The sequence below is a fragment of the Pseudoalteromonas sp. SWYJZ19 genome (assembly GCF_015864375.1).
GTDB lineage: Bacteria > Pseudomonadota > Gammaproteobacteria > Enterobacterales > Alteromonadaceae > Pseudoalteromonas > Pseudoalteromonas arctica.
Genome location: NZ_JADYXI010000024.1, coordinates 1 through 57460 on the forward strand (window position 1 = coordinate 1; position 57460 = coordinate 57460).

Sequence of the window (57460 nt, forward strand, 5' to 3'; positions counted from 1 at the left end):
AGCGCACAGGGCGTGCATCTGTGAAAGTGTTATGGCAAGGATGGCTTAAGTTACAAGCCATCCTGGAAGGCTACGATTTAGCAAAATCTCTTGAGCCAGACTTGTGATCAAGAGACAGCTAATTAGCGCCATTTTGATTACTGTATAATTATTATAATTGCCATTCTCTGGCTATCAGCTCACTTGGCTGACTAGTTAACCACTCTTGCGGGCGTAAGTAATACTGATATAGATTAGCTTCTGGGCTACTTGGCTCTGGTTTATAATTATATTCCCAGCGTGCAAGTGGTGGCATAGACATTAATATAGACTCTGTACGCCCGCCACTTTGTAGCCCAAACAACGTTCCTCTATCCCATACTAGATTAAACTCAACGTAGCGTCCGCGACGATAAAGCTGAAAATCACGTTGTTGCTCTGTGTATTCATCATTTTTGCGACGTTCAATAATAGGTAAGTAAGCATCTAAAAAGCCATTACCCACCGATTGCATAAACGCAAAGCTCTTTTCAAAGCCAAGTTCGTTTAAGTCGTCAAAAAATAAACCGCCTACTCCGCGCGTCTCGTCTCTGTGCTTTAAATAAAAGTACTCGTCGCACCAGGTTTTATATTTTGGATAAACTTCGCTGCCAAATGGTGCGCAAATATCATGAGCAACTTGATGCCAATGTTGTACGTCTTCTAATACTGGGTAAAAAGGAGTGAGATCAAACCCACCACCAAACCACCATATTGGGTCTTCGCCTTCTTTTTCAGCTATAAAAAAGCGCACATTGGCATGACTTGTTGGTACATGAGGGTTTTTGGGATGAATAACTAACGACACACCACACGCATGAAAGCTTCGCCCTGCAAGCTCTGGCCTATGCGCTGTTGCAGAGCCTGGCATTGAAGCGCCAAATACGTGTGAGTAATTAACTCCGCCTTGCTCTATTACAGCGCCGTTTGTAGTTACACGTGTACGACCACCACCGCCTTCTGCACGTTGCCAGTTATCTTCAATAAATTTAGCGCTGCCATCTGCGGCCTCTAAACCTTGGCAAATAGTGTCTTGCAAAGCCATAAAGTATGCTTTTACTTGATCTAATAATTCGCTTTGCATATTAACCTCTAAATATTTTGCCAGTCATGGCGTCTTTTATTGTGCTTGGCTGAGTATTACCACCTAACGGTTCGTCAACGTAAAAACCAACTTGCTCTGCAAATTGCGCTTTAGCTTGCTCAATACTAATAACAGTTTCTTGCCCTGTTAAGTTTGCACTCGTTGATACTAGCGGCTTACCAAACTCTTGGCATAAACGCTTTACTGTTGGATGGTTTGTTACTCTTACTGCGATAGTATCAAACTGCCCAGTTAACCATTTAGGCGTATTTTTAGAAGCAGGCATAACCCATGTAATTGCAGCAGGCCAACTCGAAAAAATATCAGCGCGTTTATCCATTGGTATTTTTGCATCGTCTACGTATTTTAATAACTGCCCGTAATTATCAGCAATTAAAATAAGCCCTTTTTCAACTGGGCGCTGTTTAATAGCTAATAGTGCCTCAACGGCTTGTTGATTATCTGGATCGCAACCTAAACCATATACAGCTTCTGTTGGGTATAAAATAACTTCGCCTTGCGTTAAGCATGTTATTGCAGTGGGCGTATTTGAAAGGTCTGACAAAGTAGTCTCCAGATATAATTAAACGTTATTCAGTTGGGGCGAGCTTATGCATGCAACTTTTTTGTGGGCATTGCAATAATGTGCCATTTGCCATATTTCTTTCTATGACGATTGGCCAATTACATTGTGGGCAAGGGTGTTCGACCGGTTTGTTATTAAGTGTGTATTTACAACTTGGGTAGCAATCACAAGAGTAAAATACTTTACCAAACTTATTACTACGCGCGACTAAATGCCCTTTTTTACATTTTGGGCAACTAGGCAAAGTGTCTTCGCTTTGTTTTTCTTCATTTTCGTTAGCAATGTAATGACACTCTGGATAACCCGTACATCCAATAAACATACCGTAGCGACCATTTTTAACCACCAGCGGTTTGTTACACTCAGGACATGCTGAATCTTCTAATATTTTGATTTCATTACTATCGTGATGTGCCAACGGTCTAATAAAGTCGCATTTAGGATAACTTGCGCATCCTAAAAAAGGGCCTGATTTACTATTGCGGATCACTAACTCTGAACCACACTGTGGGCATATCTCGTATTCTTTTTCGAGGGCGTGCTTGTTCGCCGAGAAAAGCGAATGGTCGATTTTACTCATGGTGATCCTGATAGGTTGGTGAATTTTCGCCTAATATACCCAAACCACTTAAAGATACAAGCAATGCTGTGCTTATCCGTTTAAGTAATTTGAGTACAATCAAGATAATTATCTCTAATGAAGAAGTTCGCTGGGTTCATCAAAAATCAAATCTTCCATTTGCTCATATGCCTCTTCAGAGCCAGGAACATTAAACAAAATCATAAGTACAATCCACTTTAAGTCTTCTAGGCTTATAGTTGGTTTATCGAGAGAGGCTAAACAGTCCATTACCATTTCACGAGTCACATTGTTAATAACGCCTACTTGCTCAATAAACATTAAAAAGCCACGACACTCAGCACTGAGCCTTTGGCACTCGCTATCGGTAAATATACGCGCTGCATCTTTAGGGTTAGCTATTAAATAAGGAGATTCGTCACTGTGTTGTAAGTCGGCCAGTTGCTCTAGCCAATCGAGGGCTTTAAATATCTCAGGCTTATTAAAACCTGCGCGTAATAACTCATCGGTTAGCTCATTTTGCTCGGCAAATATATCCGCTTCGCTATGAATGTAATTTTCAAAAAGATATAAAAGAATATCAAACATATTACCTTCCTGCGCTTAACTTAATATAACCATCTAGCACGCGCTCAATCTGATCGTCTAATTCTAAATCGAGCAATCTAGCGAGTACTTTGTCTATTGGCCACTGAGCACGACGTACAATATCGTCTACGCTGGTTACTTCAAAACCAATACTATTTAAAACCTCACATTGAGAATTGGCTTGAATCGGTTGCTCTTTATTACCTAAGTTACTGTCGTAAGTAAAACTCACCTCATCAAGAATGTCGGCTACGTTTTCTACTAGCTTAGCGCCTTGCTTTATTAAAAAGTGACTTGCCTGCGCTAACGGGTTTTTGATAGAACCCGGTACTGCAAACACCTCTTTATTTTGCTCAAGCGCATAACGTACTGTTATTAACGAACCGCTTTTAATTTCAGCCTCAACAATAAGCACTCCCAACGATAACCCAGAAATAATACGATTACGACGCGGAAAATTATGTGCATTAGCAGCTGTTCCGGGTAAAAACTCACTCACCAGCAGGCCGCTTTCTAAAACTTGGTCTGTTAATAGTTTATGGCGTTTGGGATAGTAAATATCAACCCCAGTACCGAGCACAGCAATGGTTTTACCCGTACCAGCAAGAGAGCCTTTGTGCGCAGCACCATCTATCCCTCTTGCCATACCTGAGGTAACTGTAATACCAGCCAAAGTTAATTCGTATGCAAATTCTGATGCTATTTCAAGTCCGGTGGGTGTCGCATTACGACTTCCTACTATTGCAATTTGCGGCGTAGATAATAACGAGACATCACCTCTACAAAATAGTAATAAAGGCGCGCTGGCAATCTGCCGGAGATCTTCTGGATAAAGCGCATCAAAAATACAGACAACCGTAATGTTGTGCAGCGTAATTAGTTGCTCATAATGGCTGACTTGTTGCCAATTGGTGTTGAGTAAATTACTCGCTTGATTAGCAGTTAATCCAAGCTTTAAAAGCTTGTCATGGGGTAAGTCGAATAACGACCCAAGGGAATAATGTGTAGATAATGCTAAAAGGGTTTTTATACCCAACCCTTTACACATATAAAAGGCAAGCCAGTGGGCTAGCTTGCCAGATGACTGATCCATGCTCTCTCCTAGAGCACCGACTCGCTACTTCTTAATGAATAACTGCAATATCTCCAATGCGAATTGGGTGCTGGTTTTTAGTTATTAATGCATAACTTACTTTGTCATACACTTTAAAGACAATTAGCTCGCCAACTTTTTCTTTAGGCATAGTCCACGTTGTATTTTCTTCGTCAGACTCACCACCAAATAATTGGCTTGCATCAGATAAAAGCTTCTCGTATTTACTAGAATCTTCTGGGTAACGAGGGCCACGAGGGCCATCAATAACCGTTGGCGATTGACGTTCTAGATCTAATACATGACCTTCTTCTATATTTTGTTCACTGCCTAAGTTTAGCACTACAACATCCATTGTGCTGAATTCTCTAACGTGTCGTGGGGAAGCAATAATATTCCCTGTTACAGGCTCAGAAGGACGGTGAATATTAAAGTACGCAGGAAGCATTTGACCTTCCATTGCCGGCATTAAAAAATCGCCTTGCTGAATTTCTCGTTTAACAGACTCAACACGTAATGACGAAGGCACGCCATTATGTTCATCACCCGCTCTAAACGCACGTGCGATACCCACGTAAGATGCACGCGTTGCTAACACTTCACCGGTTAAATCAGTGTAAGGATCACCTTTATGGTAAATGGCATATGCCTTATGTACTTGTAAGTCGCCTTTAACATATAAAATATGGCCTAACGTTTGTGTTTTAGTATTTTCGTTAGCACCTAAAATATAAGGTTTGCCTTTAATATCGTCACTGTTCATTGCTTGCTCGTAACTGATATACGGTTTGATCATTTCAAGCGGCAAAGTAGTAATAGCATTACGCCCTTTTGGTGTAATACGACCCTGAGGAGATAGCTTTCTATATCCTTTATTAATCACTAAACGTGGGTTTCCATCTGCATCGTATATTAGCGCTAATGCATCACCGGGGTAAATTAGGTGCGGGTTGTCAATTTGTGGATTCATTTGCCAAAGTTCAGGCCATAGCCAAGGCTCATCTAAATAGATGCCAGAAATATCCCAAAGTGTATCGCCTTTTTTTACAACATACTGTTTTGGTGCATCTTTTTTTATTTTAAGCACGTCAGCAATTGCGGGGAACGCAGCACTTAACGTAAGCATGATTGCAAGTAATGGAGATTTCATTGAGCTTCCTTGTATTGTTTTTTCATTATTATTGCCCAAAACCTGTTAAAGGTGAACGCGAATGGCTAAAATAAGAGCATACAATACCCTAAATTAAGCACAAGTGAAAAAGGTAACTATGGCTAGGTTAGAAGTTTTAAGATTTCCAGATGAACGTTTACGTACTACAGCAAAAGATGTTGCACAAGTTGACGACACAGTACGCCAAATTGTAAAAGACATGCTAGAGACAATGTACGATGAAAATGGCATTGGACTTGCGGCCACGCAAGTAGATATTCATCAACGAATCGTTGTTATTGATGTATCAGAAGAGCGCGATGAGCCACTGGTATTAATTAATCCACAAATCATTAAAAAAGACGGCTCTACCGTTAGCGAAGAAGGCTGTTTATCAGTACCTAACTCGTATGCAAAAGTAGACCGCGCTGAAACAGTAACAGTCGCTGCACTTAACGAAAACGGTGAAGAATTTGTACTAGATGCAGATGAATTACTGGCTATTTGTATTCAACACGAACTAGATCACCTTCAAGGTAAGCTGTTCATTGATTACTTATCTCCATTAAAGCGCCAACGTATTCGTAAAAAGCTTGAAAAAGAAGCTAAATTTGCAGATTAGTAATAAGTACCTTAGGAAAACTCAGTGACTCAACCATTACGCATTATATTTGCCGGTACGCCGGACTTTGCAGCACGTCATTTACAAGCGCTGATACAAAGCGAACACCAAATAGTGGGTGTATATAGCCAGCCAGATCGCCCTGCAGGTCGTGGTAAAAAATTAAAAGCCAGTGAAGTGAAAGCGCTAGCGCTTGAGCACAACTTACCGGTTTTTCAGCCACAGTCATTAAAAAATGATGAAGCACTAGCAGAGCTAACAAGCTTAAATGCCGACATTATGATTGTTGTAGCGTATGGCTTAATCTTACCTAAAGCTATATTAGAAGCCCCACGTTTGGGTTGTTTAAATGTGCATGGCTCTATATTACCGCGCTGGCGCGGCGCTGCACCTATTCAACGCGCAATTTGGGCAGGTGATGAGCAAACCGGCGTAACAATAATGCAAATGGATGAAGGGCTAGATACCGGCGATATGTTACATATAAGTCGCTGCCCTATTAGCACGACAGAAACTAGCGCTAGTTTATATACAAAGCTTGCTGAGCTAGGTCCAGACGCGTTAATTGAAACCATTAATAAATTAGCTAATGGCGAGATCACCCCTGAACCTCAAAATGATGAACTTGCTAACTACGCTAAAAAGCTTTCTAAAGAGGAAGCTAATATCGATTGGTCAATGAGTGCACTGCAAATTGAGCGAAACATTCGCTCTTTTAATCCATGGCCAGTGTGCTTTACCCAAATGGGTGGGCAAACAGTAAAGATTTATCAAGCGCAGGTTGTGCTGCAATCAGGTGATCCTGGGCAAATTTTATCAAGCGACAAAAATGGCGTAGTAGTGGCGTGTGGCGAACACGCTTTATGTATTACGCAATTACAGCCGCAAGGTAAAAAACCAATGGCAATTAACGACTTTTTAAATGGTCGTAGTGACTGGGTTACCCCTGGCACAATATTAGGCGAAAACAATGAGTAATGTTCCAAACGTACGAGCGCTGGCCGCTGAAACTTTATATAACGTAGTTGATAAAGGCGCATCGCTTAATCAAGAACTTCCATTTGCAAGCCAAGGCTTGCCGCCTAAAGATAAAGCGTTGCTACAGCAAATTTGTTATGGCGTTTTACGCTACTTACCGAGCCTTGAAAATTACTGCCAACACTTAGTAGAGCAGCCATTAAAAGGTAAACGTAGAATATTTCAGTTTTTATTATACGTAGGTATTTATCAACTGCAGCATATGCGCGTACCACCACATGCTGCAATTTCAGAAACTGTAAACGCACTGGCTCAACTGCGCGCTTTAGGATTAAAAGGGCTGATAAACGCCATTTTACGTAGTTTTCAGCGCCAACAAGCAGAGCTTGAAGAAAAAGCGAAGCTTATTCCGGTATGTTTATACAACCATCCAAATTGGTTTATTAAACAGGTGCAAACAGCCTACCCAGATAGCTGGGAAGCACTACTTGAAGAAAACCAGCAACAAGCACCAATGTGGCTTCGTGTAAATCAAGCACAATTTAGCACGCAAGAGTACAGCGACATGCTTAGCGCTAATGATATTGAACACACCTTAAACCCTGACTTTATTGATGGGATTAAGCTTGCCAAACCACGTGATGTATTTTCGTTGCCTGAGTTTGATACAGGTGCATGTTCAGTACAAGATGCTGCAGCACAGTTGGCAGCCCGCTTTTTAGAACCTAAAGCAGATGACTATATTTTAGATGCCTGTGCAGCACCTGGCGGAAAAACGTGTCATATATTAGAGCTTGCTGATGCTGATGTACTTGCACTTGATAGCGACTCAACTCGCCTTGAACGCGTTAAACAAAACTTAACGCGTATTGGCTTAGGTGCAGACCTTCAATGTGGCGATGCCTCACAACCACATACTTGGTGGGACGAAAAATTATTTGATCGTATTTTGCTTGATGTGCCTTGTTCAGCCACTGGCGTAATTCGCCGTCACCCTGATATAAAATGGTTACGTCGCGCATCAGATATCGAAGACTTATCTAAGTTACAAAACGATATTCTTGATAGCATTTGGCCACTGTTAAAACCAGGTGGCACATTGGTATATGCTACGTGTTCGGTTCTTCCACAAGAAAACCAACAGCAAGTTGCTAAGTTTTTAGCTAATAACGATGATGTAGAACATATACCTCTACACGAAAATGATACCGTAACAACTCCTGGTTTGCAGTTACTGCCCGGTGAAAGTGATGGATTTTATTACGCTAAGCTAGTTAAAAAAGCCTAATAGCCGTACACTAAATAGTTAGCCATTTATGAAACATTAAATGGCTATTTTTTTAATTAAATTATGATCAATACCACGGGTAAATAATGAAAATAATTATACTCGGTGCCGGGCAAGTTGGTGCTACGCTTGCTGAAAACTTAGTTGGCGAACAAAACGAAATTACCGTTGTTGATATAGACGGTAACCGATTACGTGAACTTCAAGATAAGTACGACTTACAAGGGGTTATGGGCCACAGTGCGCATCCTGATGTATTACGCCGTGCAGGCGCTGAAGATGCCGATATGATTATAGCGGTAACCAGTTCAGATGAAGTGAACATGGTTGCATGCCAAGTGGCGTACAGTATTTTTAAAACGCCCACTAAAATTGCCCGTATTCGCTCGGAGCAATATTTAAAATACCGTGAAAAACTATTTCAAAACGATGATTTACCTATCGACCATTACATTGCTCCCGAAGCACTGGTCACTAAGTATATTCGCCGTCTAATTGACTACCCTGGTGCTCTGCAAGTATTGCAGTTTGCTGATGGCATGCTCTCGTTAGTAGCCGTAAAAGCTTACTATGGGGGTTTATTAGTAGGTTATGCGTTATCTGCACTTAAAGAACATATTCCTAATGTAGAGACTCGTGTTGCTGCTATTTATCGTCAAGGTAAAGCAATAAAACCACTGGGTACCACCGTTATTGAAGCCGATGACGAAGTATTCTTTATTGCCGCTACAAAACATATACGCGCAGTAATGAACGAGCTACAAAAACTTGAGCGTTCGTACAAAAAAATTATGATAGCTGGTGGCGGTAACATTGGAGCAGGCCTTGCCCGCTCACTTGAAAAAAATCACACCGTTAAACTAATTGAACGCAGTAAAGAACGTGCCGAGCAACTCTCAGAAATGCTCGATAACACGGTCGTTTTTTGTGGTGACGCATCTGATCAAGAACTGCTCTCAGAAGAGCATATTGAACAAGTCGATGTATTTATTGCCGTAACCAACGACGATGAAGCAAACATTATGTCGGCCATGCTTGCAAAACGTATGGGCGCACAAAAAACCATGGTACTTATTCAACGTGGAGCTTACGTTGATTTGGTACAAGGCGGCGAAATAGATATTGCCATATCGCCACAACAAGCAACTATATCAGCGTTATTAACGCACGTACGCCGTGGTGATATTGTTAACGTGTATTCACTGCGTAAAGGCGCAGCAGAAGCCATTGAAGCGGTTGCTCATGGTGATGAAAACACATCTAAAGTGGTTGGTCGTGCGATTGCCGACATAAAACTTCCTGCAGGTACAACCATTGGGGCAATAGTACGTAATGACGATGTGTTGATAGCTCACGATGATACAATTATTATGTCGGGCGATCATGTCATCATGTTTTTAATCGACAAAAAACACATTACCGTTGTAGAAAAACTATTCCAAGTAAGTGCTATATTCCTTTAACTAGTTACTCTAATTAGTTAATTTAATACACAAAAAAGCCGCTGATTAAGGCGGCTTTAATGGAGTATGCTTAAATATTGATTACTGTACTTTTGAAAACTCTTCTTTAGAGATTTCACCATTACCATCAGTATCCAAATCATCAAAAATCTTTACAAGCTGAGGGTTAACCTTCGCTTCTTCCATTGTAATAGCACCGTTACCATCTGCATCAAAAGAGGCAAAATCTACTGCGGCATATGCTGCTGATGAAGATGCTAAAACGATAACTGCAAGTGTTGTATTTAATGTTTTCATAATAATATTCCTAGTAATATGGGAAGTCCTTTTCAAAGATCCCTGACTGTGAAAAATGTTTAATCTGAAAAGATTAATTAGTAATTAGCGAATTCTTCTTTAGAAAGCTCGCCGCTACCGTCGGTATCTAGCTCAATAAATTCAGCCATTAAATCTGTATCGACTGCCGCTTCGCTTGGGCTAATTGTGCCGCTACCATCGATATCAAGGCTGTCAAAATCTGATGCTGCAAATGCAGCGGAAGAAGATGCTAGTACTATAAGTGCTAATGCTTTATTTAAATGTTTCATAACTTAATCCTTCAATGTTCTATCAAAAAAATTGCTTCGTTTAACTTAAAACGTAATTTTTCACTTCCTTGTTATCCTCTTTCGTAAGCTCCCTTGCCTACTTAGGTGTCTTTGGCAACTCAGGATAAATACTTTTTAATTAAGCTTCTGAAAATTCTTCTTTTGATAACTCACCATTTTGGTCAGTATCAAGCTCAGAAAACATGCTCATTAGCTTTGCATCTACTGATGCTTCTGCTTGGCTAATTGTGCCACTGCCGTCTACATCCAGTGTGTCAAAATCTGTTGCAGCAAAAGCGGCTGAAGAAGATGCAATAGCGATAAGTGCTAAAGTTTTATTAATGCTTTTCATAATATGTATCCTTCAAATTTATGTGTGTGCGATTAAGTATTTCACTTTGAATCACGATTTCGTTCAGTACACTTAGACTATTACAACTTAGATGCCAACATTTAAAAGCTATTAATTTTCAATAAGTTAAATATAAAACGTACAACAAGAAGGCGTTTTTAGAATAGTTATTGTTGCCCTTTAGCAACACGTTTTAAAGAGATGACATTAAAGTCATTAAAAACATATAGTTATGTTTATATAAAAAGATACATTTTTAAATGTACGGTTTTAAAAGGAGGGATTTAAAATAATAATTGAGATAAATTTTAACGAGGTAGCTTTAATAACAAAAAACAAGCTGTAAAAAACAATACGTAATCAATTGTTTTATTTAAATAATAATTTTAATTGTGAAAGAGAGAAAAAACATTTTATAAATACTGACATAAAATGCCTTTTTGTTGCAAATAAGCGAAAACCTATTTATTCAACGGTAGGCTCAAGCGCAGAAGGGTCTATAAAATGCTCTTTCATAAAGGCTTTCATTTCATCCTCGCTTGCTAGTAGCTTAATTCCACAGTGCACGCCTGCGGCATGCTCTTTAACACTGCAAATTTCACCTTCAAAATCTTTATCACTGCTATTAAGTACGACAGTGCATTGCATATCTTTAATACTTTCAACTTGCTGATCGCCTCTAATATCAAACATTACACCAGTGAGTGAAATGTCTTTAATAAGGCCTTCAAGTACCCTATCGTCACTTAGCTTTAGCTTTGCAGGTAATAAGGTAGGTATGCGTGTTTGTGAGCGTAGCGCAAATAACTGCACTTGCTTTGGAAAGTTTATAAACACGAGTTTAGCGGGATGAGAGGCTACCGACATAATTTGCTGGCGAAACGCAATAACTTGCCCACCACTACCTTCAATAAGCGCTCTTACAACAACCATTACGCCATCACGTAAATAGTCACTCGCCGCAGGTAAACGCTTTGCATTGGGATAATTTAAAATAATAAACTGTTTATCGAGTAAACCAACTAATTCAGTTTTAACACGCTTACTGCTTGTAGGTGTTAATATTTCTAGGTCGACTAAGCTGCCTACACTTATATGCTTTAGCTTTTCTAAATTTGTTGGCATATCCCTTTCCCAATAGTTCGTAATTTAAAACTTAAGCCGCTCGTTTATCCACGCCAAAAAGTAGGCGTAAATAGCACTAATAAAGTAAATATTTCTAAACGACCAAACACCATTGCAATGGTAAGCAACCATTTAGCACCATCGGTTATAGCGCCATAATGCGATGCTACATCACCCAGACCTGGACCTAAGTTATTTAAACAAGCCGCAGTGGCTGAGAACGCAGTTATGTTATCCATACCCGTGCCCATAAGCGCTAACATAATAATAATAAACACCAACGCATACGCAGAGAAAAATCCCCACACGGCTTCTACTACTTTGTCTGGCAACGCCTTTCGACCCAGCTTGATTGAATATATAGCCCGTGGGTGCACCAAACGATTAAGCTCACGCACACCCTGCAAGTAAAGTAAGAACACGCGCACTACTTTCATACCACCACCGGTAGAGCCTGCACAACCACCAATAAAGCTCGAAAATATAAGTAAAATAGGTAAAAACAAAGGCCATGTTGAAAAGTTATCCGTAGCAAAGCCTGCTGTTGTACTCATAGAAACAGCTTGAAATAATGCCTGATCGAGGGTTTCATCGCCATTAGCAAATATTTCATTAGAGGAAAGTACGGTAAAACAAATAACCACCAGCGCTAATTGAATACACAAAAACACCTTAAACTCAGGGTCTCGAATATAAACTTGTATGTTACGACTGGCCACTGCGGCGTAATGCAGGGAGAAGTTAACAGCGGCAATAATTAAAAAGAACACACAAATAAAGTTAATTACAGGGCTGTCAAAGTGCCCCATAGAAGCATCATAAGTAGAAAAACCACCTATCGCGACCGTTGAGAATGCATGACATATCGCATCAAACCACTCCATCCCGGCTGCCCAATAAGCCAGCATACAAGCAATAGTCAGTGACACATAAATATACCAAAGGTGCTTTGCTGTATCGGCAATTCGCGGGGTCATTTTGGAATCTTTTACAGGCCCAGGTATTTCAGCGCGATATAACTGCATACCACCAACACCTAGCATGGGGAGTATAGCGACAGCGAGTACGATTATACCCATACCGCCAAACCACTGGAGTTGCTGGCGATAAAACAACACCGACTTAGGTAAGTACTCAATACCGGTAAGTACTGTAGCGCCGGTGGTTGTTAAGCCAGAGAATGCTTCAAACACCGCATCGGCGAGCGATAAATTAGGTTCTTGTAAAAATATAAGCGGCAAGGACGCAAACGCCCCAAGTACCAGCCAAAACAAAACAACAATTAAAAAGCCTTCACGTGCTTTTAAGTCACCGTTTTCATGGCGGTTTGGGTAGTAAGCCATCATGCCAATAACAACACTAAAGATAAATGCTAAAACAAAAGGAACACCACCACCGTCTTTATATATTAAAGACACCAGTGCCGGAGGCACCATGGTAATACTAAACAGCGCAACAAGTTGGCCAAGAATTTTTATGATGGTACGAAATTGCATTTAGCTTGTCGCTTTTATTATTAGTAAATTCAGGCTGAGTAGTATCAACCAAATTAAATAGGGTCAGTATGCATTACATGCAATTTGTGTAGGTTATTACTCTTTAATAGTTAACTCAACTGCGCCGTGACTTAAATCAAAAATATCTTTGATTGCTTGCTGAGCTTCGCGGCTATCTATTGTAATCACCCATTCAATATTAGCAGTAAATTGCTTATCAATATTAAGCACTTGATACTTTGTTTTTAATAACTGCTCAATCGCACCTTGCATGCTGTACTCGCTACTCCCTGTAATTTCAACACTGGGAACTTTAAGTACCGTTTGCAATTTTACTAATGCATTATTTAATGAGCCACCATAAGCACGTACTAACCCGCCCGTGCCTAATTTTATGCCGCCAAAGTAACGTGTAACAACAGCTGTGATTTCGCCAAGGCCTGAACCCACCAGCACATTTAACATAGGTTTTCCTGCAGTGCCATTTGGTTCACCATCGTCCGAAAAACCATAAACATGGCTGCCACCGGGGTTGCCTGCCACATGTGCCCAGCAGTTATGACGCGCATCGCTATACTTTTCTTCAATGCTTTTAATAAATGCTTTAGCTGAATTTAAATCGGGGGTATGTGCAATGTGAACTATAAACGTACTTTTTTTAATTTCTTCTTGATGAAAAACGTCAGTAGCGGGATATTTATATTCAGACATATTTTAAACTTGTAAAAAGGGGGCCAAAAGGCCCCTTTAAATAATGTACGTATTTTAACGTGTATAAACTAATTAGTGTTAACTAGAATTAATCGAGCGCTAAATCTCGTGTCATATTCTCTAAGCTATCTTCGTGAACAATAATGTTATCTTCAATACGAATACCGCCAAATGGTTTAAATGACTCAACCTTTTCCCAATTAATAAATTGCTTATTATCGGTTTGCGCTAAATCACCAAGCAGTGAATCAATAAAATATAAGCCTGGCTCAATGGTAAACACTTGGTTTTTCTCTATTCGACGAGTACAACGCAAGAACGGATGCCCTTCTGGCGATGGCTGATGAGTGCCTTTTTCGTCACTCATAAAGCCGCCCATATCATGCACTTGTAAACCAAGGTGATGCCCTAGACCATGCGGGAAGAAAGTAGAGGTAATTTTACGCTCAACAATTTCCTCAGCAGGTAAATTAACAATTTTAAAATCACTTAGAATTTGTGCTATACGGTTATGGCATTCAACGTGTAAATCACCATAAAGCATACCCGGCTTTAAACCTTTACCTAATTCAATTTGTTGAACCGTCATAGCTTGCACAAGCTCAGCAAACTCACCCTGCTTTTTAAAATCATAAGTTCGGGTAATATCAGCAGCGTAACCATTAAAGTTTGCACCGGCGTCAATTAAAAATGAGTTATGCGTGTGTGGCGCTTTTGGATCAAAATGCGTGTAATGCAAAATAGCGCAGTTTTCGTTAAGCGCAACAATGTTGCCGTACGGCATTTCATTTTCGCTTTGACGTGTAGCCATTAAGTACGCTTGTTGAATATCGAACTCACTGCCGCCATTAAAAAATGTATCGCGCGCAGCTTTATGCCCATCTACTGCAATGCGGTTAGCGTTGCGTAAACATTCAAGCTCGTACTGCGTTTTATAAGCGCGGTGGTAATGAAAATAGTTAAGTACAGGCTCAGGGTTCATAATACTAAAACCAAGTGCTTGCGCTACTTCAATATATTCGCCCATGTAAGCGTATTTAGCTTTGTCGTATGGTAATAACTTTTCAACTTGATCAGGCTGAAGTAATAGCTCTATATCAAAGTACTCAGCCCAAAAGTCGCGAGGCTCGTCTGGTACTTTATGCCAAAAATCTACTGGACGATAAAATATTAGTTTTGGTTTGTCGCTGCCATTTACCACAATCCAGCAATGAGGATTATCAATAACCGGTAACCACGCTTTAAACTGTGGATTAACTTTAAATGGATAATACATATCATCTAAAAACTGGCGCTTAGCTTGGCCTGAATGAATTACTAATCCTTCTAACCCTTCGCTATTACAAATTGTACGAGTACGCTGTTGCAGTGTTGCAATATGTTCGGCGTATAAAACGGCTAATTTATCCATTGTTAATCCATCTGTTAAATTTAACTTGCTCTGAGTCTACCACTTAAACACTAAGCGCTCAAAAAAGGGGGATATTTAACATGTAAACATCCCCCTTATTAATACCTATACCTATCGTGTTAAGTTATTGGTCGATTGGTCGATTGGTATCATATATTCAATCGCCCATTTTCATTTCGAGTAGCGGCGCTAATACATTACCTTCTCGGCCCATTCTTGTATGGTAAACCTGTCTGTACGCAAATACATTTTTTACGTAATCACGGGTTTCGCGATACGGAATAAGCTCTACCCATAACTCAGCCGGAATAGCGTCATCAGGTAACCAACGCTTTATACGGTGATAACCCGCATTATAAGAAGCTGTTGCCAGCACTTCATTGCCATGGTTTTTCTTTTTTAAGTATTGTAAGTAACTCGTACCCAACCTAATATTTGTTTTAGGTTGATATAAACGACTACTTGTCACACTGCCTTTATTTACATACTCAGCAGTACTAGGTAATAACTGCATTAAACCACGTGCATTAGCATGCGAGCGTGCATCTGGCGCAAAAGAGCTTTCGCGCCTTGCAATAGCAATACTCCAGGCAACATCTATCTTGCTACGTTTACTGTAGCGCTCAAAAACATCTTGAAACGCAAACGGAAAACGTTGCTCTACGTTATCCCACGCTTTAATTTTTGCTAAAGTAAAAATAGTACTGTCGTGCCAACCTAAATCGGTAGATAGTTGTGATGCTGCTAGCTTTTCTTCATCGCTAGACGTATCCGTTAAATAATTCCACTCACGGCGCGCCGACGTAAAGCGCTCAATATCGTAAAGTGCTTTTGCGCGCTTATAACCTGGTGCATTCCTTACTTTATCTACAAGCACCTTATCGACTGCTAAAGGTTGATTATTTAAATCAACAGGTAAACCCAAACGCGCAGCTGCTAAAAAGCCGTAATAATCACGATTAGCCGCTACGGTTTTCCAAATGTCGTCGGCTTTTTGTTGCTCACCACGTTTTGCATAGCTGTAAGCTAACCAATATTGTTGGCCAAGGCTTAAGTTTTCTTTACCTGTAAAAAACGCAGCGATACCTTCCCAATCTTGGGTTTTGAGCATATTGCCCAGTTGCCATTGAATAAGCTTGCTGTCTAGTCGCTCTTTTGGCACTTTATTTAGCCAAAAGCTCGCTTGTTTATGCCCGCTTGAAGCAAGCGACAATGCAAAAGTGTAATACACACCCGCTTTTTCCTCATCACTGTACTTAAATATTTTTTCTAACTTTTCCCACGCCTTCAAAGCAAGCTCTTTATCGCGCCATATTAAACGCTTAACACCATAAAGTGCTATTTGGCCTTCTTTAGCTGACTTATTTTTATATCTATATAATCCAGCTGCAGCGCTTGGATCTTTACGTACTTTTAAATATAAATCTGCTAAGTAGCTTTCATTTTTAGGTAACAGCGTTTTTAAATAAGGTAGTAAGCTTTGCGTACCGCCATCAGCAGCAAGTGTAACGCGCTTCCAAACGGTTTCTTCTTTCATGTAGCCTTTTTTACGCCACTGTGAAAATAAACTATCGCACTCATTTGGCTGCGACTTACCCACAGCCCATAGGTCGGTTACCTGATTAAATATTGCTTTTTCAGGTGCGCCCAAATCAAGCTGAAAATCTAAATAAGTACAGGTAAGCCCAGTATTAGACGTTTCACGGTAATTACGAATATAAGCTGCTTTTTTATTTTTCTTTTTTAAATACTCTAACCATGCTTTACGTACCGGCCACTCAAGCGGAGTATGTTGATATATGTTTAAATAGTCTTCTATCTCTGCTTGATACTTAATATTTGGATGGCGCTGCCAATATGTTTTTTCAACGTAAGGTTTCAACGGATGATTTAAGCCACTAACCGCTTCTTTAAAGTCTTGGTAGCTTCCGTACCTTACTTTTTTTTCGGCATCTAAAAATGCCTCGTTATCGATACTTGCCTCGGCAGAATAAAGAGGGAAAATGAATGCAGCTGCCGCAACACTTAATAAATATTTTTTCATAATGTCCTTTAATAAAAAATTAAAGTAGTGAATAAAAACTTTTCAACCACCTTAGCACCAAACCAGCTATATTTTAACCAGTCGATTGTAACCGAGTTAAATTTTTCGTTGCATTTTTAATTTAAAGCAAGCACACTGATTGAAATGCAAACTCATCGTACCAGTCTTAGTTCGTCAACTAGGGAGAATAATAATGTTATATAAAAGCGATTCCTTTGAAGTTAGCTTCCTAAAGGAAAGCATCGCCGAGTTTAAGTTTTGTGTTGCAGGTTCTGTAAACACATTATCTCAAAAAACTCTTTCAGATTGCGCGGCAGCATTAAAAGAATTAGCCGCTAATACTGATATCAAAGGCATGATTTTTACCAGTGATAAAGAGCACTTTATTATTGGTGCCGATATCTTCGAATTTTTACCAACGTTTACTAAACCAGAAGCAGAATTAGTAACGTGGATCAAAAATGCAACAGACGTTTTTGATGCAATCGAAGATTTACCATTCCCAACCCTAACCGCTATAAACGGCATGGCACTTGGCGGTGGTTGTGAGTGGGCACTTGCTACCGATTATCGTATAGCAAGCGAAACAGCTAAAATGGGCCTACCAGAAGTTAAGCTTGGCATAATGCCAGGGTTCGGTGGCACAGTGCGCTTACCACGTATCATTGGCGCCGATAACGCAATGATGTGGATTACCTCTGGCGCAGAAAATCGCGCAGCAGATGCCCTTAAAGTAGGTGCGTTTGACGCGGTAGTTAGTACTGACAAACTTTTAGAGTCAAGTGTATCAACGCTTGAACTTGCGATTGCTGGCAAGCTAGATTGGCAAGCAAAACGTAACGTAAAACTACAGCCACTTAAATTAAACCGTGTTGAGCAAGGCATGAGCTTTGCTATGGCAGAAGGTATGGTAATGGGTAAAACCAAAGGCCACTATCCTGCACCGGTTATGGCTGTACGTACTATTAAAGCAGCGGCAAACTGTACTCGCGATGAAGCAATGGCAATCGAAAATGCCAACTTTGCTAAATTAGCACGTACACCAGAAGCAGCAGCTCAAACAGGTATATTCCTAGCTGACCAATACATTAAAGGTAAAGCACGTAAATTTGCTAAGCACAGCGATGTAGAAATTAAACAAGCAGCTGTATTAGGTGCAGGTATTATGGGCGGCGGTATTGCATACCAGTCTGCTTATAAAGGCACACCTATTATAATGAAAGACATCCAACAAGATGCGCTTGATTTAGGTATGGGTGAAGCGTCTAAGTTATTAGGTGCAAAAGTTAAGCGTGGCCACATGCCAATGGAAAAAATGTTGGCAACTCTTAGCAAAATCAAACCAACACTTAACGATTCAGACCTACAAAGCGCCAACATTATTGTTGAAGCCGTTGTAGAAAACCCTAAAGTTAAGCAAGCAGTACTCGCTGATCTTGAAAAGAACATGCCAGAAGGCACTGTACTTACTTCAAACACATCGACTATTTGTATTGATTTACTAGCACAAGCGCTAGATAAGCCAGAAAACTTCTGTGGTATGCACTTTTTCAATCCAGTGCCAAAAATGCCATTAGTAGAAATTATCCGTGGTGCTAAGACCTCAGATAAAACAATTAATGCAGTAGTTGATTACGCGCTTAAATTAGGTAAATCACCAATTGTTGTTAACGATTGCCCAGGCTTTTTTGTAAACCGTGTTTTATTCCCTTACTTTGCAGGTTTTAGCAAATTAGTGGTTGAAGGCGCTAACTTTGCAAAAGTAGATAAAGTAATGGAAAACGTATTTGGCTGGCCTATGGGTCCGGCTTACTTACTTGATGTTGTAGGTATTGATACAGCGTTCCATTGTACTGGCGTAATGGCTGACGGTTTCCCTGAGCGTATGGCTCGTGCTGATAAAGACCCTGTGACTATTTTTGCCAACGAAAAACGTTTTGGTCAAAAGAACAAAGCCGGTTTTTACAAATACGAAACAGATCGTCGCGGTCGTCTTAAAAAGTCTCATGACGAGACAGCAGTTGAGCTATTAAGCCCAATTACAGACGCACCAAAAGAATTTGATAAACAAGAAATCATCGACCGTTGTATGATTCCAATGATTAACGAAGTGCTACTGTGTTTGCAAGAAGGCATAGTTGCCTCGCCGCAAGAAGCAGATATGGCATTAGTTTACGGTGTTGGTTTCCCTCCATTTAGAGGCGGCGCGTTCCGTTACTTAGATCAAACTGGTTTAGCCAACTTTGTTGCAGCAGCAGACAAATACGCTCACCTAGGTGCGATTTACCAAGTATCTGAGCAAACTCGCAAGTGGGCCGAAGAAGGTCGTGTTTTCTATAAGATGGAAGGTTAATATCATGAATAATCCAGTAATTGTAGATTGTATCCGCACACCAATGGGTCGCTCTAAAAGTGGTGTATTCAAACATAAACGTGCTGAAGACTTAAGCGCACATTTAATGAAAGGCTTACTTGATCGCAACCCAGCAGTTGATCCAGCATCAATTGACGATATTTATTGGGGTTGTGTACAGCAAACATTAGAGCAAGGCTTTAACGTAGCACGTAACGCAGCATTACTTGCCGGTATCCCACACAGCGTACCTGCTGTAACGGTTAACCGTTTATGTGGCTCGTCAATGCAAGCATTGCATGACGCTGCACGCGCAATAATGACAGGCGCTGGCGACACTTACCTAATTGGTGGTGTTGAGCACATGGGTCACGTACCTATGACTCACGGCAACGACTTTCACCCAGGCCTTGCAACAACGATTGCACAAGCATCGGGCTCAATGGGTTTAACAGCAGAATACCTTGCTACGCTTCATGGCATTAGCCGTGAGCAACAAGATGAATTTGCTTACCGCTCACATCAACGTGCACAAGCGGCAACTGTTGAAGGCCGTTTTCGTCGCGAAATTTTAGCAATGGAAGGTCACGCAGCAGATGGTTCGCTTATATTAGTTGAAGACGACGAAGTAATTCGCCCAGAAACAACAGTAGAAGGCCTATCAAAGCTTCGCCCTGTATTTAATCCTGCATCGGGTACGGTAACAGCCGGTACGTCTTCTGCACTTTCTGACGGCGCATCTGCAATGTTAGTAATGAGCGAAGAAAAAGCAAAAGAACTTGGCTTGCCAATTCGTGCGCGCATTAAAGCAATGGCAGTCGCTGGTTGCGATCCATCAATTATGGGTTACGGCCCAGTACCAGCAAGTAAAAAAGCACTTGCTCAAGCCGGTATTACAATTGATGACTTAGGCGTAGTAGAGCTTAACGAAGCCTTTGCAGCACAATCATTACCCGTAATGAAAGATTTAGGGTTAATGGATGTTGTTGACGAAAAAGTGAATTTAAATGGCGGCGCAATCGCACTTGGTCACCCACTGGGTTGTTCGGGTTCGCGTATTAGCACATCGCTTATTCACTTAATGGAAGATAAAAATGTACGATACGGTTTAGCAACTATGTGTATTGGTTTAGGCCAAGGCATTGCCACTGTATTTGAACGTGTTCAAGACTAATTAGTTTTAAACATGTAAAACCATCTTGGTGATTAAAAAGGCGGACTGATTTTATTCAGTTCGCCTTTTTTATTAGCTTTAATTAAGTGAAAACGACCCTTTATCAAACAAGCATGTAACAGCGTAATTATGTGATCGGGCGTATTATTAAATAAAGTCTTTTGAAGCAATAAAGTTTCAAATAAAATGGGCATATTAAGATAAGTAAAATAGTTAAATTACACTTGAAATTGCGTTAAACTGCCAAACTTATTAATTGCTATACCTAAGCACTCGCGTACGCAGCAATCACTTTAATTAAACAGGTCAATTTATTATGAGCTTTGATAATCCCGATCACCAATTAGATGCCATAGGCCTTCGCTGTCCAGAGCCAGTAATGATGGTACGTGCTGCTATTCGTAAAATGAGTGATGGTGAAACGTTATTAATAACTGCTGATGACCCGTCAACAACTCGCGACATTCCGAGCTTTTGTACGTTTATGGATCATACGCTGGTGGCTAAAGATGCAGAAGAAGCACCGTATAGATATGTGGTGAAGAAAGGACTTATATGAAAGCATTTATTAACTTTATTGGATAGTTCATACTTCCTAAACTAACCTTTCGAACCCAAGCCTCAGAAAGAGCACTTGAAATTGCATGCTCTTTAATAGAAGAAAAATTATTGGCATGTCGTAAAGCTAAATCTTTGTCTTCCCCTACAATGAATAAACATTTTGAAAAAATACGCTGAATAAAAATCATAGCTGTATGCCCTCTGCAAACATTATTACATATATAGTCAGGAGTATTATTCACTAAAGGGAGATATCTATTGTACGCATCCTGAAAAGGAGCAGATAAGGCGTTATCTGTATTATTTGACCATTTAGCTATATCAAAAAATAATTTTTCATCTATTATTTCAAAATCTTCCCATTTGATATTACCTATTGAATATGTTGCTTTATTTATATCTTTCGAAGCAAAACTAAGGGCTGTAATTATTTTTAAAGCATCTGGAAATAATGCAGAGAAAAGTATGATTGCTGGTTTTTTATACTCAGAGCCACATAAGTATTTATATGCATCAGAAATAAGCTCAAAATCAATAAAGTAGTTTTCAAAAGAATGGCCTACCGTTCTATTATAATTCCCTATAGTTTCATGCTCACCATTCAAAATATCCTTTATTTTATCATCAATTTCAAATCCATAAAATTCACGATCGATTAAATAAAACAAGTTTTGATGGGGTTCAGACTCCCGACACAATTCATGCACTTTATCTATTTTTGCTCTATTATTTTTGGAGGTTTCTCGACAATCACCCTTAATATCCTCGGCCACATCGATTTTTATTGAATGCTCCTCCAAAAGGACATCAAGCAAATTAGTTAAATGAGATCTATCATCTCGACCTTCGACCAATACTCTTTTTCGATTGCTAATCCTTACTTTCGCGATGTAATTAGGAATATCATTAGCGCTGTTACTTAACATAATTATTTACCGTGCTTAAGTAAAGTCGGCTTTACTTCTTGCATGTAGCCATCATAGTCAGCAGCAATTGCCGGAGAGTGTGTACAGATAATGAGTTGACAACTTTTTAGACCATCTCCCATTTTTTTTATTAAATCTTCTTGCCAATCAATATGCAAGGAAATTTCAGGTTCATCAATTAATACTACTGTATTATCAACGACTTGATTTACAGCCCAAAGCATTGTCAATATTTGCCTTTCTCCCGAAGAAAGGTCTATAGATTTACACAGCTCTTTTGTACCAACGTCAAAACCGACTCGAACTCGGCTATATGCTAGCTTTGTATTCGAACTCTCTCTATCTTCATCTAAAGGTTCGATTGAGCACTTTAACTTTTTATTTTTCAGGAAAAAGTTAACGTTGTTAATAAATGTATCTATTTTTGAGAATAAATTATATTTATATAAGTTTATCTCCTCTAATGCTTCTAGATAAACTTCTAATGCACCCGACAAGGAATCGTTCTCTCCCTCAGCTTCTTCTTTACATAAATTTTTAACACTCTCTAAAATCGCATTAATTTTAGATGATGACTCTAAACTAATAGAATTGAGATATTTCTTAGAATGTAATTCAAACTTCTCGATAGTATTAATAGCATCATGAATCGGAACAGATGACTTATTTGTTACTTTAGATAACATTTTTAAGAACGAAGCAGAAAATATTTCATTTTCCTTCTCACTCAAATTGTACAGTGCTCGATGGTATTGCCGTCCTAAACTCTCCTCAACAAAAACTGGTGTTGGATAATTTAGTTGAGGTAAAAAGTGACCAAAAATCTCTCTAGCAAAACTTTCAACCTGATTTGGCGATTTTTTATGACTCCAAGCCTCAAGCATAGTTCTAAAAGCAGGAAAGTAAGACGTATTCACTTTTTTTAGTCTTGTTTGATGACAAAATTTATCTATTCGTTTTTGTAACGGATGCGTTATTTCCTTTTCAAAAGTAATTATGCCCCTATCTTTGTTTACCCCTTTTAATAGATCGATCGCCTCTGACTCGCTAAAGTTCAACTTTTCTGAACTATCTTTATAACCGCCAGTAATAAAGAAGTGTGCATCATCGTCATTATCGTCCTTGAATCTTATAATTTCTATATAGCTTTGATCATCAAAAAATGCATATATATATTGAAAATTTAAGCTAACAAACTTTGCAAAATCCCAATTGAGAATGTTAGCTATAATGTGCAGGACTGTAGATTTACCTGAGCCATTTTCCCCATATAATATATTTAAGTTCGATTTAAAATCTAGGTCATAGGAATAAACACCATGCAATCCTTCAATAATTAATTTTTGTACACATAATTCCTTTTTCATACATAGCCTCATTGTAGTTGGAGTTTATTTCTTCGTTATCGTCACTTGTGGTTTGTCGTAGTCACTGTAATCAATACTTACTATGTATGTGCCTTTTATCGCTGGCGTGTAGCTAAAGTAGTTATAAATAGTATTACAGTCTGCGATAGCAGGTTGGCCGAGTGTTAGTTTTTGCCCTGCTGGTTGTGCGTCGCTGTAACCACAGTTGTAACCTTCGCTAAAATCGGCATCTGCTATTTTAAATTCGTACACTTTACCTGGGCTAGAAAACTTTACTTCAGCTTGATAAAGCGCAGTACCTACTGGCATAAATTGATACTGAGGTTCAGCATCCCAAAGCGTAAAGTCGCCTCTTAGGTAAATTGTTTTATCTAGCTCTTGTTGTGGCAATACATCGTTAATCGAAATTTGACTAGTACAAGCAGTAAGTAAACCAGCAATTGCTAAGGTTAAAATTCGTTTTATGGAGATCATCAATGGGTTTCCTTTGCATACAGTGAAAACTAAAAAGCCAGCAAAACGCTGGCTTTTAAAATTGCTAATCGGTGTTATTTTTGTAAAACAGAAATATCTGCAATACCTAAAAACAATCCGCTTAACTGGCTTAGCAGCGCAAGACGATTTTGCTTAACAGCTTCATCGTCGGCCATAACCATTACGTTGTCAAAAAAGTTATCAACACTTTCGCGAATACCTGCCAATTGGCTTAATGCTTCTTGGTAGTTTCCATCTGCGTAAAGTGGTGCAAGGTCAGTGGCAAATTTTGCTACTTGTGATGCTAATACTTTTTCAGCGTCGTCGCTTAATAAGCTCTCATCAACACTACCTTGGCTGGTAATGTCGTTTTTAGCCAGAATATTACCTACACGCTTATTAGCTGCTGCAAGCGCTTCTGCTGCGTCTAATGTACGGAAGTGGCTCACAGCTTTAACACGGCGATCAAAATCAACAGGTTTAGTCGGACGACGTGCAAGCACTGCTTGAATTACGTCTACTTCAATACCTTCGTCTTGATACCAAGCACGGAAGCGCCCTAGCATAAATTCAAATACATCAGCTGATACATTTAAGTTAGTTAACTTGTCGCCAAACAATGTTTGCGATTTAGCTACTAGGTCTAAAATATCAAGTGGTAGTTCTTTTTCTACCATAATGCGAAGTGCACCAATAGCAGCACGACGAAGAGCAAATGGGTCTTTGTCACCTTTAGGTGCTTGGCCTATACCAAAAATACCCACCAGCGTGTCAAACTTATCAGCAATCGCTACTGCGCAGCTAATTAAATTTGTAGGTAAGTTGTCGCCTGCAAAGCGTGGCATGTACTGCTCGTTTTGCGCTATGGCTACATCCTCGGCTTCACCGTCATGGCGAGCGTAATGCATTCCCATTACACCTTGCACGTCGGTAAATTCCATTACCATTTCAGTCATTAAGTCTGTTTTACTTAATAGACCAGCGCGCTCTGCTAGTACTTTATCAGCACCTAATTGCTCAGCAATATAACCTGCAAGCTCACTAATACGCGCAGACTTATCTTTAAGCGTACCAAGTTGCTTTTGGAACAATACGCTATCAAGCGATTCTAGTCGGCTTTCTAGAGTTTTCTTTTTATCTGTTTCAAAGAAAAACTGTGCATCAGCTAAACGTGGGCGTACTACTTTTTCGTTACCAGAAATAACGACGCTTGGATCTTTACTTTCGATGTTAGATACAAACAAAAACTTATTTAAAAGTTTGCCGTTTTGATCTAATAACGGGAAATATTTTTGATCGTCTTTCATGGTGTAAATTAACGCTTCGGCTGGTACATCTAAAAATGCTTCTTCAAATGTTGCCGTTAAAGTAACTGGCCACTCTACAAGTGATGTTACTTCTTCTAGTAAATCTTCATCCATTGCAACAACAGCGTTAACTGCTTTTGCAGCCTCTTCTATTTGCGTACGAATTTGTGCTTTACGCTGTTCGTAATCGGCAATAACGTAAGCCGATTTAAGTACGTCAAAAACGTCGTCTGCATGGTTAATACTAATTTTTTCTGGGTGATGAAAACGATGACCTTGAAGCTGGTTAGTTATTTTCTTACCAAGGATCTCGCCTTCAAGTAGCTCATCACCAAATAAAATAGTGACTGTATGCACAGGACGAATAAATTGTGTTTTATTCGCGCCCCAACGCATTGGCTTAGGAATTGGTAATTTAGCTAACGCTTTAGTAATTGCACCTGTCATTAGCGATTTGGTTTCTTGCCCTGCTACTTTAGCAATGTGCAATAACCATGCGCCTTTATCAGTCTCAAGTGTTTGTGCATCTTTTACTTCAATACCACAACCACGTGCCCAACCCATTGCTGCTTTTGTTGGATTACCGTCACCGTCAAATGCGGCTTTAGTAGCTGGACCACGTTTTTCAACTTCTTTGTCTTGTTGCTTAGCTTCAAGCGCTTTTACTTGTAAACCTAAACGACGAGGCGATGCATACCAGCTTACGCCTTGGTGTGCTAACTCTAATGTTTCTAGCTCTGCAGTTAAGTTTGCAGCAAACGCTTCTGCTAATTTACGCAGTGCTTTTGGTGGTAACTCTTCTGTGCCAATTTCTACTAATAAATTTTGTGCTGACATACTTACTTATCCTTACACAGCGGGAAACCAAGCGCTTCGCGTTTGTCATAGTAACTTTGTGCACACGCTTTTGATAACGCACGAACGCGTAAAATATAACGTTGACGTTCGGTTACCGAAATTGCGTGGCGTGCGTCTAGTAAGTTAAATGCGTGCGATGCTTTCATTACTTGCTCGTAAGCCGGTAGTGGTAAGTTTGCTTCAATTAACTTTTGGCTCTCTGCTTCACATTTATCGAACTGAGCAAATAAGTCTTCTACGTTTGCGTGTTCAAAATTGTAAGTAGACTGCTCTACTTCATTTTGATGGAACACGTCGCCGTAGGTTACGCGCCCTAGTGGACCGTCTGCCCATACTAAGTCGTAAATACTATCTACGCCTTGAATGTACATTGCTAAACGCTCTAGGCCGTAAGTGATCTCACCCGTTACTGGTGAACACTCAATACCACCAACTTGTTGGAAGTAGGTAAACTGCGTTACTTCCATGCCGTTTAACCAAATTTCCCAACCTAGGCCCCACGCACCTAACGTAGGTGATTCCCAGTTGTCTTCTACAAAGCGAACTTCGTGAGTTAGTGTATCGATACCCATAGCCGCTAAAGAGCCTAAATAAAGCTCTTGGATGTTATCTGGCGATGGCTTTAAAACCACCTGAAATTGGTAGTAGTGTTGTAAGCGATTTGGATTTTCACCGTAGCGACCATCGGTAGGACGACGACACGGTTGCACGTATGCACTCGCCATTGGCTCTGGACCAATAGACTTTAAAAAAGTTTGCGGGTGAAATGTCCCTGCGCCCACTTCCATATCAAGTGGTTGAATAATGACACAGCCTTGCTGCGCCCAATAATCCTGTAAAGCCAGGATCAAACCTTGAAAGGTTTTTACGTCATATTTTTGCATATTTGGCTTTTTACTATCTAAGAAGTAGCGTGAAAATTACCCTTAGTATACCGTGTGTACACTCAGGTTTTAAGCAGTTTGTGTAATTGAAGAAAATAAAAAAGGAGCCATTAGGCTCCTTTTTCTATGTAAGCAATATTTTTTACACGTCTAAGTTAACTACACGTAGTGCGTTCTTTTCAATAAACTCACGACGAGGCTCTACTTGGTCACCCATTAAGGTCGCAAATAATTGATCCGCGCCAACAGCATCTTCGATCGTTACTTGTAACATACGGCGAGCACTAGGATCCATTGTGGTCTCCCAAAGCTGGCTTGGGTTCATTTCGCCCAGTCCTTTATAGCGTTGAATATAGATCCCGCGCTTCGATTCTGTGATCAACCATTCCAAAGCATCCACAAAGTTATCAACAGGTTTTGTTTTCTCACCACGTTGAATATATGCACCTTCGCTAAGGATGTTTGCGATGTTAGTACCAGTCACAGCAATGCGTTGGTAGTCACGTGACGCAATAAAGTCATAATGAAGTACGTGTGCTTTATCTACACCGTGCTGACGAATATTCACAACCGGGTAATACATATTACGCTCAGCATCATGCTCTGTACCAGCATGGAAAATAGTCGCATCTTCATCACGTGCAATCAGGTCGTCAACCAACACTTTAGTCCAAGCAATTACTTTAGCTTCGTCAGAAAGGTCATCAGTTTTCAATTCTGTTTGATAAATTAAGCGTTCCATTACCGTGTTAGGGTATTTACGCTTTAAACGCTCAATTACTTTAACTGTGTTTTGATAATCGTGAACTATTGACTCTAGTGCCTCACCTTCAAGAGCTGGTGCATCTGTACTTGCATACAACGCTGCACCATTAAGAGCAAGCGATGTTAGGTATTCAACTAATGCAGGGTCATCTTTAATATAACGCTCCTGCTTACCTTTTTTCACTTTATAAAGTGGTGGTTGAGCAATGTAAATATAGCCGCGTTCTACAATTTCAGGCATTTGGCGATAGAAGAATGTTAATAGTAACGTACGAATGTGAGAACCATCCACGTCCGCATCGGTCATGATGATGATACGGTGGTAACGTAATTTCTCAGGGTTATATTCGTCACGACCAATACCACACCCTAATGCAGTAATTAGTGTTGCTACTTCTTGCGAAGATAACATTTTATCAAAACGTGCTTTTTCTACGTTTAAGATTTTACCTTTAAGCGGAAGAATAGCTTGGTTTTTACGGTTACGTCCCTGCTTGGCTGATCCGCCAGCAGAGTCCCCTTCCACTATATATAGTTCAGATTGGGCAGGATCTTTTTCTTGGCAATCAGCTAGCTTACCAGGTAAGCCTGCTAAGTCCATTGCACCTTTACGACGTGTCATTTCACGGGCTTTACGCGCCGCTTCACGAGCACGTGAGGCATCAATAATCTTACCTACAACAATTTTGGCATCAGTTGGGTTTTCTAATAAAAACTCAGTGAATTTTTCAGCCATTGCTTGTTCAACTGCAGACTTAACTTCACTTGAAACAAGCTTGTCTTTAGTTTGCGATGAGAACTTAGGATCCGGAACTTTAACACTAACAACAGCCGTTAAGCCTTCACGGGCATCATCACCGGTAGCATTGCTGGTTGTTTTAGCTTTTTTGTTAAAGCCTTCTTTTTCCATGTAGTTATTAAGTGTACGTGTTAGCGCTGATCTAAAACCGGCTAAGTGAGTACCACCATCACGTTGTGGAATATTATTTGTGAAACAGTAAATATTTTCTTGGTATGCATCATTCCACTGCATTGATACTTCAACGCTAATACCATCTTCTTCACGTTCGTGAGTAAAATGGAATACACCTTTATGTATAGGTGTTTTATTACGGTTTAAGTATTCAACGAAAGCTTGAATACCGCCTTCGTATTTAAAGTGGTCAGATTTATTTTCTTCACGTTCATCATTTAAAATGATGCTCACACCTGAATTTAGGAATGAAAGCTCGCGTAAACGCTTAGCTAAAATTTCGTAATGAAAATCTAAGTTTGTAAATGTTTCACCACTTGGCCAAAAACGCAGTTCTGTACCAGTCGTGTCCGATTCACCAATAACAGCTAAAGGTGCATCTGGAACACCCATAGTGTAAAACTGCTCATGAAGTTTACCTTCACGGCGAACTGTAAGTTTTAGCTTTTCTGAAAGTGCATTTACAACAGAAACACCAACACCGTGTAAGCCACCTGATACTTTATAAGAGTTATCATCAAACTTACCACCGGCATGAAGTACCGTCATAATAACTTCGGCTGCTGATACGCCTTCTTCTTCATGGATAGAAGTTGGAATACCACGACCGTTATCTCGTACTGAGACAGAACCGTCTAAGTGAATCGTTACATAAATATCATCACAATGACCTGCTAAGGCTTCATCGATCGAGTTATCAACGACCTCAAACACCATGTGGTGTAAGCCTGTGCCATCATCGGTGTCCCCAATATACATTCCAGGACGCTTTCTTACTGCGTCTAATCCTTTAAGTACTTTAATACTCGACGAGTCATAATTCTCAGACATGGTTAATCCCACTTATCTTGTTATTAGGTTGCCATGTTTCACGTGGAACATTTGTAGTTCTCGTTGCATGGGTTCCACCACAGCAGAAATACTTTCAGACAAAATTGAAGAGATAAAAATTTGAGAACTACAGTGAGCAAGTAATTGACCCACTTTCTCTTTTGTATCTTCGCCTAACTCTGAAGGTAGATCATCTATTAGCAATATAGATTGCTTATCTGTCTCTGACTCAATTAAGCTATTTTGCGTAACTTTTAACGCATACAATAGTAACTTTAATTGACCGCGTGAGAACGTATTCTCTACACTGTTGCCAGCGACACTAAAACTAAAATCAGCCTTATGAGGGCCTTTACTTGTAAACCCTTGGCGAGCATCTCGCTCAAAGTTTTGCTCTAACGCATCTGCAAGAGATTCGGTCTCTTTCCAACCTGCGTTAAAGGTCATTTCTAAATCACGTACAAGCGTTAATTCTGCACACATTTTATCAAAAAATTGCTGCTTAAACCTACTTATATACGCCAATCTTAATTTATTTATTTCTTCAGCCAGTCTAACAAATTCTTTGTCCCAAAACTTAATTTGGTCAAAATAATTCTTGGGCTTAGTTTTTAACAATGCATTACGTTGTTTAAGTACTTTATTGAACGATTGCCATAAAAAAAAGAACTCATGTTCCACGTGGAACAAACCTAAATCTAAAAATTTTCTGCGCTCTTTAGGCCCACCAAAAAATAAAGAATAGCTCTCTGGTGTAATAATTTGCACTGGCATGAGTTGAGCTAGTTCGGATATTTTACGGCTCGCCTTACCTTGAATTTTTAAATTAGTTTCACCCGTTTGGGTTTTACTAATACCAATTGGAATAGATAAGTCGTGTATTGTTTTGCGCCCGTGAATTACAAACTGCTCTTGCTGATGCGCGATAATACTTTTGTGTTTTGGAGTACGAAAAGATTTGCCGTGAGAAAGGTAATAGATAGCCTCTAAAAGGCTGGTTTTTCCGCTGCCGTTTTCACCATATATTATATTAACGCCGTTAACTGGTTCTAGCGTCAGCGCCTCAATATTACGAAAATATTTGAGGCTCAAATGACTTAAGCTCATTATGTATTTATAGTCTTATAAACGCATAGGCATAACAACGTACATTGCTTCTTCATCGCCTGCACCTTCAATTAAGGCACTGCTATTTGAGTCAGCTAATGTAAATAGTACGTCTTCTGTTTTTAGAGTGTTAAGTACGTCTAATACGTAAGACACGTTAAACCCTATTTCTAGGTCTGCGCCTTCATAACTTACTTCAACAACTTCTTCAGCTTGTTCTTGCTCTGGGTTGTTGGCCGTAATTTTTAATAAGCCGTTTGATAAGTTTAAGCGTACACCACGAAACTTTTCATTCGATAAAATAGACACACGTTGAAACGCATTACGTAACCATTCGCGGTTAGCTGTAATTACTTTGTCGCCACCGCGCGGTAATACACGACGGTAATCAGGAAAGCGTCCATCAACTAGTTTACTTGTAAATGTAAACTCAAGATCGATAATACGAATATGGTTGGCACCAAACTGAATTGTTACCAATTCGTCATCAGCGACCATAAGACGCATAATTTCTTGCACACCTTTGCGAGGTATAATTAATTGGCGTTGAGTATTAAGCGATTGCGTTAATTGCTTTTGCGCTATAGCTAAACGGTGACCATCTGTTGCTACTGTTTTTATATCGGTATTATCTACTTCAAACGACATACCATTTAGGTAATAACGTACGTCTTGATTTGCCATTGAAAAATGCGTGCTTTCGAGTAACTTACGTAACTCTAAGCGAGTAAGTTGAAATTCAACTTCTCCGTCCCACTCTTCTAAATTAGGAAAATCATCAGCAGATAAAGTCGTTAATGAAAAACGGCTTTTACCACTGGTCAAAAGTAACTGGTGCTCTTGCAAGCTTAAAGTAATGTCCGAACCGTCTGGTAGACTTTTACAAATATCGAGTAACTTTTTAGCGGGTAACGTTAGTTTTGTATCGGCAATATCATCACCTACAAATACGCCAGAAACTAATTCAATTTCAAGGTCAGTACCCGTCATTGAAAGTTGTCCGTTTTCTACCACTAACAAAACGTTAGATAAAATTGGCAACGTGTGTTTGCGCTCTATTGCGCCCGACACTTGCACCAATGGCTTTAAAAATTGTTGTCTTGATATTGTTATTTGCATAATAAAGTCAGCCCTAAGATGACAATGTTCTTATTAAGTTTTGGTAATCTTCTTTAATTTCGTGGCTTTCGTCACGTAGTGATTTTATCTTACGACATGCATGTAATACGGTCGTATGATCGCGTCCACCAAATGCGTCACCAATCTCAGGTAAGCTGTGATTAGTTAATTCTTTAGATAATGCCATAGCTACTTGGCGCGGCCTCGCTATAGAGCGGCTGCGGCGCTTAGATAACAGATCTGATATACGAATTCGATAGTACTCAGCAACGGTGCGCTGAATATTGTCTATGGTAACCAGTTTATCTTGCAAGGCAAGTAAATCGCGTAGCGCTTCTTTTACAAAATCGATAGAAATCGGACGACCCGTAAAGTTAGCGTTAGCAATTACACGGTTAAGTGCACCTTCTAATTCACGTACGTTCGAGCGTAATTTTTTGGCAATAAAAAAGGCAACTTCGTGTGGTAAGTTAATCTTACTTTGCTGGGCTTTTTTCATCAAAATAGCAACGCGCGTTTCAAGCTCTGGTGGCTCTATCGCGATTGTTAATCCCCAACCAAAACGTGATTTAAGCCTGTCTTCAACGCCTTCAATCTCTTTAGGGTAACGGTCAGAGGTTAAAATAATTTGTTGGTTACCTTCGAGCAATGCATTAAAGGTATGAAAAAACTCTTCTTGTGAACGCTCTTTGTTAGCAAAAAATTGAATATCATCAATCATTAATGCATCAACACTGCGGTAATAACGCTTAAATTCTTCTATCGCATTATTTTGAAGTGCCTTTACCATGTCTTGAACAAAGCGTTCTGAATGCATGTAAACAATTTTAGCATCTGGCTTATTTGCCATAATGCCATTACCTACCGCATGTAATAAGTGAGTTTTACCTAAACCAGTGCCACCGTATATAAATACAGGATTAAAAGCAGAGCCAGGATTGTCGGCAACCTGTGTGGCCGCAGCTTTTGCTAATTGGTTTGATTTACCTTCAACAAAGCTATCAAAAGTATAGTTTTCTTTAATGTTAGATTTGTAACCTGACTTAGGTGCAGGTTCAACAACTGGCTTTTGCTCGCGAGGCTGTTGTTTTGCTGAAGCGTGTGCACTTGGTGCCGATTGAGTTTCTATAACCGGTGCAGCTTGTGCATTTAATAAAGGTTTACTACCTACATCAAAACGTAGTTTTGGGGCTTCAACACCACAAATTTCTACTAGTAATTCGTTAATTCTATTTAGGTACTTTTCTCTCACCCAATCAAGCACAAAGCGATTAGGTGCATAAATCGTCAAGGTATCTTCGGTACTTTCTGCTTGTAGCGGTCTTACCCACATACTGAATTGCTGCGAAGGCAGCTCATCTTGCAATACATATAAACAACTTTGCCAAACCGACAGATACACAGTTAAACTCCCAGAGATATAATTTTTATTCCCGCACATCATTAATGATTATAAATCATACATTTATTGCGTTCAAATGGTCCAATAAGCGACCCAAGACCGCGTATTATGAAGGCACTTTATCCACAAGTAAAAGATTGATTTTTGTAAAATTGTTGATATCGATGTATAAAATCATTAACAAACTGATTTAAAACAGTTTTTATTTTAGATCCTGAGAGGAGATCATAACAAAATAACACCAAGATCGCGAACCAAATTTACGATCCAATTTACTTTTCCCCCGCTTTTATTCACTTTTTATACAGGGGCTGTGGAAAACTTCTTATTTATGATGATCCTAACCGATCGCCTTATATGATCTCTTATATAGTAGTAGGTGGGTTATATACCCTTAACGTAATTATGATTGACTTTACATTACTTACTCTATAATATCTCGCGCTCGCAATGGCACCTATGCCAGGATCGCGACCTGTATAGGATGTTTTAACTTTAACCGATCGGATGAGATTGTTATGAAAAGAACTTTTCAACCTAGCGTTTTAAAACGCAAACGTGCACACGGCTTCCGTGCTCGCATGGCAACTGTAAATGGCCGTAAAGTATTAGCACGTCGCCGCGCTAAAGGCCGCAAAGTTCTTTCTGCTTAATTTATAAGTGGAAGACTTTAGCTTTGGCAGGGAGTTACGTCTGTTAACTCCCTCGCATTACTCTCGCATATTTAATGAACCCGCTCGGGCTGCAACTCCTTTCTTTACTCTATTAGCTAAACCAAATGACCAAGATAAACCTCGGTTAGGTCTTACTGTTGCTAAAAAACGTGTAAAAAAGGCATGCCAACGAAACCGTATTAAACGTCTTGCTCGCGAAAGTTTTCGTTTAAATCAACACAGCATCGATAATATTGATATTGTGCTTATGGTTAAAAATGGTATTGATGAACAGTCTAATGAAGAAATAACCAAACAACTTACTAAATTATGGCGAAAAATTAACGAACGCTGTAAACCAGGTGCACCTAAACCGCCACCTTTTAAGAAACGCCCAAACAAATCAGCTAAATCTAATAAACAAACCTAATTGCAATAGAATTGCAGGGTTAATTAATGTATCTTTAGCTCACCTTTTAATCATGCATTTAAATTTTCTAATTGAGTCTTTAAATACATGATATCTATCTCACTAAACTTAAGTAGGGGCATAAACATCATGAGGTTACTTAAACCACTTGTTGCTTTACCGAGGTTTTGTTTAGTGTTATTTATCCGCGGTTATCAAAAGTGGATTAGCCCGCTGTTAGGTCCGCATTGTCGTTTTAATCCAAGCTGCTCACATTATGCAATTCAAGCAATTAATTTGCATGGATTTATAAAAGGTAGTTGGTTAGCTTTAAAACGCATATTAAAATGCCATCCTTTACATTCAGGTGGAGAAGACCCCGTCCCTGAAAAATTAACCCATATTAACCACCAACACGAGAAATAAGAGCTGTTATGGAATCGCAACGCACGTTTTTATTAATTGGCCTAATGCTAGTGTCGTTTTTATTGTTCCAAGAATGGGATAATGATTACAACAAGCCTAAAGTCGATCCAAGTGCCACAACACAAACACTACAAGCAAATTCACCAGAGTCGGATGATTATATCCCTTCATCGTCAGATTCAGGTTTACCCGCTTCAGCAACTTTAGCTAAACGTTCTGTAATTAATATCACTACTGACGTTTTTAAAGTTAAAATTGACACCAAAGGCGGTGATATTGTTGAAGCAGATCTTCTTCAGTATGAAGATACCAAAGGTAGCGACACACCTTATATGCTTCTTGGTGAGCTTATTGAAGGTAGACAATACTTTTCACAAAGTGGCTTAATTGGCTTAAATGGCCCTGATGCATCAGCTAATGGTCGCCCTACTTATAGTACCGAACAAAAAACATATACCTTAACGGGTGATGAGCTTCGCGTTCCACTTCAGTTTACTGATAGTAATGGTGTTAACTTTACTAAGACGTACGTATTCAAAAAAGGTCAATATGATGTTGGTTTAGAATACAAAGTTAACAATACAACAAGCACACCACTTCAAGTACAGCTATACACGCAAATTAAGCGTACCGTACAAGAAAAAGGCAGCATGGTTGATCAAAACTATTTAGGTGCTGCATACGGTACTGATGAAGAACCTTACGAAAAGTATAGTTTTTCAGATATGGCTGACAAAAACCTAAATAAAAGTACACAAGGTGGTTATGTTGCCTTTATTCAGCATTACTTTGTAAGTGCTTGGGTTCCAATGCAAGATCAATCAAATACAATTTATAGCTTAATTACAAAAAGTAATGCCGCTATTATTGGTGCTAAAGACCCTGCTGTAAATATTCAAGCTGGTAGTGAGCAAATACTAACTGCTACTTATTATATGGGCCCGAAAGAGTCAGATATTCTTGAAGCTATTCACCCAGACCTAGACCTAACTGTAGATTACGGTTGGTTATGGTTTATTTCGCAACCTTTATTTGTATTGCTAAAATGGCTACACAGCATTTTAGGTAACTGGGGTGTAGCAATTATTGCCATCACTATTATCGTAAAATCGTTAATGTACCCACTTACTAAAGCGCAATACACTTCAATGGCAAAAATGCGTGCCCTACAGCCTAAAATGGCAGCCCTTAAAGAAAAGTTTGGTGATGACCGTCAAAAGTTCGGCCAAGCAACAATGGAAATGTACAAAAAAGAAAAAGTTAACCCAATGGGTGGCTGTTTCCCTATTTTGCTACAAATGCCAATTTTCTTAGCCTTGTTCTACGTATTCTTAGAGTCTACTGAACTTCGCCATGCTGAATTCATTTTTTGGTTAACTGACCTTTCTGCACAAGACCCGTACTACGTACTACCAATATTATTTGGTGCGAGTATGTTTGTGACGCAAAAGCTACAACCTATGACGGTTACTGATCCAATGCAGCAAAAAATGATGACCTTTATGCCGGTTATCTTCTCTGTATTCTTCTTATGGTTCCCATCTGGTTTAGTTCTTTACTGGTTAGTGTCTAACCTTATTTCTATTGTCCAGATGTTAATCATCTACCGTGGCATGGAAAAGAAAGGAATTAAAGTAAGAGGCTAACTAAGCTCCTACTTATATAAAGGCGACTTCGGTCGCCTTTTTTATTGCCTGTTTTTCACCACAGCTATTCGCTACAAATAAATCGATAGGTTACAATACGGGCATAAACTTACTCATCGTTGGCAAATTAATAGCATGATCAATCAAGATACAATTGCAGCACAAGCAACAGCACCTGGACGTGGTGGTGTTGGTATTATTCGCGTTTCAGGTAGCCTTGCTAAAAGTGTCGCTGAAAAAGTAGTAGGTAAAATACCTAAAGTTCGCTACGCCGATTATGTGCCATTTAAAAGCCTTGCTGGCGAGCAACTTGATCAAGGTATTGCCATTTACTTTGCAGGTCCTAACTCATTTACTGGTGAAGACGTACTTGAATTACAAGGCCACGGCGGTCCTGTAGTACTGGATATGTTACTTAAAGAAATTAGTAAAATAGAGGGCGTTCGTTTAGCAAAGCCTGGTGAGTTCTCAGAGCGCGCATTTATGAATGACAAGCTTGATTTAACACAAGCAGAAGCCATCGCCGACTTAATTAATGCTACCAGCGAGCAAGCCGCTAAAAGCGCCCTACAGTCTCTCCAAGGTGAATTTTCTAAACACATAGAAACACTCGTAGAAAAAGTAATTCACTTACGTATGTATGTAGAAGCGGCAATAGACTTTCCTGATGAAGAAATTGATTTTTTATCAGATGGTAAAGTGTCAGGCGACTTAGACGCGATTATTACTCAGCTTAACACTGTAACCAACCAAGCCAAGCAAGGCAGCATCATGCGCGAAGGTATGCGTGTTGTTATTGCAGGTCGCCCTAATGCGGGTAAATCAAGCCTGCTTAACGCTCTAGCCGGTCGTGAAGCCGCAATCGTAACAGAAATAGCCGGTACCACTCGCGACGTACTAAGAGAGCATATACATATAGACGGTATGCCACTGCATATTATAGATACAGCAGGCCTACGTGAAAGCCCAGACAGAGTAGAACAAATAGGTATTGAGCGTGCATGGGATGAAATAAACCAAGCCGACCGCGTTTTATTTATGCTTGATGGCACTGACACTATAGATACTGACCCGCACAAAATTTGGCCTGAATTTATGGCAAAATTACCAGAAGGTATGGGGGTTACGGTCATCAGAAATAAAGCTGATTTATCGGGCGACATAGTCGGAATGGAGCAAGAGCAACAATACCCGGTAATCAGCTTAAGTGCTAAAAATGCTGACGGTATTGAACTTGTTCGCGAGCATTTAAAAGCGTGTATAGGCTTTCAAGGCGCAACAGAAGGTGGCTTTATGGCGCGCCGTCGTCATTTAGATGCACTAGAAAGTGCTGCGTATCATTTAGAAACGGGTAAAACACAATTAGAAATGCACATTGCTGGTGAAATACTCGCTGAAGAACTGCGTTTAACACAGCAGTATTTGAATGAAATAACCGGTGAATTTACCTCAGACGACCTACTTGGCAAAATATTTAGCTCGTTTTGTATTGGTAAATAAACACCCTATTACAGATATATTTTTATTATAAGAGCACTTAGGTGCTCTTTTTTTATGTAAAATATTCAGCTGTAAAATATGTATTTGTACACCTGATGCCTGCAAATTACTGCCAATAAAATCATATCTAAAACTACCTTTGTTACGTGCTAAGAGAGGTCAGATTATATAGATTACACAATAATAAGAATGCTTATTGGGGGAATTAATAGCACAAATTACACCTATTATTAAGACTAAAACCAATGCCTTTTCAAACAACCGCGCGCTTTAATAGCGTTATATGTCATACAAAAAGTAGTTATAAATGGCTTCCTTATACTTACTTTAGCTCACAAAAATGCACTAAAGCACACCTCATACACGCAAAAAATGATGCTATTCGCTCAATTAAAGAGCTAAAAAACACTGATTAGTACTCTAAAAAGCTTACTTTTGACAACATATAATTTGATAATCACTGTGATTTTTAAATAAAATAACTCAACTGCTAAGTATTCAAAACTTTTGATCTGCTTACTCCACCAGCAAAATTAATAAAAATAGCAGCTCTAAATTCGCATAAAATTAAAAATACCGAGATCACTTATCCACAATACCTAATTTTCAGCTCAAATAAATACCAAAACTAGGTAAATCAGCTGCAAAAACCTCATGATCAATTGTAATTTATCTATTTATGAACTTATTTTTAATTAATTTCATTAGATCTCCTTTATTAGATCATTTTTAAAAATTATTTTCGATCTAAATTTAAGGTTATCAACAGGCTTTATATCCACATTATGATCAACATGTATTTTTAATTAAGATATTTACAATTTAATTCTTTACTGACAAGTAATATCAATAACTTAGCGAATATAAAACAACCTAAAAAATCAGTTTAAGCAGAGCTTTCCCCACCGTTATCAACAACTTGATCAGAAGATTACATTTAAAGATAATTTGTTAAACACTATATTATCAACAACTTAAAGACACAATTTTGAATGAGTGTAAAATTACCGCAAAAATAGTTATACAAAAAAGCACTCTTAACTTTACTGTTATCCTCACTCAGTTATCATAGGCGGCAATTAAAACCAATGTGATCACTAATATTCATGAGTTCAGTAAATCTTATTGTCGGCAGCCAAATGGGATCAGCCGAGTATGTTGCAGAGCAATTAAGCGACGCGCTTAATAACCTTGGTATTACTACGCAACTACATGATCAACCTGAATTTAGCGATATTGATCAGCAAAATACCATTTGGTTAATCTGCACATCAACTTATGGTGCAGGTGATTACCCTGAAAATCTTATTAGTTTTGTTGAAGATGTAACTCAAGCAGATGATTTATCTGAATTAAAATATTCAGTAATAGCTTTAGGCGACACTAGTTATGACACTTATAACCTAGCAGGACGTAATATAGATGCCTTATTAACTCAAAAAGGCGCTATAAAAGTAGCAGAACGTTTAGAGCTTAATATTCTCGATGAAGCACTACCAGAAGACACTGCATTAACATGGTTAGACTCTTGGATAGCTCAAACAGGCATAAAATAGATAGATCAAGTAAAAAGTTATATATAAAGTTACCCACAATTTACTAATAATTTACTAGGTTTTGTGGATAAAGATTGAATAAACTGCGTTTTAAAGCATGCTTATCCATTGGATAAGATCCAACTGATTCAACCCTGTGCATAAAGTGCCTTTTTGATCAGAGCTTATTTGCTGGATGATCCGATCATATTAACACCTTTAGATCTGATCTAATTTCATGTTTTAAATGAAGATCTAAACCTTATCAACAGAAAAGTCGATCAGTAGTAGTAATAGTAATAAAAGATCTCTTTAAAAGATCCTTTATATTATTAGAGATCACATACTTAGATCTTGCCCTTTGTTTAATCATTTATCTTCTGCCAATTTCTAGGTAGAATACGCTCCCTTTTGAAGTTTACCGGTTTGATTTAAGTAGGATCCCATTAATGATTTTTCACGAAAATTTTGACGTTATCGTAGTAGGTGGTGGACATGCTGGCACTGAAGCCGCATTAGCAGCTGCCCGTATGGGGATGAATACCCTGCTACTGACTCACAATATGGATACCCTTGGTCAAATGTCTTGCAACCCAGCAATTGGTGGGATTGGCAAAGGTCATTTGGTAAAAGAGATCGACGCTCTTGGTGGTGCAATGGCACAGGCCATTGATAAAGGCGGGATCCAATTTCGTACACTAAATTCTTCAAAAGGACCTGCTGTTCGTGCTACTCGAGCACAAGCAGATCGCGCTTTGTACAAAGCGGCTATTCAAACAACATTACAAAACCAAGATAACCTTAAGATTTTTCAACAATCATGTGATGATCTTATTGTTGAAAACGATCGTGTTACTGGCGTAGTAACTCAAATGGGTTTACGTTTTAGTGCACCAAGTGTTGTTTTAACCGTGGGTACTTTTTTAGGCGGCTTAATTCATATTGGTTTAGAAAATTATAAAGGCGGTCGTGCAGGCGATCCTCCTTCAATCGCTTTAGCTGATCGCTTACGTGAACATCCATTTAGAGTGGATCGTTTAAAAACAGGTACACCTCCACGTATTGATGCACGTACTGTTGATTTTACAAAAATGGAAGCACAGCCAGGTGATACACCAACTCCTGTGTTTTCGTTTATGGGTAAACAATCAGATCACCCACAACAGATACCGTGTTACATAACTTACACAAACGAAAAAACACATGATGTTATTCGTAAAAACTTACATCGCTCACCTATGTACTCAGGTGTTATTGAAGGTATTGGTCCACGATACTGCCCTTCAATTGAAGATAAAATTGTTCGTTTTGCAGATAAAGATAAACATCAAATATTTGTTGAGCCTGAAGGTTTAACATCATACGAATTATACCCAAATGGTATTTCGACTAGTTTACCGTTTGATGTACAACTTGAAATTGTGCAATCGATTACAGGTTTTGAAAATGCACATATTTGTCGACCTGGTTACGCAATTGAATATGATTACTTTGATCCACGTGATTTAAAACAATCTTTAGAAACTAAATTTATTGAAGGTTTATTTTTTGCGGGTCAAATTAACGGTACTACCGGCTATGAAGAAGCGGGTGCACAAGGCTTAATTGCAGGGATGAATGCGGCGCTAAAAGTGCAAGGTAAAGACTCTTGGACACCACGTCGTGATGAAGCTTACGTGGGTGTATTAATCGACGACTTAGCAACACTGGGTACAAAAGAACCATACCGCATGTTTACCAGTCGTGCCGAATACCGTTTATTACTTCGTGAAGATAATGCTGATATTCGTTTAACTGAAAAAGGCCGTGAACTAGGTTTAGTTAATGACGAACGCTGGCAGGCATTTAACGAAAAAATGGAAGTAATCGAAAAAGAGAAGCAACGCATTAAAGATACGTGGATTCATAAAGATCACGCCGTTGTAGATCAAGTAAATGCATTACTTAAAACACCGCTTACACGTGAAGCAAGTTTAGAAGAATTACTTCGTCGCCCAGAGATTCGTTATAACGATCTTATGGCTATAGAAGGATTAGGATCTGAATTTACAAACAAAGCAGCACTTGAACAAGTTGAGATCCATACTAAGTACGCAGGTTATATTGCGCGTCAACAAGATGAGATCAACAAACAGCTTCGTCATGAGCAAACAATTTTACCAAAAGAGTTTGATTATAAAACCGTATCTGGTTTGTCAAATGAGGTAGTTGCCAAGCTTATTGAGTCGCGTCCTGACACTATTGGTCAAGCATCGCGCATTTCTGGTATCACCCCAGCGGCGATTTCGCTATTATTAGTGTATCTGAAGAAGCAAGGCTTATTACGCAAATCTGCGTAACGATAAGGGTACATAGTGTTACAGCAACAATTAACTACATTGTTAGCGCAAACTGATATTGCGCTAACAGAAAAACAACAGCAACAGCTAGTTCGTTACGTCGAGTTATTAAATAAGTGGAATAAAGCTTATAACTTAACTTCTGTACGCTTACCTGAAGAAATGATGATTAAGCATATTATGGACAGTTTAGTTGTTGCACCTCATTTACCCGGTCATCATTATATTGATGTTGGTACGGGTCCTGGCTTACCGGGTATCGTATTAGCAATAGCATTGCCTAATACACACTTTGTGTTATTAGATAGCTTAGGTAAGCGTGTGCGATTTTTAATGCACGTTAAACATGAGCTTGGTCTTGATAATGTAACCCCGGTTCAGTCAAGAGTTGAAGAATATCAACCAAGTGTTAAATTAGACGGCGTACTAAGTCGTGCATTTGCTTCACTACAAGATATGGTTGACTGGTGTTCGCACTTAATCGATCATTCAGGTAAATTTATAGCACTTAAAGGCGTGTTCCCTAGCGAAGAGCTAGAGTCACTACCTGCAGGCGTTAAGTTTGAGCAAAAAATTGCATTAGAAGTACCTAATTTAGATGCACAACGACATTTAATTATTCTTTCTAAAGACTAGGGATCAGAGACACCGTGGCAAAAGTCATCGCATTAGCAAATCAAAAAGGTGGAGTGGGTAAAACTACAACCGCTGTTAACCTCGCTGCGTCTATGGCTGCAACGAAACGTAAAGTGCTGTTAATTGATCTCGATCCGCAAGGTAATGCGACTATGGGTAGTGGCGTAGATAAGTATGGCGACGTGCCAACTATTTACGACTTACTTATTGAAGATAAACCTATAGAAGACGTTATCATTAAAGAAACGTCTGGCGAATACCATATGATTGCTGCAAACGGTGATGTAACCGCTGCAGAAGTTAAATTGATGGAATTATTTGCCCGTGAAGTGCGTTTACGTAATGCACTTGAAAAAATTCAGGACCAGTACGAATTTATTTTTATCGACTGTCCACCCTCTCTAAATATGTTAACTGTTAACGCAATGGCCGCAGCTGATTCTATTTTAGTGCCAATGCAGTGTGAGTATTATGCACTAGAAGGGTTAACCGCATTAATGGATACGATTACGCAACTTGCTAAGTTAGTGAATCCTAGCTTACAAATTGAAGGTATACTTCGTACTATGTACGACCCGCGTAACCGTTTGGCAAATGATGTATCAGAACAATTAAAACAACATTTTGGCGATAAGGTATACCGTACGGTGATCCCGCGTAATGTTCGTTTAGCGGAGGCACCTAGTTTTGGTACTCCTGCTATGTACTATGACCGGGCATCAAGTGGTGCTAAAGCATATTTAGCACTCGCTGGTGAAATGTTACGCAGAAAAGAAAAAACAGCGTCCGTTGTCGCCTAACTTTGAGGTAAAAAAATAACATGTCTGCTAAAAAACGAGGTTTAGGCCGAGGACTCGATGCACTTTTAAGTTCGTCAAAGCCTGCACCAAGCCCAAGCAAGGAACAAGACACATCAAACGTTTCTGAGGCTGTGCAAAATGCTGCGGCTAATAATAGTGAATTACAAAAACTCCCAATAGAGTTTTTACACTCGGGTAAATACCAACCTCGTAAAGACATGTCTGAAGAGGCGTTAGAAGAGCTTGCTAGTTCTATTCGCTCACAAGGTATTATTCAACCCATTGTTGTGCGCCCTATTGCACACAATAGCTTCGAAATTATTGCTGGTGAGCGTCGTTGGCGCGCTGCGCAAATAGCTAAGCTTGAAACAGTGCCTTGTATTATTAAAGATGTACCTGATGAAGCTGCCGTTGCGATTGCACTGATAGAAAATATTCAGCGTGAAGATTTAAATGCTATGGAAGAAGCGGTTGCACTTAATCGTTTACTTATAGAATTTGAACTAACACATCAGCAAGTAGCCGATGCCGTTGGTAAATCACGTACAACAGTAACTAATTTACTGCGTTTAAATAATTTAAATAACGATGTAAAAATTCTGTTAGAACATGGCGATATCGAAATGGGCCATGCTCGTTGTCTGTTAGCTCTTGAAGGTGAAGCGCAGTCAGATGCTGCTCGTTTAGCGGTTGCTAAAGCACTAACCGTTCGAGAAACTGAAAAGCTCGTACGTTCTATCTTAGAGCCTGTACCTGCTAAAGAAGTAACCGAAAAAGATCCTGATGTTAAGCAGTTAGAGCAACAACTCGCTGAAAACCTAGGTGCCAAAGTTGAGATTAACTACAATAAAAAAGGCAAAGGTAAGCTTGTTATTTCTTATACTAATTTAGATGAACTTGACGGCATTTTAAATCGTATCAATCACGACAATACCCACCATTAATTTATTACATGTCTGAAAAGGGACATTTGTAGCTATTTCGTGTTACAAAGCGTCTACTCAAGTTGCAAAACTGGCAGGATTAAGTATAATTTCGCCAGTTTTCACACCCTAACAATTAGAACGCAATAAAGGTTAACTAAACGTGACTGACAAGTTAGCAAGTCCATATCGACTTGCCGTATTAAAGTTAATTTGCCTTCAGGGTGTTGTAGCATTAGTTGCTGCTGTAATTATTTTTTTTAGTTCGGGAGTCAATGCAGGGCTTTCATCACTTGTTGGTGGAGCTGTAGCAGTACTTCCGCACTTTGTATTTGCGCTTTATGCATTCAGATATATGGGTGCAAGCCGAGCAAATCAAGCGTATGCCTCGTTGAAACGCGGCAACGGATTAAAGTTTATGCTAACAATCGTATTGTTTGCGCTAGTACTGAAGCATTTTCCGGTAATTTTATTACCTTTTTTTAGTACTTATATACTGGCGCTATTTACTGGATTGTTCGCCCCCGTTTTTTTTAAACATTAACTTTTGGGATATAACATGGCAGCAGAAGAAGTTACTCTATCTGGCCATATCCAGCACCATTTGACCAATGCTAAGATGTGTTCGACCGATACAGGTCTCGCCTTCAACAAAGCATGTACGGATAGTGGTTTCTGGACATGGCATATAGATACCCTCGCATGGTCTATCGGATTAGGTCTATTATTTTTATGGATCTTCCGTAGTGCCGCTAAAAAATCAACACTAGGTGTACCTGGTAAGTTTCAGTGTTTTATTGAAATAATCGTAGAATTCGTTGGTGACAACGTACGCGATACTTTCCATGGTAGAAGCAAGCTTATTGCACCATTAGCCTTAACGATTTTCGTTTGGGTGTTCTTAATGAACTTAATGGATTTAATCCCAGTTGACTTTTTACCAGCATTTGCAGGTTTCGTTGGTGAAACTGCATTTGGTATGGATTCACACGATGTGTACATGAAAATTGTACCTACTACTGATATCAATATGACTTCAGCGCTAGCGCTAGGTGTATTTATTTTGATGATTGGTTACTCAATCAAAATAAAAGGCATTGGCGGGTTTATTAAAGAGTTAACGCTTCATCCGTTCAGCTCAAATAACATGTTTGTTCAAATTATTTTGATACCATTTAACTTATTACTTGAACTGATTGCACTCGTTTCTAAACCGTTTTCATTAGCATTACGTTTGTTTGGTAACTTATATGCGGGTGAGTTGATTTTCATCTTGATCGGCGCTATCGGTTTTATGCAATTACCATTGCATTTTGTTTGGGCAGTATTCCACATCTTAGTTATTACATTACAAGCATTCTTATTTATGATGCTAACGATTGTATACCTAAGCATGGCAAGCTCAGATAATCACTAATTTACAACTTTAATTTTTATAACTTTTAATATTTAACTTTAATTTACAATTGAAACTTTGGAGAAAAAAATGGAACAAGTATTATCAATGCCTGAAGCAATTAAGTACATCGCAGTAGCTTTACTAATTGGTTTTGGTGCAATCGGCACAGCAATCGGTTTTGGTAACATGGGCGGTAAATTCCTTGAAGCATGTGCGCGTCAACCTGAGCTTGCACCTTCGCTACAAGTTAAAATGTTTATCCTTGCTGGTCTAATCGATGCTGTAGCAATGATTGGTGTTGGTATCGCTATGGTATTGTTGTTCGTACTTTAATTTTATTTTTTGAACAGCTTACTATTTAAGGAGGAGCGGTTGTGAATTTAAACGCCACTCTTATCGGTGAATTGATTGCGTTTACGGTGTTCGTATTATTTTGTATGAAATACGTATGGCCACCACTAAACGGTGCAATTGAAGCTCGCCAGAAAAAAATCGAAGATGGTTTAGCTGCCTCTGATAGAGCCGAAAAAGACTTAGAACTTGCGCAAAAGAAAGCTGCTGAACAGCTTAAAGATGCAAAAGCTCAAGCGGCTGATATCATTGATCAAGCTAAAAAGCGTGCAGTGCTAATTGTTGACGAAGAAACACTTCGTGGTCAGCAAGAGCGTGAAAGTATCATTGCTCAAGGGCACTCTGAAGTTGAGTCTGAACGTAATCGCATAACAGAAGAGCTACGTAAGCAAGTAGCAACTCTGGCAGTGATTGGTGCAGAACGTATTTTAGAGCGTGAAATTAATCAAGCCGCACATAGTGACATCGTTGAAAAACTTGTCGCTGAGCTGTAATTAGGAGGGTATGAGCATGTCTAATTTGACTACTATCGCTCGCCCATACGCTAAAGCGGCTTTTGAACTTGCCGTTGAGAAAGGCACTCTTGAAAGCTGGAACGATATGTTGTTCTTTGCAGGCCACGTAGCCAGCAATGAACAAGCATCATCTGCTTTAGCAGGTATGCCTACAGCTACTGCACAAGCTGAATTATTTATTCAACTTTGTGCTGAGCAGCTCAACGAACAAGGTCAGAACCTAGTTAAGGTGATGGCTGAAAATGGACGTTTGACAGCTCTACCTGAAGTTGCACAGTTATTTGCTGAATTTAAAGCAGAATACGATAAAGAAATCGAAGTAGATGTGATTTCTGCAACTCCTCTTGTTGCTGCGCAACAAGAGTCATTGGTAGCGGCACTTGAAAAACGTTTCGCACGCAAAGTTAAGCTGAATTGTAGTGAAGACGCGTCAGTGGTTGGTGGACTTATTATTAGGTCTGGCGACACTGTAATCGACGGTACTATTCGCGGTAAATTAAACCGCTTAGCTACAACACTACAATCGTAATTGGGAAAAAGAGCATGCAACTTAATTCCACTGAAATTTCAGATCTGATCAAACAACGTATTGAGAAGTTCGAAGTTGTAAGTGAAGCTCGTAACGAAGGTACTATTGTATCTGTTACTGACGGTATCATCCGCATCCACGGTCTTGCTGACTGTATGCAAGGTGAAATGATTGAGCTTCCTGGCAGCCGTTATGCTATCGCACTAAACCTTGAGCGCGACTCAATTGGTGCAGTAGTAATGGGTCCGTACGCTGACCTTACTGAAGGCGTAAAAGTATATACAACTGGTCGTATTTTAGAAGTTCCTGTTGGTCCTGGTTTACTTGGTCGTGTTGTAAACACACTAGGTGCTCCAATCGATGGTAAAGGCGCTCTAGATAACGACGGGTTTGAACCTGTAGAAAAAATTGCACCAGGTGTAATCGAGCGTAAATCTGTAGATGAGCCAGTTCAAACTGGTTATAAATCTATTGATGCGATGATTCCAGTTGGTCGTGGTCAACGTGAACTTATCATTGGGGATCGCCAAACAGGTAAAACTGCACTAGCAATCGATGCAATCATCAATCAAAAAGACACAGGCGTTAAGTGTGTGTACGTTGCGATTGGTCAAAAAGCATCTACTATTGCAAACGTAGTTCGTAAATTAGAAGAGCATGGTGCACTAGCAAATACTATCGTAGTTGTTGCATCTGCTTCTGAATCTGCGGCACTTCAGTACTTAGCACCGTTCGCGGGCTGTACTATGGGTGAATACTTCCGTGACCGTGGTGAAAACGCATTAATCGTATATGATGATTTGTCTAAGCAAGCAGTTGCTTACCGTCAAATTTCATTACTACTTAAGCGTCCACCAGGGCGTGAAGCATACCCAGGTGACGTATTCTACCTTCACTCTCGTCTTTTAGAGCGTGCATCGCGTGTAAACGCAGATTACGTTGAAAAGTTCACTAATGGTGAAGTGAAAGGTAAAACTGGTTCATTGACGGCATTGCCAATCATTGAAACTCAAGGCGGCGACGTTTCTGCGTTCGTACCGACTAACGTTATCTCTATCACCGATGGTCAGATCTTCTTAGAAACTGACTTATTCAACTCAGGTATCCGTCCGGCAGTAAATGCTGGTATCTCGGTATCGCGTGTTGGTGGTGCTGCACAAACTAAAATCGTTAAGAAACTAGGTGGCGGTATTCGTCTAGCCCTAGCTCAGTACCGTGAATTAGCTGCGTTCTCGCAGTTCGCGTCTGACCTTGATGATGCAACTCGTGCTCAACTTGAGCATGGTGAGCGTGTAACAGAGCTAATGAAGCAGAAACAGTACGCGCCAATGTCTGTTGCTGATATGTCTTTGTCGTTATTTGCTGCTGAAAAAGGCTTCCTTCAAGACATCGAAATCGCGAAAATCGGTGACTTTGAAGCAGCTTTACTTTCGTATGCAAATAGCACATACGCAGAGCTTGTGGCTCAAATCAATGAAACTGGTAACTTGAATGCCGAGATCGAAGCGCAGCTTAAAGAACTTCTAACGAAGTTCAAGTCTACGCAAACTTGGTAATTTAGTTATTAATGGTGCGCTTTAGGAAACTAAAGCACACCTTGATTCGGAGAGAGAGTCATGGCCAGCGGAAAAGAGATTAAAAGCAAGATCGGGAGTATTAAAAATACTCAAAAGATCACTAGCGCAATGGAAATGGTTGCTGCGTCTAAAATGAAAAGGGCGCAAGAACGCGTTGCTTCAAGCCGTCCATACGCTGACAAATTACGTGAAGTAATTGGTCGTGTTGCTCAAGCAAATCTTGATTTTACTCACCCGTTCTTAAAAGATCGTGAAGTGAAACGAGTTGGTTATATTGTTATCTCTACAGACCGTGGTCTGTGTGGCGGTCTAAACTCAAACGAGTTTAAGAAAGTTGCACTTGATGTTAAAGCGTGGAAAGAAAAAGGTGTTGATGCTGAATTTGCTACTTTAGGTAGTAAAGCAGCTGGCTTCTTTCAACGTTTTGGTGGTCAACTACTCGCTAAAAAAGCGGGCCTAGGAGATAAACCTTCAGTACAAGACGTTATTGGTCCTGTAAAAGTTATGCTTGATGCATTTTCTGAAGGCAAAATAGACCGTTTATTCTTGGTATATAACAAATTCGTTAATACCATGAGGCAAGAGCCAATTATAGATCAGTTACTCCCTTTGCCAAAAGCTGAAGAAGAAGTATCTGCTCACACATGGGATTACTTATACGAGCCAAATCCAGAGGCTATTTTAGAGTCTTTGTTAGTACGCTTTATTGAGTCTCAAGCATACCAAGGTGTGGTAGAAAATGCTGCCTCTGAACAGGCTGCTCGTATGGTTGCAATGAAAGCTGCAACTGATAACGCAGGTGACCTTATGGACGAGCTACAGCTTGTTTATAACAAGGCTCGCCAAGCAGCAATCACACAAGAAATTAGTGAGATTTGTTCTGGCTCAGCAGCAGTTTAATGCTTCGGGTAAAGATTAACGAGAGGAATAGACATGAGTTTAGGTAAGGTCGTCCAAATTATCGGCGCCGTTGTGGATATTGAATTTCCACAAGATAGCGTGCCAGCGGTATACCACGCACTAAGAGTAACAGATGGCGATTTAGCTGGTTTGACTCTAGAAGTTCAACAACAGCTAGGTGGCGGTGTAGTGCGTACTATCGCTATGGGTACTACTGATGGTTTACGTCGTAGTGCTTTAGTTATGAATACAGGTGAATCGATTCAAGTTCCAGTTGGTAAAGCAACACTTGGTCGTATCATGAACGTACTTGGTGAGCCAATCGATGAAGCGGGTCCAATCGGCGAAGAAGACCGTATGTCTATTCACCGTGCAGCACCTTCATACGAAGAGCAATCAAGTTCAGTTGAACTTTTAGAAACTGGTATCAAGGTTATCGACCTTGTATGTCCGTTTGCTAAAGGTGGTAAAGTTGGTTTATTCGGTGGTGCCGGTGTTGGTAAAACTGTAAACATGATGGAACTTATCCGTAACATCGCAATCGAGCATAGCGGCTACTCAGTATTCGCAGGTGTTGGTGAGCGTACACGTGAGGGTAACGATTTCTACCATGAGATGAACGATTCAAACGTACTTGATAAAGTATCGCTTGTATACGGTCAGATGAACGAGCCTCCAGGTAACCGTTTACGCGTAGCGTTAACAGGTCTTACTATGGCTGAAAAGTTCCGTGATGAAGGTCGCGATGTACTTTTCTTCGTAGATAACATCTACCGTTATACTCTTGCTGGTACAGAAGTATCTGCACTACTTGGTCGTATGCCATCAGCGGTAGGTTACCAGCCTACACTTGCTGAAGAAATGGGTGTGCTTCAAGAGCGTATCGCTTCTACTAAGACGGGTTCAATTACATCAATCCAAGCGGTATACGTACCTGCGGATGATTTAACGGATCCATCTCCAGCAACTACCTTTGCTCACTTAGACGCAACAGTAGTACTTTCACGTGATATCGCATCACTTGGTATTTACCCAGCGGTAGACCCACTTGATTCATCTTCACGTCAACTTGACCCACAAGTAATTGGTCAAGAGCACTACGATACAGCACGTGGCGTTCAAACAGTTCTTCAGCGTTATAAAGAACTTAAAGACATCATTGCAATCCTAGGTATGGACGAGCTTTCTGACGAAGATAAGCAACTTGTATCTCGTGCACGTAAAATCCAACGTTTCCTATCTCAGCCATTCTTCGTGGCAGAGGTGTTTACAGGCGCGTCTGGTAAATACGTATCACTAAAAGATACAATTTCTGGCTTTAAAGGCATCTTAAACGGTGAATTTGATGATATGCCAGAGCAAGCGTTCTACATGGTTGGCTCTATCGAAGAAGCTCAAGAAAAAGCCAAAGGCATGTAACTAGGAGGGTAGTATGACAGCTATGACTGTACATCTTGACGTAGTAAGCGCTGAGCAGAGTTTGTTCTCTGGTCTTGTTGAATCGATTCAAGTATCTGGTAGTGAAGGCGAGCTGGGTGTAAACCTAGGCCATGCTCCACTACTAACTGCCCTTAAACCTGGTATGGTACGTTTAGTTAAGCAATTTGGTCACGAAGATGTGATATATGTTGCTGGCGGTACATTAGAAGTTCAACCAAATCACATCACGATTCTTGCAGATACTGCGGTTCGTGGTGAAGATTTAGATGAAGATTCTGTACAAAAGGCTAAACGTGAAGCTGAAGAACATATGGCGAATTCGTCAGCTGTTGAGTTTGACTATCAGCAAGCGGCTACGCGACTGGCAGAAGCAGTTGCTCAGTTACGCGTAATTCAGCAATTACGTCACAAGTAAGCCTATCCGGTTTGTAAAAAGCCCACTAGTAAGTGGGCTTTTTTGTGCCTGTTACTTTTGTATTTACACTAAATACCTTAGTCCGATTATTATCTACACTTTTACACTTATATCCTGCCGGAATCCTCGCTACAATAACGTCATCCAATTAAGTGTGTTTTTTCAGTCAAGATTCAGTACTAATAAACTAACCTACTGAGTATTTGCACAAGAAGTGATTTACGTAATCTTCTGATCAAACATAAGACTTATTTAGCTAAAACAACGAAAAAAGGAAATTGTTTTAATGGCTCTAACAACTATTATTCTTGCTGCGGGTAAAGGTACTCGTATGCGCTCTGCTTTACCTAAAGTTTTGCACAACGTTGCAGGTAAACCAATGGTGCAGCACGTTATTGATAATGCGATGGCATTAGGTGCAACGACTACAAACCTAGTTTACGGACACGGCGGCGAACTATTACAACAACAACTTGCCGATAACAATGTAAATTGGGTACTTCAAGCTGAACAACTTGGTACTGGCCACGCAGTAGCGCAAGCCAACTCTCATGTTAATGATGAAGACACGGTATTAATTTTATACGGTGATGTACCACTAACAAAGCAATCAACACTAGAGCGTTTATTAGCCGCAACACCTAAAAATGGTTTAGCTGTATTAACGGTAAATTTAGTAAACCCAAATGGCTATGGTCGAATGCTTCGTGCCGGTGGTAAGTTAGTTGGTATTGTTGAGCAAAAAGATTCAAGCCCAGAACAGTTACTTATTAACGAAGTAAATACAGGCATTATGGCTGTTAACGGTAAGCTATTAAAAACATGGTTAGGTAACTTATCTAACAATAATGCACAAGGCGAGTACTACTTAACAGATATCGTTGCAATGGCTCACAGTGAAGGCGTAGAAATCACTTCAGCTCAGCCAGACCATGCAATGGAAGTTGAAGGCGCAAATAACCGCGTACAACTTGCAGGCTTAGAGCGCGCTTATCAAGCATGGCAAGCAGAAGAGTTAATGTTAAATGGTGCAACACTTGCTGATCCTGCGCGTATTGATGTGCGAGGAACAGTTACCACCGGTGAAGATGTACTTATCGACGTAAACGTTATTTTTGAAGGCACAGTCACGCTTGGTAACAACGTACAAATTGGCCCTAACTGTGTCCTTAAAAATTGTAGCATTGGCGATAACGTTATTATTAAAGCTAATACACTGATTGAAGATGCCACAGTTGCAGATAAGTGTACGCTTGGTCCTTATGCTCGCCTTCGCCCAGGCGCTGTAATGGAAGAAGACTCACACATTGGTAACTTTGTTGAGATGAAAAAAACCCGACTAGGTAAAGGCTCTAAAGCCAACCACTTAAGTTATTTAGGTGATGCTGAAATTGGCGAAAAAGTGAATATTGGCGCTGGCACTATTACCTGTAACTACGATGGTGTTAACAAAGCAAAAACTATTATTGGCGATAATGCCTTTATTGGTTCTAATTCATCACTCGTTGCTCCAGTAAATATAGGTGCAACTGCAACAATTGGTGCAGGCTCTGTGATCACCAGTACCGTTGAAGATGACCAATTAGCAATTGCACGCTCTAAACAGCGTAATTTAACGGGTTGGAAACGCCCAGTTAAAAAATAACAATAGAGGCTACTTAGGTAGCCTTTTTTATTTTAGCTGAAGTTTAAATTGCTCTTTATAGCGTCTAGACAAGTTAAGTACTTTACCTGTTGTTAGTTTTATTTCACTGTCGCCACTGGGTAGTGGTGTAATGGACTCCACTTTATCGAGTTTTACGCCATGGCTGCGGTGAATTCTACAAAACCCCTGCACTTCAAGTTGTTTACTTAATGCTGTAAGCGTTGCCCTTAACGGATATATACGTGAGCCTATATGTAGGTTTACATAATTACCCGATGATTCAAGCCAATCAACATCCTCTATTTTTATAATGAATTCTTTTCCGAGCTTTTTAACTAATAGGCGGTTTATGGTCGATGTTGTTTGCTGCTCACTTTCTTCAATTGAAGAGGCTTCACCTAGTAACTGCTGCACCACATATTGATATACTTTGATAAGTACGATGAAAAACACAAAGCTTATAGCGTCTTTCTGGTATTCATAAATAAGCTCAAACCAGCTAAGTCCAAAGTTGTAAGACCCATCATTCAACAAATATATGAATTTACGAACCCCTACCATAATACCAACGTGTAACACGCTAAATATAATAGAGACACCAAAGTACATACCTAATGAGGCCGTAATATTTTGCCAATTAAAAGATAAGTGTCTTAAAAACCAAATTAAAATAGGGAATATAAGCAAAGTACTCAAGGCACTTGAATACTCCCAAACAAATGGCTCCCACATTAAAAAAGTTAAAGCCCCTTCTCTTTGGGCTTCCATTATTTGGGTTGTAGCGTTTACTGTATTATTAATTAATACGTAAGCACACAGTAATAATGATGCGTAAATGCTTTGAAAACGTTGAAAGTGCTGTAGGTTCATAAATGTATGCTTATTGCTGACGTGGCACGCTTATCCCTGTATACCACCTTTTATCACTATTGCTTGTAATATAAGCACTTATAGATAGTTTTAGCGAGATCTTTAGGTATGAATAACGCATAACATACATAAAGTAGTAAAAGCATGAGCACTCAAGTACAACAACCTTCATTAGTTAATTCGCGTAAATATTATCTTGATTGGCTTAGGGTAATCGCATTTGCGTCGCTAATTTTTTATCACATTGGCATGTTGTATAGCGAAAACTGGGGGTTTCATTTTAAGAGTAATTATACATCACAGTATGTTGAATATTTAATGTTGGTGTTTTCACCTTGGCGCATGTTGCTCATTTGGTTTATATCGGGCGTAGCACTGCGTTTTATGATTGATAAAGTAAGCAGCTTTAAGCCTTGGTTACATTTCACCTTATACCGCTCTATTTTTTTATTATTACCTTTGCTGGTGGGATTATGGCTAATAGTGCCTTTTCAGCTGTTTGCAGAAATGTCGCAGCAAGGTATTATTGATATTAGTTATTGGCAATTTTATTTAGCTTTTATAAAGACGAACAATACGCTTTTTATTAATTATCAGTCTGGAGTGTGGCCGCATGTGGATGTAAATCACTTATGGTATTTACGCTCGCTGTGGCAATTTATGCTGCTCATTATTGCTTTAACTCTTTTTGCACGCCTGCCTTTTATTGCGCCTCTAAAAGCATTTGTTCAAGGAGGTATGTCATCTGGGCTTTTAATTACCTTACTCATTATTACCACGTTATCTACCAGTCGTTATTTAACGGGCGATTCAATCAGAGAAACTAACGGCTTTATGCTGCTACTCGCAGGATACATACTTGCTAAAAATACTTATTTTTGGAATTGCTTAAATAAAAACTTGGTATTACTGGCTTCGTGTTTTTCGGTTTTGTTTATACTTATAATATTAAGTTATCAGAAGGCGTTTACTCTCCCTCATTTTATTTTAAGCGGTAGCTACAATATTCAACGTGTTGTAGGTGTACTTTTTGTGCTTGCGCTAGCTCACCGATTTTTAAATTTTAATACTTACTATTTAAAGCAGCTCAATGCATGGGTGTTTCCTTTTTATTTATTGCATCAAAGTATTTTGATTATTTTGTGTTTTTTACTACAGCCTTTAAGTTTAGGGCCTGTTGCTGAACCATTCATCATTATTTTAGGGACTTGGTTTTTTTGTGGTGTTTTTACATGGGGTATAACACGTATTGATGTATTTAGACCTTTGCTAGGAGTTGCAATTAAACGAGAGTATTCCTCGATTGTAAAAACGATTGGTTATACGGCCGTTTTAATTTTAATAACTCCGCTAGCGTATAAGCTAATTACTTAGGCTAAGGGGCTGTATTAAAACTGCCATAATCTTGTCATGCCTGTGTGTTGATATTTAGCAAATACAATACTAAGGAAAATTACATGTTTAAAAAATCAATTATTGCGCTGTCACTTATATCTGTTCTTACTGCCTGCTCACTTGATGGTGACGATGGTCAAAAAGGCTCTCAAGGGTTACAGGGAGAACAAGGCACAGGTGGAACTAATGGGTTAAATGGTATAAATGCAAATTCAGCATTAAATATTAACCTTGTGGGTAGAGGTGTATTAAATGCACAAAGCCCAGAAGGAGCAGCTGAAATAGTTGCATATCAAGCGTCTAAAAAATGGATTTACGCTATTAACAGTTCAGGCGATGACGCTGTTGTTAATATTCTACCCGCCGATACCTTTGATACCGCAGCTCTAGTTAAAGATAACGAAGGGGTTATAAACGTTACTAACTTAACCTCGGTCATTACGTTGTCTTTAAGCGAGCACACCCAAGGCGATGCAAACAGTATTGCTATTGATGAAAACAATAATTTACTTGCTGTGGCAATGGCGGCTAAAAACACGGGTGATACAGGAAAAATTGCGTTTTACGACATAAGTGGCGACTCACCTGTATTTATTAAAAACGTAACGGTCGGTTTTTTACCAGACATGGTGACGTTCACCCACAATGGTGCAAAAGTAGTGGTCGCTAACGAAGGCGAACCTAGTGGCGACTACAGCGTAGATCCTGAAGGTTCTATTAGTATTATCGATATAACAAATAATGTAATAGCCGATACAGCAATAAATATTGATTTTAAAGCCTATAACAACAAACAAACCGAACTAGAGGCACAAGGGGTAGTTTTTGCTAACCCAAATGGGCGTACTATTAATGGCAACCTAATAAATACCACCGTGGCTATGGACTTAGAGCCTGAATTCGTCAGTATTTCTAAAGATAACAAATACGCCTATGTATCTATTCAAGAAAACAATGCACTCGCAATTGTTAACTTAGAGGACAACAGCCTTGAGCTAAAAGGCTTAGGCTTTAAAGATTGGTCAAGCTTACAGCTAGATGCCTCAGATAAAGATGGCGGTGTTAATTTTAAATCATACCCAGGGCTCTATGGTATGTACCAGCCCGATACTATCTCAAGCTTTAGTTGGAAAGGCGCTAACTTTATAGTCACTGCCAACGAAGGTGACGCAAGAGAATACTTTTTTGATACTACAGATGAAGCAGACTGTATAGCAAAGGGCGGACTTGATTACGATAAAGACGATGGTTGCTTAGCTTATATAGATGAGAGCCGCGTTGAAGACTTAGCGCTTGCTGCTAATTTTGATTACTTAAATAACGACGATAACGATATTGGTCGCTTAAAAGTAACAACAATAAAAGGCGATACTAATAACGATGGCCAATACGAATCACTTTATGGTTATGGTGCACGTTCGTTTACCATTTGGGACAGTAATGGGCTGGTGGTTTTTGATTCAGGTGATGATATAGCACGTATAACAGCATCTGTGCATGGTGAATCATTTAACAATAATGAAGATGAAAACAAAGGTGACTCACGTTCAGATGATAAAGGCGCAGAGCCTGAAGCGCTGACTATTGGTAAAATTGACGATCGTACATTTGCTTTTGTTGGATTAGAACGTATGGGCGGTATTATGGCTTACGACATTACTAATCCATACAATGTGCAATTTGAAGACTACTTCTATAATAGAGGCTTAATTAAAGGAGCTAATATTACAGGCGATTTAGCGCCTGAAGGAATGGTATTCGTTCCAGCAGAGCAAAGTGCTACAGGAAACCCACTCTTAATTGTTGGAAATGAACTATCAGGCTCTATTGCCGTATGGGAAATAGCACCTAAATAAGGCTTAAATTTTAAATAAAGCTGTGTGTTGTTTGTTTAACATACAGCTTAGTTTAAACCTTACTAATACATCATCAATGGATACATAAATTATGAGTGTTTTTTAAACTAAAAGTATCCTGCAGCCCTTTATTTGTATAGCTTTCATACTAAATTCATTTAATTGTTAAAAAGCTGAAATAAAACATTGACCCCCGCTCGAATCTCCCTATAATGCGACCCCACTGAGACGGGAAACGCTGAAGCATAGCGAGGCACGAACTACCTCAGAGAGTTAAATAAAACTTCGGTTTTAAATCTTCTAAAAAGAAAGTTTAAAACTAAGTGTTGACTCGAAAAATAAAGGGTGTATTATTCGCATCCCTTGAGACGCTAAAGCGACTCAAAACGTTCTTTAACAATATAAAGCAATCATCTGTGTGGGC

Annotated in this window: 53 protein-coding genes; 29 read left to right on the plus strand and 24 right to left on the minus strand. The window is 39.5% G+C overall.

Annotation, left to right across the window (positions count from 1 at the left end; translation table 11 throughout):
• Positions 1 to 151: 151 nt before the first annotated feature.
• From hemF to I6F45_RS18370, 6 genes are all read right to left on the minus strand, one after another.
• The gene (gene hemF, locus I6F45_RS18345) at positions 152 to 1102 is read right to left on the minus strand and encodes an oxygen-dependent coproporphyrinogen oxidase (protein ID WP_197120017.1); all 951 of its coding nucleotides are present in this window, start codon (positions 1100 to 1102) and stop codon (positions 152 to 154) included.
• A gap of 1 nt (position 1103) precedes the next feature.
• Complete coding sequence (locus tag I6F45_RS18350; protein ID WP_004335153.1) at positions 1104 to 1667, minus strand: L-threonylcarbamoyladenylate synthase; 564 nt, start codon at positions 1665 to 1667, stop codon at positions 1104 to 1106.
• Between the two features lie 25 nt (positions 1668 to 1692).
• Positions 1693 to 2268: a DNA topoisomerase family protein gene (locus I6F45_RS18355; protein ID WP_197161591.1), complete on the minus strand. Its 576-nt coding sequence runs from the start codon at positions 2266 to 2268 to the stop codon at positions 1693 to 1695.
• 114 nt (positions 2269 to 2382) lie between these two features.
• The gene (locus I6F45_RS18360) at positions 2383 to 2856 is read right to left on the minus strand and encodes a DUF494 family protein (RefSeq protein ID WP_197161593.1); all 474 of its coding nucleotides are present in this window, start codon (positions 2854 to 2856) and stop codon (positions 2383 to 2385) included.
• Position 2857: 1 nt separating this feature from the next.
• Positions 2858 to 3949 carry a DNA-processing protein DprA gene (dprA, locus tag I6F45_RS18365; protein ID WP_197161596.1) on the minus strand — a complete coding sequence of 364 codons (1092 nt, stop codon included), beginning with the start codon at positions 3947 to 3949 and terminating at the stop codon, positions 2858 to 2860.
• Positions 3950 to 3980: 31 nt separating this feature from the next.
• A complete protein-coding gene (locus I6F45_RS18370) occupies positions 3981 to 5099 on the minus strand; it encodes a LysM peptidoglycan-binding domain-containing protein (RefSeq protein ID WP_165729285.1) in 1119 nt (372 codons plus the stop codon).
• A gap of 118 nt (positions 5100 to 5217) precedes the next feature.
• Here I6F45_RS18370 and def point away from each other — a divergent pair, with 118 nt between their 5' ends.
• The 4 genes from def to trkA all read left to right on the plus strand — a co-directional run bounded on the left by def (position 5218) and on the right by trkA (position 9450).
• Positions 5218 to 5721, plus strand: coding sequence for a peptide deformylase (def, locus tag I6F45_RS18375; RefSeq protein WP_165729284.1), 504 nt, complete (start codon positions 5218 to 5220; stop codon positions 5719 to 5721).
• Between the two features lie 24 nt (positions 5722 to 5745).
• Positions 5746 to 6699, plus strand: a complete 954-nt coding sequence (fmt, locus tag I6F45_RS18380) for a methionyl-tRNA formyltransferase (RefSeq protein WP_010555158.1) — start codon at positions 5746 to 5748, stop codon at positions 6697 to 6699.
• Positions 6692 to 7987, plus strand: coding sequence for a 16S rRNA (cytosine(967)-C(5))-methyltransferase RsmB (rsmB, locus tag I6F45_RS18385; RefSeq protein ID WP_024593219.1), 1296 nt, complete (start codon positions 6692 to 6694; stop codon positions 7985 to 7987). Before fmt ends, rsmB begins: the two co-directional genes overlap by 8 nt.
• A gap of 86 nt (positions 7988 to 8073) precedes the next feature.
• Positions 8074 to 9450: a Trk system potassium transporter TrkA gene (gene trkA, locus I6F45_RS18390; RefSeq protein ID WP_004335170.1), complete on the plus strand. Its 1377-nt coding sequence runs from the start codon at positions 8074 to 8076 to the stop codon at positions 9448 to 9450.
• Between the two features lie 81 nt (positions 9451 to 9531).
• Here the strand turns inward: trkA and I6F45_RS18395 are convergent, their stop codons facing one another.
• From I6F45_RS18395 to I6F45_RS18430, 8 genes are all read right to left on the minus strand, one after another.
• A complete protein-coding gene (locus tag I6F45_RS18395; RefSeq protein WP_007584177.1) occupies positions 9532 to 9747 on the minus strand; it encodes an EF-hand domain-containing protein in 216 nt (71 codons plus the stop codon).
• Between the two features lie 77 nt (positions 9748 to 9824).
• The gene (locus I6F45_RS18400) at positions 9825 to 10037 is read right to left on the minus strand and encodes a calmodulin (protein ID WP_004335174.1); all 213 of its coding nucleotides are present in this window, start codon (positions 10035 to 10037) and stop codon (positions 9825 to 9827) included.
• Positions 10038 to 10176: 139 nt separating this feature from the next.
• On the minus strand, positions 10177 to 10389 hold the full coding sequence (locus tag I6F45_RS18405; protein WP_004335175.1) for an EF-hand domain-containing protein: 213 nt from the start codon (positions 10387 to 10389) through the stop codon (positions 10177 to 10179).
• 465 nt (positions 10390 to 10854) lie between these two features.
• Positions 10855 to 11514, minus strand: coding sequence for a flagellar brake domain-containing protein (locus I6F45_RS18410; protein ID WP_007584185.1), 660 nt, complete (start codon positions 11512 to 11514; stop codon positions 10855 to 10857).
• Between the two features lie 44 nt (positions 11515 to 11558).
• Complete coding sequence (locus I6F45_RS18415; protein WP_007584186.1) at positions 11559 to 13010, minus strand: TrkH family potassium uptake protein; 1452 nt, start codon at positions 13008 to 13010, stop codon at positions 11559 to 11561.
• Positions 13011 to 13106: 96 nt separating this feature from the next.
• On the minus strand, positions 13107 to 13721 hold the full coding sequence (locus tag I6F45_RS18420; RefSeq protein WP_008171987.1) for a YigZ family protein: 615 nt from the start codon (positions 13719 to 13721) through the stop codon (positions 13107 to 13109).
• 88 nt (positions 13722 to 13809) lie between these two features.
• Entirely contained in the window at positions 13810 to 15132 is a 1323-nt protein-coding gene (pepQ, locus tag I6F45_RS18425; protein WP_197161599.1) for a Xaa-Pro dipeptidase, read from the minus strand.
• Positions 15133 to 15289: 157 nt separating this feature from the next.
• A complete protein-coding gene (locus tag I6F45_RS18430; protein WP_197161602.1) occupies positions 15290 to 17176 on the minus strand; it encodes a transglycosylase SLT domain-containing protein in 1887 nt (628 codons plus the stop codon).
• Between the two features lie 193 nt (positions 17177 to 17369).
• Here I6F45_RS18430 and fadB point away from each other — a divergent pair, with 193 nt between their 5' ends.
• The 3 genes from fadB (at position 17370) to tusA (ending at position 21262) form a co-directional block, all read left to right on the plus strand.
• Entirely contained in the window at positions 17370 to 19529 is a 2160-nt protein-coding gene (gene fadB / locus I6F45_RS18435; protein ID WP_197161606.1) for a fatty acid oxidation complex subunit alpha FadB, read from the plus strand.
• A 4-nt stretch (positions 19530 to 19533) separates the two neighbouring features.
• Entirely contained in the window at positions 19534 to 20703 is a 1170-nt protein-coding gene (gene fadA / locus I6F45_RS18440; RefSeq protein WP_007584192.1) for an acetyl-CoA C-acyltransferase FadA, read from the plus strand.
• Positions 20704 to 21019: 316 nt separating this feature from the next.
• Positions 21020 to 21262 carry a sulfurtransferase TusA gene (gene tusA, locus I6F45_RS18445; RefSeq protein WP_024592278.1) on the plus strand — a complete coding sequence of 81 codons (243 nt, stop codon included), beginning with the start codon at positions 21020 to 21022 and terminating at the stop codon, positions 21260 to 21262.
• Here tusA and I6F45_RS18450 read toward each other — a convergent pair.
• The 9 genes from I6F45_RS18450 to dnaA all read right to left on the minus strand — a co-directional run bounded on the left by I6F45_RS18450 (position 21255) and on the right by dnaA (position 33277).
• On the minus strand, positions 21255 to 22190 hold the full coding sequence (locus I6F45_RS18450) for a DUF4435 domain-containing protein (RefSeq protein ID WP_024592277.1): 936 nt from the start codon (positions 22188 to 22190) through the stop codon (positions 21255 to 21257). The genes tusA and I6F45_RS18450 overlap by 8 nt on opposite strands.
• Before the next feature lie 2 nt (positions 22191 to 22192).
• Complete coding sequence (locus I6F45_RS18455; protein WP_197161609.1) at positions 22193 to 23557, minus strand: AAA family ATPase; 1365 nt, start codon at positions 23555 to 23557, stop codon at positions 22193 to 22195.
• Between the two features lie 24 nt (positions 23558 to 23581).
• Entirely contained in the window at positions 23582 to 24031 is a 450-nt protein-coding gene (locus I6F45_RS18460) for a hypothetical protein (protein ID WP_197161612.1), read from the minus strand.
• 74 nt (positions 24032 to 24105) lie between these two features.
• Complete coding sequence (gene glyS / locus I6F45_RS18465) at positions 24106 to 26175, minus strand: glycine--tRNA ligase subunit beta (RefSeq protein WP_197161615.1); 2070 nt, start codon at positions 26173 to 26175, stop codon at positions 24106 to 24108.
• Positions 26176 to 26177: 2 nt separating this feature from the next.
• Entirely contained in the window at positions 26178 to 27080 is a 903-nt protein-coding gene (gene glyQ / locus I6F45_RS18470; protein ID WP_007584197.1) for a glycine--tRNA ligase subunit alpha, read from the minus strand.
• Between the two features lie 142 nt (positions 27081 to 27222).
• Positions 27223 to 29649, minus strand: a complete 2427-nt coding sequence (gyrB, locus tag I6F45_RS18475; RefSeq protein WP_165729275.1) for a DNA topoisomerase (ATP-hydrolyzing) subunit B — start codon at positions 29647 to 29649, stop codon at positions 27223 to 27225.
• A 12-nt stretch (positions 29650 to 29661) separates the two neighbouring features.
• A complete protein-coding gene (recF, locus tag I6F45_RS18480; RefSeq protein WP_008138030.1) occupies positions 29662 to 30756 on the minus strand; it encodes a DNA replication/repair protein RecF in 1095 nt (364 codons plus the stop codon).
• Positions 30757 to 30771: 15 nt separating this feature from the next.
• The gene (gene dnaN / locus I6F45_RS18485) at positions 30772 to 31875 is read right to left on the minus strand and encodes a DNA polymerase III subunit beta (RefSeq protein WP_024599960.1); all 1104 of its coding nucleotides are present in this window, start codon (positions 31873 to 31875) and stop codon (positions 30772 to 30774) included.
• Between the two features lie 13 nt (positions 31876 to 31888).
• Complete coding sequence (gene dnaA, locus I6F45_RS18490) at positions 31889 to 33277, minus strand: chromosomal replication initiator protein DnaA (protein ID WP_010555148.1); 1389 nt, start codon at positions 33275 to 33277, stop codon at positions 31889 to 31891.
• 518 nt (positions 33278 to 33795) lie between these two features.
• Here dnaA and rpmH point away from each other — a divergent pair.
• The 20 genes from rpmH to glmU all read left to right on the plus strand — a co-directional run bounded on the left by rpmH (position 33796) and on the right by glmU (position 52915).
• Positions 33796 to 33930: a 50S ribosomal protein L34 gene (gene rpmH / locus I6F45_RS18495; protein WP_004335215.1), complete on the plus strand. Its 135-nt coding sequence runs from the start codon at positions 33796 to 33798 to the stop codon at positions 33928 to 33930.
• Between the two features lie 7 nt (positions 33931 to 33937).
• Positions 33938 to 34360 (plus strand): ribonuclease P protein component, encoded by a 423-nt coding sequence (rnpA, locus tag I6F45_RS18500; protein WP_007377653.1) that lies wholly within the window; start codon positions 33938 to 33940, stop codon positions 34358 to 34360.
• Positions 34361 to 34489: 129 nt separating this feature from the next.
• On the plus strand, positions 34490 to 34765 hold the full coding sequence (gene yidD, locus I6F45_RS18505) for a membrane protein insertion efficiency factor YidD (protein WP_165729274.1): 276 nt from the start codon (positions 34490 to 34492) through the stop codon (positions 34763 to 34765).
• An 8-nt stretch (positions 34766 to 34773) separates the two neighbouring features.
• A complete protein-coding gene (gene yidC / locus I6F45_RS18510) occupies positions 34774 to 36411 on the plus strand; it encodes a membrane protein insertase YidC (protein WP_165729273.1) in 1638 nt (545 codons plus the stop codon).
• Positions 36412 to 36546: 135 nt separating this feature from the next.
• Entirely contained in the window at positions 36547 to 37911 is a 1365-nt protein-coding gene (mnmE, locus tag I6F45_RS18515; protein WP_007584209.1) for a tRNA uridine-5-carboxymethylaminomethyl(34) synthesis GTPase MnmE, read from the plus strand.
• Positions 37912 to 39017: 1106 nt separating this feature from the next.
• On the plus strand, positions 39018 to 39467 hold the full coding sequence (mioC, locus tag I6F45_RS18520) for an FMN-binding protein MioC (RefSeq protein WP_024591277.1): 450 nt from the start codon (positions 39018 to 39020) through the stop codon (positions 39465 to 39467).
• Between the two features lie 428 nt (positions 39468 to 39895).
• On the plus strand, positions 39896 to 41785 hold the full coding sequence (mnmG, locus tag I6F45_RS18525; protein ID WP_007585991.1) for a tRNA uridine-5-carboxymethylaminomethyl(34) synthesis enzyme MnmG: 1890 nt from the start codon (positions 39896 to 39898) through the stop codon (positions 41783 to 41785).
• A 15-nt stretch (positions 41786 to 41800) separates the two neighbouring features.
• Positions 41801 to 42421: a 16S rRNA (guanine(527)-N(7))-methyltransferase RsmG gene (gene rsmG, locus I6F45_RS18530; protein WP_007585988.1), complete on the plus strand. Its 621-nt coding sequence runs from the start codon at positions 41801 to 41803 to the stop codon at positions 42419 to 42421.
• A 14-nt stretch (positions 42422 to 42435) separates the two neighbouring features.
• A complete protein-coding gene (locus tag I6F45_RS18535; RefSeq protein ID WP_004335235.1) occupies positions 42436 to 43221 on the plus strand; it encodes a ParA family protein in 786 nt (261 codons plus the stop codon).
• A gap of 20 nt (positions 43222 to 43241) precedes the next feature.
• Positions 43242 to 44165 (plus strand): ParB/RepB/Spo0J family partition protein, encoded by a 924-nt coding sequence (locus I6F45_RS18540; protein ID WP_165729267.1) that lies wholly within the window; start codon positions 43242 to 43244, stop codon positions 44163 to 44165.
• A 142-nt stretch (positions 44166 to 44307) separates the two neighbouring features.
• Positions 44308 to 44688: an ATP synthase subunit I gene (locus I6F45_RS18545; protein WP_165729265.1), complete on the plus strand. Its 381-nt coding sequence runs from the start codon at positions 44308 to 44310 to the stop codon at positions 44686 to 44688.
• 15 nt (positions 44689 to 44703) lie between these two features.
• A complete protein-coding gene (gene atpB, locus I6F45_RS18550; RefSeq protein WP_197120030.1) occupies positions 44704 to 45561 on the plus strand; it encodes a F0F1 ATP synthase subunit A in 858 nt (285 codons plus the stop codon).
• 69 nt (positions 45562 to 45630) lie between these two features.
• Positions 45631 to 45876 carry a F0F1 ATP synthase subunit C gene (gene atpE, locus I6F45_RS18555; RefSeq protein ID WP_442960991.1) on the plus strand — a complete coding sequence of 82 codons (246 nt, stop codon included), beginning with the start codon at positions 45631 to 45633 and terminating at the stop codon, positions 45874 to 45876.
• 41 nt (positions 45877 to 45917) lie between these two features.
• The gene (atpF, locus tag I6F45_RS18560; RefSeq protein WP_004335264.1) at positions 45918 to 46388 is read left to right on the plus strand and encodes a F0F1 ATP synthase subunit B; all 471 of its coding nucleotides are present in this window, start codon (positions 45918 to 45920) and stop codon (positions 46386 to 46388) included.
• Between the two features lie 16 nt (positions 46389 to 46404).
• Complete coding sequence (gene atpH / locus I6F45_RS18565; protein ID WP_197120031.1) at positions 46405 to 46938, plus strand: F0F1 ATP synthase subunit delta; 534 nt, start codon at positions 46405 to 46407, stop codon at positions 46936 to 46938.
• Positions 46939 to 46952: 14 nt separating this feature from the next.
• Positions 46953 to 48494 (plus strand): F0F1 ATP synthase subunit alpha, encoded by a 1542-nt coding sequence (atpA, locus tag I6F45_RS18570; RefSeq protein ID WP_007585976.1) that lies wholly within the window; start codon positions 46953 to 46955, stop codon positions 48492 to 48494.
• 60 nt (positions 48495 to 48554) lie between these two features.
• On the plus strand, positions 48555 to 49415 hold the full coding sequence (gene atpG / locus I6F45_RS18575) for a F0F1 ATP synthase subunit gamma (RefSeq protein WP_007585974.1): 861 nt from the start codon (positions 48555 to 48557) through the stop codon (positions 49413 to 49415).
• A gap of 33 nt (positions 49416 to 49448) precedes the next feature.
• The gene (atpD, locus tag I6F45_RS18580) at positions 49449 to 50834 is read left to right on the plus strand and encodes a F0F1 ATP synthase subunit beta (protein ID WP_007585971.1); all 1386 of its coding nucleotides are present in this window, start codon (positions 49449 to 49451) and stop codon (positions 50832 to 50834) included.
• A gap of 13 nt (positions 50835 to 50847) precedes the next feature.
• On the plus strand, positions 50848 to 51270 hold the full coding sequence (locus I6F45_RS18585) for a F0F1 ATP synthase subunit epsilon (protein ID WP_007377666.1): 423 nt from the start codon (positions 50848 to 50850) through the stop codon (positions 51268 to 51270).
• Between the two features lie 286 nt (positions 51271 to 51556).
• Positions 51557 to 52915 (plus strand): bifunctional UDP-N-acetylglucosamine diphosphorylase/glucosamine-1-phosphate N-acetyltransferase GlmU, encoded by a 1359-nt coding sequence (gene glmU / locus I6F45_RS18590; RefSeq protein WP_197161619.1) that lies wholly within the window; start codon positions 51557 to 51559, stop codon positions 52913 to 52915.
• 27 nt (positions 52916 to 52942) lie between these two features.
• Here the strand turns inward: glmU and I6F45_RS18595 are convergent, their stop codons facing one another.
• Complete coding sequence (locus I6F45_RS18595) at positions 52943 to 53785, minus strand: LytR/AlgR family response regulator transcription factor (RefSeq protein ID WP_165740119.1); 843 nt, start codon at positions 53783 to 53785, stop codon at positions 52943 to 52945.
• A gap of 144 nt (positions 53786 to 53929) precedes the next feature.
• On the opposite strand from I6F45_RS18595, the gene I6F45_RS18600 reads away from it, so the two are divergent.
• Positions 53930 to 55159: an acyltransferase family protein gene (locus I6F45_RS18600; RefSeq protein ID WP_197161622.1), complete on the plus strand. Its 1230-nt coding sequence runs from the start codon at positions 53930 to 53932 to the stop codon at positions 55157 to 55159.
• A gap of 83 nt (positions 55160 to 55242) precedes the next feature.
• Complete coding sequence (locus tag I6F45_RS18605; RefSeq protein WP_197161625.1) at positions 55243 to 57036, plus strand: choice-of-anchor I family protein; 1794 nt, start codon at positions 55243 to 55245, stop codon at positions 57034 to 57036.
• Positions 57037 to 57460: the final 424 nt, after the last annotated feature.

Bases quoted from the DNA above. Each gene is read 5' to 3' on its own strand.
- hemF (WP_197120017.1), bottom strand. From the start codon at position 1,102: ATGCAAAGCGAATTATTAGATCAAGTAAAAGCATACTTTATGGCTTTG.
- I6F45_RS18355 (WP_197161591.1), bottom strand. From the start codon at position 2,268: ATGAGTAAAATCGACCATTCGCTTTTCTCGGCGAACAAGCACGCCCTC.
- I6F45_RS18360 (WP_197161593.1), bottom strand. From the start codon at position 2,856: ATGTTTGATATTCTTTTATATCTTTTTGAAAATTACATTCATAGCGAA.
- dprA (WP_197161596.1), bottom strand. From the start codon at position 3,949: ATGGATCAGTCATCTGGCAAGCTAGCCCACTGGCTTGCCTTTTATATG.
- I6F45_RS18370 (WP_165729285.1), bottom strand. From the start codon at position 5,099: ATGAAATCTCCATTACTTGCAATCATGCTTACGTTAAGTGCTGCGTTC.
- def (WP_165729284.1), top strand. From the start codon at position 5,218: ATGGCTAGGTTAGAAGTTTTAAGATTTCCAGATGAACGTTTACGTACT.
- rsmB (WP_024593219.1), top strand. From the start codon at position 6,692: ATGAGTAATGTTCCAAACGTACGAGCGCTGGCCGCTGAAACTTTATAT.
- trkA (WP_004335170.1), top strand. From the start codon at position 8,074: ATGAAAATAATTATACTCGGTGCCGGGCAAGTTGGTGCTACGCTTGCT.
- I6F45_RS18395 (WP_007584177.1), bottom strand. From the start codon at position 9,747: ATGAAAACATTAAATACAACACTTGCAGTTATCGTTTTAGCATCTTCA.
- I6F45_RS18400 (WP_004335174.1), bottom strand. From the start codon at position 10,037: ATGAAACATTTAAATAAAGCATTAGCACTTATAGTACTAGCATCTTCT.
- I6F45_RS18405 (WP_004335175.1), bottom strand. From the start codon at position 10,389: ATGAAAAGCATTAATAAAACTTTAGCACTTATCGCTATTGCATCTTCT.
- I6F45_RS18410 (WP_007584185.1), bottom strand. From the start codon at position 11,514: ATGCCAACAAATTTAGAAAAGCTAAAGCATATAAGTGTAGGCAGCTTA.
- I6F45_RS18415 (WP_007584186.1), bottom strand. From the start codon at position 13,010: ATGCAATTTCGTACCATCATAAAAATTCTTGGCCAACTTGTTGCGCTG.
- I6F45_RS18420 (WP_008171987.1), bottom strand. From the start codon at position 13,721: ATGTCTGAATATAAATATCCCGCTACTGACGTTTTTCATCAAGAAGAA.
- pepQ (WP_197161599.1), bottom strand. From the start codon at position 15,132: ATGGATAAATTAGCCGTTTTATACGCCGAACATATTGCAACACTGCAA.
- I6F45_RS18430 (WP_197161602.1), bottom strand. From the start codon at position 17,176: ATGAAAAAATATTTATTAAGTGTTGCGGCAGCTGCATTCATTTTCCCT.
- fadB (WP_197161606.1), top strand. From the start codon at position 17,370: ATGTTATATAAAAGCGATTCCTTTGAAGTTAGCTTCCTAAAGGAAAGC.
- fadA (WP_007584192.1), top strand. From the start codon at position 19,534: ATGAATAATCCAGTAATTGTAGATTGTATCCGCACACCAATGGGTCGC.
- tusA (WP_024592278.1), top strand. From the start codon at position 21,020: ATGAGCTTTGATAATCCCGATCACCAATTAGATGCCATAGGCCTTCGC.
- I6F45_RS18450 (WP_024592277.1), bottom strand. From the start codon at position 22,190: ATGTTAAGTAACAGCGCTAATGATATTCCTAATTACATCGCGAAAGTA.
- I6F45_RS18455 (WP_197161609.1), bottom strand. From the start codon at position 23,557: ATGAAAAAGGAATTATGTGTACAAAAATTAATTATTGAAGGATTGCAT.
- I6F45_RS18460 (WP_197161612.1), bottom strand. From the start codon at position 24,031: ATGATCTCCATAAAACGAATTTTAACCTTAGCAATTGCTGGTTTACTT.
- glyS (WP_197161615.1), bottom strand. From the start codon at position 26,175: ATGTCAGCACAAAATTTATTAGTAGAAATTGGCACAGAAGAGTTACCA.
- glyQ (WP_007584197.1), bottom strand. From the start codon at position 27,080: ATGCAAAAATATGACGTAAAAACCTTTCAAGGTTTGATCCTGGCTTTA.
- gyrB (WP_165729275.1), bottom strand. From the start codon at position 29,649: ATGTCTGAGAATTATGACTCGTCGAGTATTAAAGTACTTAAAGGATTA.
- recF (WP_008138030.1), bottom strand. From the start codon at position 30,756: ATGAGCTTAAGTCATTTGAGCCTCAAATATTTTCGTAATATTGAGGCG.
- dnaN (WP_024599960.1), bottom strand. From the start codon at position 31,875: ATGCAAATAACAATATCAAGACAACAATTTTTAAAGCCATTGGTGCAA.
- rpmH (WP_004335215.1), top strand. From the start codon at position 33,796: ATGAAAAGAACTTTTCAACCTAGCGTTTTAAAACGCAAACGTGCACAC.
- yidD (WP_165729274.1), top strand. From the start codon at position 34,490: ATGAGGTTACTTAAACCACTTGTTGCTTTACCGAGGTTTTGTTTAGTG.
- yidC (WP_165729273.1), top strand. From the start codon at position 34,774: ATGGAATCGCAACGCACGTTTTTATTAATTGGCCTAATGCTAGTGTCG.
- mnmE (WP_007584209.1), top strand. From the start codon at position 36,547: ATGATCAATCAAGATACAATTGCAGCACAAGCAACAGCACCTGGACGT.
- mioC (WP_024591277.1), top strand. From the start codon at position 39,018: ATGAGTTCAGTAAATCTTATTGTCGGCAGCCAAATGGGATCAGCCGAG.
- mnmG (WP_007585991.1), top strand. From the start codon at position 39,896: ATGATTTTTCACGAAAATTTTGACGTTATCGTAGTAGGTGGTGGACAT.
- I6F45_RS18540 (WP_165729267.1), top strand. From the start codon at position 43,242: ATGTCTGCTAAAAAACGAGGTTTAGGCCGAGGACTCGATGCACTTTTA.
- atpB (WP_197120030.1), top strand. From the start codon at position 44,704: ATGGCAGCAGAAGAAGTTACTCTATCTGGCCATATCCAGCACCATTTG.
- atpE (WP_442960991.1), top strand. From the start codon at position 45,631: ATGGAACAAGTATTATCAATGCCTGAAGCAATTAAGTACATCGCAGTA.
- atpH (WP_197120031.1), top strand. From the start codon at position 46,405: ATGTCTAATTTGACTACTATCGCTCGCCCATACGCTAAAGCGGCTTTT.
- atpA (WP_007585976.1), top strand. From the start codon at position 46,953: ATGCAACTTAATTCCACTGAAATTTCAGATCTGATCAAACAACGTATT.
- atpG (WP_007585974.1), top strand. From the start codon at position 48,555: ATGGCCAGCGGAAAAGAGATTAAAAGCAAGATCGGGAGTATTAAAAAT.
- atpD (WP_007585971.1), top strand. From the start codon at position 49,449: ATGAGTTTAGGTAAGGTCGTCCAAATTATCGGCGCCGTTGTGGATATT.
- I6F45_RS18585 (WP_007377666.1), top strand. From the start codon at position 50,848: ATGACAGCTATGACTGTACATCTTGACGTAGTAAGCGCTGAGCAGAGT.
- glmU (WP_197161619.1), top strand. From the start codon at position 51,557: ATGGCTCTAACAACTATTATTCTTGCTGCGGGTAAAGGTACTCGTATG.
- I6F45_RS18595 (WP_165740119.1), bottom strand. From the start codon at position 53,785: ATGAACCTACAGCACTTTCAACGTTTTCAAAGCATTTACGCATCATTA.
- I6F45_RS18600 (WP_197161622.1), top strand. From the start codon at position 53,930: ATGAGCACTCAAGTACAACAACCTTCATTAGTTAATTCGCGTAAATAT.
- I6F45_RS18605 (WP_197161625.1), top strand. From the start codon at position 55,243: ATGTTTAAAAAATCAATTATTGCGCTGTCACTTATATCTGTTCTTACT.